The sequence below is a fragment of the Arenimonas sp. genome, assembly GCF_036275555.1.
GTDB lineage: Bacteria > Pseudomonadota > Gammaproteobacteria > Xanthomonadales > Xanthomonadaceae > Arenimonas.
Window position 1 is genome coordinate 1 of record NZ_DASUDO010000025.1, and the last position, 55,881, is coordinate 55,881.

Sequence of the window (55,881 nt, forward strand, 5' to 3'; positions counted from 1 at the left end):
GTCGCTTTCTCCGAAATAAAAGGCTTCACGGAGGAGAAAGCGACCTTCGCTTCCGTGGTGACGCCGGCGCCAGAACTCCACCAAAAAAAGAGCCCGGCGAAAGCCGGGCTCTTGGTGTTGCGCGGTGACGCGGGAAGGATCAGGCGCCGGTGGTCGTGCCGCACTTGGTCTTGAGGAAGTTTTCCATCAGGCCCAGCGTGACCGACATGTGGCGCGGGTACCACGGCATGCTGTGCGGCATGTCCGGGATCAGGTGGAACTCCGCGTCGACCTTGTCCTTCACGCCGTTGTAGAAGTCACGCGCGTGGAAGGCCGGCGTGCGCACGTCGCGGTCGCCCACGTACAGCAGCACCGGGATGTTGGCCTTGTCCGTGTTCTGCATCGGGTCCATGCCCTTCACCGTGTCGCCCTGCACGATGCGCTGCAGGCGATTGTCGCTCCAGGACGTGCCCAGGCGGCCCAGGTCGGTGACCGGCGCGCCGGAGATGGCGCAGCGGTACGGGCTGTTCGGGCGGACCACCGCGGCGGCGGCGGCGAAGCCACCGTAGGAGTAGCCGAACATCACCATGCGCTTGGGATCGGCGATGCCCTGCTGCACCAGCCAGGCGGCGCCGTCGTCCTTGTCGTCCTGCATCTTCTGGCCCCATTCGGCGTCGCCGCTGGTCCAGAGCTTGCGGCCCAGGCCCTGCGAGCCGCGGTACTGCGGACGCAGCACGGCGTAGCCGCGCGAGGTCAGGAAGGGCACCCAGCCCGAGGCGTCCCAGCCGCCGAAGTCACGGGACCAGGGGCCGCCGTGCGGATGGATGACGGTCGGCAGCGGGCCGTCGGCCTTGGTCCAGCCGGCCGGCAGGTCGAGGATGGCCGGGATCTCCAGGCCATCGCGGGCCTTGTAGGTGACCCACTGCTGCTCGCCGATGTCGTTCGGGTCGATGCCGTCGCGGGTGACGCCCAGGGTCGAGACCTTGTTGCCGTCCACCAGCAGGCGGTAGGCCACCGGGTGGCGCGGGCTCTCGGTGGTGAACAGGATCTTGTTGCGATCGTCGGTCATGCTGCCGATCGAGACCTGCTGGCCCGGGAAGGCCTTCTTCAGGCCCTCGTGGATGGCCGCCAGCTGCGGGTCGATCCAGACCGTGTCGCCGTTCATGTTGGCGATGGTGAAGCCCAGCACCTTGTTGAAGTCACTCGGGCGCGAGCCCAGCACGATGCTGGCGATCGAGTACTTCGGGTGCGCCAGCAGCGGCTCGTCGTCGAACTTGCTGGTGGCCGGGTCGTACATGCGCGCCTGCACCAGGTCGGAGAAGGCGTCGGTGAGCACGTAGTACTTGCCGGTGGCCTCGTCCAGGCCGACCACGGCCATGGTGTAGCGGTCCTTGATCTTGCGCGACAGCGCCGGGTGCACCACGAACTCGTCGGTGCCGGCCTTGCGGATCTTGATGCGCTGCTCCAGGCCATCGGCGGTCGGCTCGATGGTGGTGGTGGTCAGCACTTCGCCGTTGCGCGGGTTCAGCAGGCCCGGCGCATCGCGGCCGCTGGCGCGGAACAGCAGCTCCGTCTTGTCGGTGGCGAGGTCGTAGCGGTAGTAGTTTTCCTGGAAGGTCAGCGGGTTGAGCCGCGACACGATCACCTTGGTCGGGTCCAGCGGCAGGCCGTTCACCAGGCTGGCGCTGCCGGCCAGCTCGAGGCAGCGCTCGGTCTGGGCGCTGACGCCGGCGGTACGGGTGCCGGCCGCGAAGGCCTCGGAAAACTCGGAATGCTTGGTGTCGGTCAGGTAGGCCTTGGACACGAAGGTCTTGGTCGAGCCGGTGCTGTTGCCTTCACCGCAGCCCTGCAGGGCGCCGGTCCATTCCTGGCGCGCGAACACGAACACGCGGTCGGCCTTCAGCGCCGAGGCGGCGATGAAGCGCATGCGGTCGCCCGAGGCGGTGACGGTGGGGCCGGCGGCGAGGTTGTCGAGCTGCCAGGTGGCCAGGGAGGTCTCGTAATCCTCGGCGCCTTCCTTGCCGATCAGGGCGACGATGTTCTTGCCGTCCGAGCTCATCGAGACGGATTGGATCTTGGGCATCGACGACAGCGCCTCGATCGAGATCGGGTCGCGCGCGGATGCGGAATTCACGGTCGCCAGCAGCGAGGCGGTGGCGATGGCCAGTAGGTTCTTGAAGCGGTTGCGCATGGTGCTTCTCCGGATGTACCTGTTTCCCCAAAAGAGACGGCCGGGATAACCCGGCCGTCTCCAAGACTACTGCTTTTTATCAGAAACGATAGGTCATGCGCGCGAACAGCGAGCGGCCGAACCAATCGTACTGGGTGGCAAACGCCGGGATGTTGCCGTAACGCGTGGCGGTGCCGGTCGAAACGTTCGGCGGATCCTTGTCGAGCACGTTGTCGATGCCGACCAGCAGGTCCCAGCTGTCCGCGCTGTAGAGGACGGACAGGCTGTGGTACAGGCGATCCTCGGCCACGGTGTCGTACACCGGGTTCGGGTTGCCGAAGTACGCAGCCGGCTGGGTGAAGTTGAAGTTCTCGGTCTCGTCCACGTAGCGCATGCCCCAGGTGTACGTGAAGTCACCGCGGGTCAGCGAGCTGCGGACGTTGCCGACGAGCTTCGGATAGCTGATCAGGCCGACGTAGTCGTTGCTGTCGAAGCCGCTCTCGAGGCTGCTGTCGAACAGCTGCTCGACGTTCTCCATCGTGTACGTGAACTGGCTCTCGACCTCGACCTTGCCGAAGTTGAAGTCGCCGTCCCAACGCAGGTTCAGGTCATAGCCACGGACCAGCTGCTTGTTGATGTTCAGGTACGAATCGGCGACGAACTCGATGTTGAGCGGGTTCGCGCCGGAACCGATGCGGTTGAACAGGTCGCAGTAGGCGTTCGGGTAGTTCGGCAGGGCATAGCAGCTGCCCACGATCGCGCCGGCGCCGAGCTGCGAGATCTGGTCACGCACGTCGATCTCGAAGTAGTCCACGGAAGCGGTGAAGTTCGCCCACGACGGGGTGAAGACGATGCCCGCGGTGGTCGCGGTCGAGGTCTCCGGCTTCAGGACGCCCAGGCCGCCACCGGTGATGATGGTGGCCGAGGAACCGGCGCCGTTGTAGTCAGACGGGATGCCTTCCGCAGCGCAGTTGTTGCGGATGTTCGGGTTGGTCGAGTTGCCCCAGTCGATGCAGGGATCGATCGCCAGCTGGCCGACGAACGAGGTCTGGTCACCCAGGAACAGCTCGTACAGGCCCGGGGCGCGGTACGAGGTGCCACGGGTGGCGCGGACGCTCAGCGACGGGATGATCTGCCAGCGCATGCCGATCTTCCAGATCGAGTCCGAGTCCGCCACGGTGTCGTACTTGAACACGCGGCCGGAAGCGTTGACCGCCAGCTCCTCGATGCCCGGGATGCCGGACAGCAGGGGCACTTCGATCTCGCCGAAGACTTCCTGCACGTAGTCCTTGCCCTCGGTGCCGGTGGCCGACGACTGGCCCCACAGGCGGCCGGTGCGCTCGAGCTCGCTCGGGTTGTCATCGATGCTGATGCGGCGGAACTCGGTACCGATCGCGGCGGCGACGACGCCGGCCGGCAGCTCGAACAGCTCGCCGGTGGCGGTGGCGTTGACCACGAACTGGTCATACACGGTGTTGCCGGTGTGCCAGACGCCGATTTCCTGCGCCAGGCGCTCCATGCCGCGACCGCTCAGGAAGACCGGGTCGAGGTAGTTGACCGGGGCGCCGCCACCGTCGAGGTCGCGGAAGCGATCGCCGGTCTTGTTGGCGTCGATGCTGAAGACTTCGTAGTCACCGTCCGAACGCGAGAAGGTGGTGTCGAAGTTCCAGGACCAGGTGCTGTCGCTGCCGAAGCCGCCCTTGAAGCTGGACGCCGCGTACATGAAGTCGACGTCGATGTTGGCGTCGGACTTGAACGGCATGATCGGCTGGGTGTTGATGCTCAGGCCCAGCGAGCGGTAGTCCATCGTCGGGAAGAACTGGCGGAAGCGACGCGACTCGGTCTCGCGGTTCGTGTACAGGAACTGGCCGCTCCAGTCCACGCGGTCGAAGCTGAAATCAGCGCCGACGAACAGGCTGCTGCGCTCCTGCGACGAGAAGATGTGCGACTCGGCGACGAAGTCGGCGTTCAGCACGTCCTCGTAGAACGCCGGGTTGCCGCCGGCGGCGACGCCGTTGGCGCGCGGGCGGTAGCCCGGGATCGGGCCGATGGTCACGCCGTTCGGCGACGGGACGTAGCGGTTCGCACCCGAGATGACGGTGTTGTGGTAGAGGTTGTTGCAACCACCCAGCGGGGTGTTGCCGATGACCGAGCGGTCCTGGCGGTCGATGATGTTGCCGTTGGCGTCACGCACCAGGTCCTGCGGGCAGGCCAGGAAGTCGCGGTCGCCGATGCTGAGCGGCTGCTGGTCGTAGAACTGGAAGGCGGCAACGATGCTGCCCTTGTCGAAGTTCCAGCCGGTCGCGCCGGACACCGAGTACGACGAACCGCCGGCTTCCTGCGGAAGGTCGGTTTCGAAGATCAGGGTCGGCTGGTCGACGCTCTTGCGGGTGATCAGGTTGACGACGCCGCCGATACCGTCGGAGCCGTAGATCGAACCGCCGCCGTCCTTGAGCAGCTCAACGCGCTGCAGGATGACCGACGGGATGACGTTCAGGTCGAACGCGCCGACCTGGCCGCGGGTACCGGCCGGGCCCGGGCGCTTGCCGTCGAGCAGGACCAGGGTGCGGGAGGCGCCGAGGCCGCGCAGGGCGATCGACTGGTTGCCGTTACCGCCCTCGACCACGAAGCCCGAGAACTGGTTGCTGATCTGGGTGGTGCCCGAGGCCACGCTGGTGGTCTGCAGGATCGAGGCCGTGTCCAGCTGGCCGGTGGTGGCGCTCACGTCGGCGGTGATGATCTGCACCGGCGACATCGAGTTGAAGCCCAGACGATTGATCAGCGAGCCGGTGACCGTGATGGTCTCCAGTTCGGTGGCATCGGCCGCGTTTTCTGCCGCCTGCTCCTCGTTTTCGGGCTCGGAGGGCGGGTCCTGGGCGAGAACCGCCGGACCATAGAGGCCGGCGACCACGGCTGCCACGAGGGGCAGACGAGCCAGCGACTTGTTACGCGTGTCTTTCTTGAGGGACATTGAAGCGTCTCCGCTGTTTTGGGTGGGTTCATGAAGCAGGTGACTTCTTAACATCGAACCAAGCCTTAACGCAAATTGAATTTTTGAAAGGCCACGGTCCTGTCACATTCCGCGGCTACCCTCGGCCCGGGGCTCCCGGGCTGCGTGGGCCCCGCCGGGGTGGCACCATGGCAGGCTGAATCCACGGCCCGGCCTCCCCATGACCCCCTCCGAAACCCTGATCCACGCCCTTGGCCAGCTGGCCGACCCCCACACCGGCCAGTCCCTGGCCGAGGCCCGCGCCATCCGGGGGCTGGGGCTCGACGGCGGCAAGGTGGCCGCCGAGATCCAGCTCGGTTATCCGGCGGCGGGCTGGCACGCGGCCCTGGCGGCCCAGGCCAAGGCCCTGCTGGAGGCCCAGCCGGGCGTCGACCAGGCCACCGTCTCGGTCGGCTCCCGGGTCCATGCGCACCGGGTGCAGAAGGACCTGACCCCGCTGCCCCAGGTCCGCAACATCATCGCCGTGGCCTCGGGCAAGGGCGGGGTGGGCAAGTCCACCACCGCCGTGAACCTGGCCCTGGCCCTGCAGGCCGAGGGGGCCCGGGTCGGCGTGCTCGATGCCGACATCTACGGCCCGTCCATCCCGAAGATGCTGGGCCTGCAGGGCCGCCCCGACAGCCCGGACGGCAAGTCGATCGAGCCCAAGCGCAACCACGGCCTGCAGGCCATGTCCATCGGCCTGCTGGTGGGCGAGGACACCCCGATGATCTGGCGCGGCCCGATGGTCACCCAGGCCCTGCAGCAGTTGCTCAACGACACCCGCTGGGACGACCTGGACTACCTGGTCATCGACCTGCCGCCCGGCACCGGCGACATCCAGCTGACCCTGGCGCAGCGGGTGCCCGTCTCGGGCGCGGTGATCGTGACCACCCCGCAGGACATCGCCACGCTCGATGCCCGCAAGGCCCTGCAGATGTTCGCCAAGGTCGAGGTGCCGGTGCTGGGCATCGTCGAGAACATGGCCGTGCACGTGTGCTCGAACTGCGGCCACAGCGAGCACGTGTTCGGCGCCGGCGGCGGCGAACGCATGGCGGCGCAGTACGACGTGCCGCTGCTGGGCGCGCTGCCGCTGGACATCCACATCCGCGAGCAGGCCGATTCCGGCACCCCCACGGTCGCGGCCGACCCGGGGTCGGCGCTGTCGCTGGCCTACCGGGACATCGCCCGCCGCACCGCGGCCCGGCTGTCGCTGCAGGCCCGCAACAAGGCCATCGCCTTCCCGAACATCGTCATGCAGGACACCTGAGCCGGCCCCGTCCCGCTAGAATCCCGCCTTCACTCCAGGAAACCGCGCCCCGCATGAGCATCAAGTCCGACAAGTGGATCCGCCGCATGGCCGAACAGCAGGGCATGATCGAGCCGTTCGAGCCCGGCCAGGTCAAGCACGGCGGCGACGGCCAGCGCATCGTCAGCTACGGCACGTCCAGCTACGGCTACGACGTGCGCTGCGCGCGCGAGTTCAAGATCTTCACCAACATCAACTCCACCATCGTCGACCCGAAGAACTTCGACCCGACCAGCTTCGTGGACGTGGTCTCCGACGTCTGCATCATCCCGCCCAATTCGTTCGCGCTGGCGCGCACCGTGGAGTTCTTCCGCATCCCGCGCGACACGCTGGTGGTGTGCCTGGGCAAGAGCACCTACGCCCGCTGCGGCATCATCGTCAACGTGACGCCGCTGGAGCCGGAGTGGGAGGGCCACGTGACGCTCGAGTTCAGCAACACCACGCCGCTGCCGGCCAAGATCTACGCCGGCGAGGGCGTGGCGCAGATGCTGTTCTTCCAGTCCGACGAAGTCTGCGAGACCTCGTACAAGGACCGCGGCGGCAAGTACCAGGGCCAGACCGGCGTGACCCTGCCGCGCACCTGAGGCGCGGCCTCAGCCCCGTTTCGCGAGCAGGCTCACGCCCAGCGCGATCAGCAGCACCGGCCACCACTTGAACAGGGTGGCCCAGATGCGGAACTCCGGGATCAGGTTGTTGGCCAGCAGCAGGGCGCCCAGCACGATCAGGATGATGGCGGACAGCACGTTCGACTTCATGGGGACTCCGGGGATTGGGCAGCGGCGGCCAGCGCCGAACGCAGCGAAGATAGCAGCGCCTCGCGCTCGCTGGCCACGTAGGGCTGGCGCGTGCCCGCGCCCCACACCGGCCCCGGCCAGGCGGCGTCGCCTTCCTGGCGCGCCACCACGTGCACGTGCAGCTGCCGCACCACGTTGCCCAGCGCGCCGATGTTGAGCTTGTGCACCGGCCCGAGGCCGCGCAGCAGGCGGCCGGCCAGGTTCACTTCGGCCAGCAGCAGGCGCTGGGCGGCGCCGTCGAGGTCGATCCACTCGGTGGCGCCGGGGACGCGCGGCACAAGCACCAGCCAGGGGAAGCGGGCGTCGTCCACCAGCCGGAACTGCGACAGGGGGCCATCGGCCACGAGCACGGAATCCGCGGCCAGGCGCGGATCAAGGTCGGTCATGTCCGGAGGCCTCAGCGCAGGTTCTTCTGGAAGAAGGCGAGGGTGCGGTCCAGCGCCTGCTTCGCGACCGCCTCGTTGTAGTCCGGGCGCTGGTCGCAGTTGAAGCCGTGGCCGGCGCCGGGCCAGACGTGGATCTCGGCGGCATCGCCCAGCGCCTCGCGGTGCTTGGCCACGTCGTCCGGCGGGATCAGCGGGTCGTTTTCGCCGAAGTGGAGCATCAGCGGCGCCTTCGGCCGCTCCTTCAGCAGGGGCACGGTGCGGCCGCCGTAGTAGCTGACCGCCGGCAGGCCGATGCGGGCGTTGGCCAGGTAGGCCACCGACCCGCCCCAGCAGAAACCGACCACGCCCACGCGGTTCTCGGACTCCAGCACGTCGTAGGCGCCGCGCACGCCGTCCAGCGCGCCGCCGAAGCCCAGTGCTTCCGTGAGTGCCCGGCCCCGGGCGACCCCGGCCTCGTCGTAGCCCAGCTCGACCCCGCGGTCGACCAGGTCGAACAGGGCGGGTGCCACCGCCAGGTAGCCGTAGTTGGCGAACCGGTCGGTGACCTGGCGGATGTGCGGGTTCAGGCCGAAGATTTCCTGGACCACGATGATGGCGCCGCGGGGCTTGTCGTGCGGCTTGGCTTCCCAGGCCGAGATGCGCCCGTGGCGGGTGGAGATCGAGATCGTCTGGCCCATGCTTGCTTCCCCTGCATCGATGTCCCGCCGGCTAGCCTACACCGGCCCGGCGGCCCCGGAGGGGTATACTCCGCCCCCCTCACCGAGCCCCGCGCCCATGTCCGCCAGCCACCCGAAGGTGGGTTTCGTCAGCCTAGGCTGCCCGAAGGCCCTCGTAGACTCCGAACGCATTCTGACCCAGCTTCGGGTCGAGGGTTACGAGATCGTGCCCAGCTACGACGCCGCCGACGTGGTCGTGGTCAACACCTGCGGCTTCATCGACTCGGCCGTGGCCGAGAGCCTGGACGCGATCGGCGAAGCCATCGCCGAGAACGGCAAGGTCATCGTCACCGGCTGCCTGGGCAAGCGCCCGGAGCAGATCCGCGCCGCGCACCCGGACGTGCTGTCGATCAGCGGCCCGCAGGATTACGCCAGCGTGATGTCGGCCGTGCACCAGGCGCTGCCGCCGCGGCACGACCCGTTCGTGGACCTGCTGCCGGACTACGGCCTCAAGCTCACGCCCAAGCACTACGCCTACCTGAAGATTTCCGAGGGCTGCAACCACCGCTGCAGCTTCTGCATCATTCCCTCGATGCGCGGCGACCTGGTGTCGCGCCCGGTCGACGAAGTGCTGCGCGAGGCCGAGAAGCTGGCCCGCGGCGGCGTGAAGGAGCTGCTGGTGGTGTCGCAGGACACCAGCGCCTACGGCGTGGACATGAAGTACGCCGCCCGCGAATGGCGCGGCAAGGACTACCAGACCCGCATGAAGGGCCTTTGCGAAGGCCTGTCCGAACTCGGCCTGTGGACGCGCCTGCACTACGTCTATCCGTACCCGCACGTCGACGACATCATCCCGCTGATGGCGGACGGCAAGCTGTTGCCCTATCTCGACATCCCGTTCCAGCACGCCAGCCCGCGCATCCTGAAGTTGATGAAGCGGCCGGGCGCGGTGGACAAGACCCTCGAGCGGATCCAGCGCTGGCGCGATATCTGCCCCGAGATCACGATCCGCAGCACCTTCATCGTCGGCTTCCCGGGCGAGACCGAGGAGGACTTCGAGCAGCTGCTGGCCTTCCTCGACCAGGCCGAGCTCGACCGCGTCGGCGCCTTCGCCTATTCGCCGGTGGAGGGCGCCGGCGCCAACGACCTGCCGGGCGCCGTGCCCGAGGACGTGAAGCAGGAGCGCCTGGCGCGCTTCATGGCCCTGCAGGCCGAGATCAGCGCCGACAAGCTCGAGCGCAAGGTCGGCACGGTGCAGACGGTGATCATCGACGAGATCGACGGCGAGCTGGCGATCGGACGCTCGAAGGCCGACGCGCCGGAGATAGACGGCCTGGTGCAGATCCAGGACGGCGCCGCGGCGGGCCTCAAGCCCGGCGATTTCTGCGAAGTCCGCATCATGGGCAGCGACGAACACGACCTCTTCGGCCTCGTCGGCGACGACGAGGACTGAGCTGCGGCTGGCGCGGTTGGTCTTGCGGGGCTTCTTTAGACGCGGATTTACGCGGATGAACGCGGATAGGGCAAAGGCTGGAGGGGATATTCGCCGGTCTTTGCAACCCGCGAAGAGCCCATCGCGAATGCTTTTTCCCTATCCGCGTTCATCCGCGTAAATCCGCGCCTGGAAATCTTCCCCACCCGCGGCCGCTACGCCGACTCGTACGAGACGGAGAGGACTAGGTAGCGGGCGGGGCCGGCGGGGAGCTGGACTTCGAACTCGTCGTCGACGCGCTTGCGCAGGGCGGCGCGGGCCAGCGGGGAGTCGATGCTGATCCAGCCGGCCTTGGCGTCGGTTTCGTCGGGGCCGACGATGCGGTAGCGCGCGCTGTCGCCGCTGACTTCGTCTTCGATCTCGAACACCGCGCCGAAGAAGATCGCGCCCGGATCGGACGGCGCGCCCTCGGCCACTTTCAGCGCCTCGAGCCGCTTGGTCAGGTAGCGCACGCGCCGGTCGATCTCGCCCAGCTGCTTCTTGCGGTAGGTGTACTCGGCGTTCTCGCTGCGGTCGCCCTCGGCGGCGGCCTCCGCCAGCGCCTTGACCACCGCCGGGCGCCGCACGCGCCAGAGCTCGTCGAGCTCGGCGCGCAGGCGCTCGAAGCCGGCGCGGGTGATGATCGCCGTCGAGCCCTCGGCCGGCGGCCGCCAGCGCCCCACGGTCAGCCCGCGGCGGGCGCCACCGCCGGGTAGGACAGCGGCGCGTCCAGGCCCAGCGGCCAGCCCATCAGGATCCAGACGCTGAACAGCGCCGCCCAACCGATCAGGAACACGATGGAGTAGGGCACCATCGTGGCCACCACCGTGCCGATGCCGGCCTTGGGCTCGTAGCGCTGCAGGAAGGCGATCACCAGCGCGAAGTAGCTCATCATCGGCGAGATGATGTTGGTGACCGAATCACCGATGCGGTAGGCCGTCTGCGTCACTTCCGGCGAATAGCCCAGCAGCATGAACATCGGGATGAACACCGGCGCCATCAGCGCCCACTTGGCCGAGGCCGAGCCCATGGCCAGGTTCACCAGCGCGGTGAGCAGGATGAAGCACAGCAGCAGCGGGATCTTCGGCAGGCCGATCGCCTTCAGGGTTTCCGCGCCCTCGACCGCGAAGATCAGGCCCAGCTGGGTCCAGTTGAACAGCGCCACGAACTGCGCCGCGAAGAACACCAGCACCAGGTAGCTGGCCAGCGTGCCCATGGACTTGGACATGCCGTTGACCACGTCGGCATCCGACTTGATGGTGCCCGCGCCGATGCCGTAGGCGATGCCCACCAGCGCGCCGGCGACGAAGATCAGGGCCACGATGCCGTTGAGGAAGGGCGCCAGCGACTTGAGCGTATCGGCCTCGCCCGCCAGGCGCAGCGCGCCATTGGCCGGCACCGTGGCCAGCAGCACCAGCGCGGTCAGCACCAGCGTGGCGACGCCGGCGTAGGCCAGGCCGCGCTTCTCGGCGGCGCTCAGGCGCTCGATCTTCTCGTCGCCCCGCCCGTAGTCGCCGTCCGGGAAGCGGCGCGCGACGATCTTTTCGGTCACGAACCAGCCCAGCAGCGTGATCAGCGGCGTCGAGGCCTGCATGAAGAACAGGTTGGCCGCGGCGTTGACGGAGTAGGTGGGGTCGACGATCCGCGCCGCCTCCTGCGACAGGCCCGAGAGCAGCGGGTCGATGGTGCCCAGCAGCAGGTTGGCCGAGTAGCCGCCGGACACGCCGGCGAAGGCGGCGGCGATGCCGAGGATCGGGTGGCGTCCCGCCGCCACGTAGAGCAGCCCGGCCAGCGGCACCAGCAGCACGTAGCCGATCTCGCTGGCCATGTTCGACATCACGCCCGCGAACACCACGATCGGCGTCAGCAGGAAGCGCGGGGCGTTGAGCACGACGATGCGCAGGCAGGCGCCGATCAGGCCGCTGTGCTCGGCCACGCCGATGCCGATCAGGGCCACCAGCACGGTGCCCAGCGGCGCGAAGCCGGTGAAGTTGGTGACCAGCGAGGCCATGATCCGCTGCAGGCCGTCGACGCTGAGCAGGTTCACCGGCGTCACCAGTTCGCCGGTCTTGGGGTGCGCCACCGACAGGTCGAACTGGGCGGCAATCGCGCTCGCCACCACCACGGCCAGCGTGAGCAGGAAGAACAGCGTCGCCGGGTGCGGGAGCAGGTTGCCGGCGTACTCGACGATGCCGAGGAAACGGTCGACGGCGGTGCGCCGCGGGGTCGTGGCTTGGGTCATGGGGTCGGGCTCATGCGATCGTCGGGGCCGGGCCCCGGGGCGCCCGACTATAACCGACACCGGCGCGAGCGTCGTCCCGGTTGGCGCTGTTTCAGCGCTTCTTCCCGCCCAGCAGGCTGCCCAGGATGCCGCGCAGGATCTGCCGGCCGATGCCGTTGGCCACCGTGCGCGTGGCCGATTTCGCGGCGGCCTCCACCGCGCCCTGGCGGCGCTTGTTGCCCCACAGGAACTCTTCGAACTTCGAGGGCTTCTCCGGTTCGGGCTTCGGGGCCGGGGCGTTCGGGCCGGGCGCCGGGGCCTCGGGAGCCGCGGCCTGCTCGGCGCGCCTGGCCAGCATCTCGAAGGCCGATTCGCGGTTGACCGCGGTGTCGTACTTGCCGCCCACCGGGCTGCGCGCGCGCACCGCGGCGCGCTCGGCCTCGGTGATCGCGCCCATCCGGCAGCGCGGCGGCGCGATCAGGGCGCGCTCGACCGGCATCGGCACGCCTTTGTCCAGCAGCATCGACACCAGCGCCTCGCCCACGCCCAGCTCGCCGATCACCTTGGCGACGTCGAGCTTGGGGTTCTGCACGAAGGTTTCCGCGGCGGTGCGCACCGCCTTCTGGTCGCGCGGCGTGTAGGCGCGCAGCGCGTGCTGCACGCGGTTGCCGAGCTGGCCCAGCACGGTGTCGGGGATGTCATCGGGGTTCTGCGAGCAGAAGTACACGCCGACGCCCTTGGAGCGGATCAGGCGCACCACCTGCTCGACGCGCTGCTGCAGCGCCGGCGGGCAGTCGTCGAACAGCAGGTGCGCCTCGTCGAAGAAGAACACCAGCTTGGGCACGTCCAGGTCGCCGACCTCGGGCAGGGTCTCGAACAGCTCGGACAACAGCCAGAGCAGGAAGCTCGAATACAGCCGCGGCCGCAGGATCAGCTGGTCGGCGGCGAGCAGGTTGATGACGCCGCGGCCGGACATGTCCTGGCGCATCAGGTCGGCCAGCTGCAGCGCCGGTTCGCCGAAGAACTGCTTGCCGCCGTCCTGCTCGAGCCGCAGCAGCGAGCGCTGGATCGCGGCGACCGACTGCGGGCTCACCAGCCCGTACTGCTGGGAGATGTCCTTCTTGTTCTCGGTGACGAAGTTGAGCAGGGCGCGCAGGTCGTCGAGGTCGAGCAGCAGCAGGCCGTGGTCGTCGGCCAGCTTGAAGGCGATGTCCATCACGCCGGACTGGGTGTCATTGAGCTCGAGCATGCGCGACATCAGCGCCGGGCCGACCTCGGACACGGTGGTGCGCAGCGGGTGGCCGAGCTTGCCGTACAGGTCCCAGAACACCACCGGGCTGGCCTCGTTGGCGTAGCCCTCGACGCCGATCTGCTGCACGCGCGCGGCGATCTTTTCATTCGAGACCCCCGCCATCGCGAGCCCGGCGATGTCGCCCTTCACGTCGGCCATCACCACCGGCACGCCCAGCCGCGAGAAACCCTCGGCCATCACCATCAGCGTCACCGACTTGCCGGTGCCGGTGGCGCCGGCGACCAGGCCGTGGCGGTTGCCGTACTTGCCCAGCAGGCGCACGGGCAGGTCGCCCTTGCCGATCAGGATGTCGCTCATCAGGGGGAACTCCGGGGGCGGGTGTCGCCCCGATTCTAGCCGCGGCCGCTTGCCGCCGCGCGACCGCGGCCGCTAGGCTGCGCGCCTGCCGTCCCGGATGCCGCCATGCGCGCCTCGCTCCTGCTGTCCTGCCTCGCCCTCCTGCTGTTCGCCGCCGCCCCGGCCGACGCCCGCCGCATTTCGGCCAATGCGCAGAAGCTTTACGACACCCTGGCCCAGGCCAGCGACGACTACCGCGAGGGGCTCGCCATGATCCGGCGCGGCGACACCACGCCCGGCCGGGAGGCCACGCGCGATGCCGCGGCCCGCCTGCTCGAGGCCGGCCGCCGCTGCCAGGACACGCGCGGCTGCGACGGCGCCCGTTTCCTCGCGGCCTACGACGCGCTGGTGCAGGAGGGCGCCGAGCTGGCCGCCGGCGGGGAGGGCTTCGGCGCCACCGCCCCGGCGGGACCGGCGGCGGGCGAAGCCTCGATCACCTCGCTGATGCCCGAGGCTGGCCGCAGCGCGACCCTGCTCAAGGGCCAGGACCTGCGCCAGCTGATCGAGCTCAACGAGCCGGTGAAGGCCGCGCTGGCCGAATGGCTGACCTGGATGCGCCCCAGCCTGATCACCAGCTGGGAGAACTACCAGCAGATGCGCTTCCTGATGTGGCCCGAGTACGAGCAGGCGGGCCTGCCCGAAGCGCTGCTGTTCGGCATCCTGGCCAAGGAGTCCAACGGCCGCGTGCACGCGGTGTCGCGCGCCGGGGCCGCCGGACCGATGCAGTTCATGCCGGCCACCGGCGCCCGTTTCGGCCTCGGCTGGCGCGACGGCTTCGACACCCGCTACGACCCGCAGCTGGCCGCGCGCGCCAGCGTGCTTTACTTCAACGAGCGCTTCGCCGAGCTCAACAATGACCTCGAGTTCGCGGTCGCCGCCTACAACGGCGGCGAGGGGCGGGCGCTGCGGCTCAAGCGGGCGGCCGGCGACAAGTCGTTCTGGGATCCGTCCGTCTACGGCCAGCTGCCGCCCGAGACCCGCGACTACGTGCCCTACGTGCTGGCCGCGGCCTGGCTGTTCCTGCACCCGGAGGAATACGGCCTGGAGTTCCCGAAGGTGGACGGCGCCGCGACCGTGATGAAGCTGCAGGCGCCGGCCTCGATCTACCAGCTGGCGATCTGCCTGGGCGGTCCGCGCGAAGGTTATTTCCGCGCGCTGCGCAACCTCAACCCGCGCTACGAGCCGCACGTGCCGATCGCCGGCGGCACCGAGCTGCGGGTGCCGGTGGCGGTGCCACCGCGCTACCAGCAGTCCTGCGTCAGCGGCCCGCGGGCCGAGCTCGCGGTGGCGCTGATGGCGGCCAGCAAACCGACCGCGCCGCCCACCGCGTCCCGCCCGCCGGCCGGCGCCACGGCCGGTGCGTCGGTGCGCAGCTACCGCGTGCGTTCGGGCGACACCCTGAGCAGCATCTCGCGCCGCCACGAGTGCCGCGGCGCCACCCAGCTGGCGCGAGCGAACGGCCTGCGCCCGCCGTTCGTGATCCGCGCGGGCCAGTCGCTGAAGCTGATCGGCTGCGGCTAGTCCGCGGCGTCCGGCGCTGGCACTGGCGCCGGTGCCGCTTCCGCGGCTGCGGCCGCGGCCTGCGTTGCGTCCTCGGCGCGGCTGCCGCGGCGCAGCTCCCAGGCGTATTCGCCCTCGGCCAGCGGCGACACGCTCAGCTCGAGCGAGACGGGCCGGATGCACGTCGCGACGGGTTCGCCGGCGGTGACCGACGCGAGCTGCACCGGCACCCAGGCCACGACGCGCCCGTCGTCTGCCTCGACCTCGACTTCGACCGGGCCGGTGGCGATCGACTCGCGCGAATTCATCCAGACGGTGAGCGAGTGCACGGCTTGCCCGGGGCGCTCCCAGCGGGTCGCCGCGGGCGCGTCGGCGCCGCTGCTGCAGCCCGGGTCGATGACCCGCAGGTAGGCGACGGGCGTCGGGTCGGACGCCGCGGCGGTCCCCGCCAGCAGCAGCGTCGCCAGCGCGATGGCACCCCGCCCTCGGGTCACAGCGATTCCCAGCCCGCGCGCGGCTTGAAGCGGGCGCCGTAGCGGGTGTGCAGGGTGTCGAGGCGGGCCCTTAGCTTGTCGGCGCCCACGGCCTTGATGTGCTGGATCGGGCCGCCGCGGAAGGGCGCGAAGCCGGTGCCGAAGATCACGCCGGCGTCGAGCAGGTCGGCGTCGGACACCACGCCGTCGTGCAGGCAGGACACCGCCTCGTTGAGCAGGGGCAGGATCAGGCGATCCTCGAGGTCTTCGGGCGCCTGGTAGTCCTTCGGCACCTCGGGCTTCACCGCGCGGCCGTTTTCCCACTTGTACAGGCCCTGGCCGTCCTTCTTGCCGCGCTTGCCGTCTTCGACCTTGAAGGCATCGGGCAGGGGCACGCCGTGGAAATCGGCCATGATCTTGCCGACCGAGGCCGCGACGTCGAGGCCCACGGTGTCCACCAGCTCGATCGGGCCCATGGGCATGCCGAACTTCAGCGCCACCTTGTCGATCACCGGGCCCGGTATGCCTTCCGAGAACGCGATGATCGCTTCCTGCATGTAGGGCGCCAGGATGCGGTTGACCAGGAAGCCCGGCGTGCCGGCGACCGGCACCGGCAGTTTGTCGATGGCCTTGCAGAATGCGGCGAGGCGGCGCTCGGTCTCGGCGTCGAGGCCGTCGTGGCGGACGATCTCGACCAGCGGCATCAGCGCCACCGGATTGAAGTAGTGCAGGCCGGCGAAACGCGCCGGGTCCTTGCGGCCCTCGCGCAGCGCGGTGAGCGGGATGGACGAGGTGTTCGAGACCAGGATCGCGCCGGGCTTCAGCGTTTGCTCGACCTTGGCGAACAGCGCCTGCTTGGCTTCCAGGTTCTCGAAGATCGCCTCGATCACCAGGTCGGCGTCGGCCGCGCCCGCGCCTTCGACGTCGGCCTTGAGTCGGGCGCTGGTCGCGGCGCGCTTGGTTTCGTCCTTCACCTTCTTTTCGAACAGCTTGGCCGCGCGGTCCAGGGCCGGCTGGATGTACTTCATCTCGCGGTCCTGCAGCGTCACCTCGAAGCCGCGCAGTGCGCACCAGGCGGCGATGTCGCCACCCATCACGCCGGCGCCGATGACGTGCACCTTCTGGATGCCGTGGTCCTTGCCGCCCAGCGACTTCAGGCGATCCATCAGGAAGAACACGCGCACCAGGTTGTGCGCGGTCGGCGTCGCGGCCAGCTTCACCACCGACTTCGCCTCGGCCTTCAGCGCCGCGTGCACCGGCAGGCCGCCGCTGCGGCGCCAGGTCTCGATCAGCGCGAACGGGGCGGGGTAGTGCTCCTTGCGCGCCTTGCGGGCGACCTGCTTGGCGATCTGCGGTGCCAGGATGGCGCGGCCGGGGCCGGTGTTCGTGGCCCACGCCAGGAAGCGCTGCTTGAACGGGCGGGTGGTGCCGCGCTGGGCCAGCTTCACCGCTTCATCCAGCAGCACGGCGGGCGCGACGACCTTGTCCACCAAGCCGATGGCGCGCGCCGCCGAGGCCGAGAGCGAGCGGCCGGTCAGCATCAGGTCCATCGCCGCCGGGGCGCCCAGCAGGCGCGGCGCGCGCACGCTGCCGCCCCAGCCCGGGTAGATGCCCAGCTTCACTTCGGGAAGGCCGATGCGGGTCTTCTCGTCATTGCTGGCGATGCGGTAGCGGCAGGCCAGCGAGATCTCGGTGCCGCCGCCCATGCAGTGGCCGTGGATCGCCGCCACGGTGGGGCAGCGCAGCTCGGCCAGCTTCTGGAACACCAGCTGGCCGTGGCGGATCCAGTCCTCGGTCTGGCCCTTGGCGGCGATGTCGCCGAAGCCCTTGATGTCGGCGCCCGGGATGAAGCCGGCGGCCTTGCCGGAAATGATGACGACGCCCTTGGGCAGTTCGAGCGCGATACGCTCGACCATGGACTCGAGCTCGTCGAGCACGGCCCGCGACAGCGCGTTGACGTTCTGGTCGGCCCGGTCGAGGGTCAGGACCAGGATGCCGTCGGGGCGGGGGTCGGCACGCCAGTGCGCGAGGCGAAGTCCGTCGAACATGGCGGTCTCCATACGATGGGGTAGGGAAGGGAGGACGTATCATCCCGGCAGGACCCCGGGGGGTCAACGCCGGTTTGCACCGGCGGGAACTTTCCCCGGCGGCGGATGTCCATTGAGCGGCCCGGATGGCCGCAGGAGCAGCGGCCCGGATGGGCGACAACGAACTGGACCTGGTCCTCGTCAAGCGTGTGCAGGGTGGCGACAACTCGGCCTTCGACCTGCTGGTGCGCAAGTACCAGCACCGGATCGGCGCCGTGGTGTACCGCTTCGTGCCCGATCACGCCGAGGCCCAGGACATCACCCAGGATGCGTTCATCCGCGCCTATCGGGCGCTGCCGAACTTCCGCGGCGATGCCCAGTTCTATACCTGGCTCTACCGGATCGCCGTGAACACCGCCAAGAACCACCTCGTCGCCAGCAAGCGCCGCCCCCCGACCGCCGACATCGCGGCCGAGGACGCCGAGCATCTCTCCGGCGGCGGCCGCCTGCACGACCACGACACCCCGGAACACCAGCTTCTGCGCGGCGAGATCGAGCAGGCCGTCACCGACACGGTGGCCGGCCTGCCCGAGGAGCTGCGCCAGGCCATCACCCTGCGCGAGGTGGACGGCCTGAGCTACGAAGAGATCGCCCGGCTGATGCAGTGCCCGATCGGCACCGTGCGCTCGCGCATCTTCCGTGCCCGCGAAGCGATCGACCAAACCCTGCGACCCCTGATGGACAGCGAACGAGTGCGCCCATGACCGACATCGATGACCGCCTGAAGGAACAGCTCAGCGCCTGGCTGGACGGCGAGCTGCCGGCCGACGAGGCCCGCTTCCTGCAGCGGCGACTGGACAACGACCCGGCCCTGCGCGCGCAATTCGAACGCTGGCAGCTGGCCTCGGCCTGCCTGCGCGGCCAGCCGGTGCGGCTGATGCCCGCGGCGTTCGCCGGACGCGTGCAGGCCGGCCTGGGTCCGGCGGCCACGGCGCGTGCGCGCTGGCCCTGGTTCGCCAGCGCCGCGGCGGCGGTGCTGATGGTGGCCCTGCTGCCGAACATGCTGGCCCCCGACGCCGGCCCGGGCCTGCCGGCGACGGCCGGGCTGGCCGAGGCGCCCGCGCCCGCCGCGACGTCCGCGCTGCCCGCGACGCCGTCCGCGGCGCTGCCCGAATTCGAGTCGGTGGCCTCGGCGCCCTCGTCGCCGCTGCCGTCGGTGCGTGATTTCCCGCTCACCAGCCCAACCGCCGGCAAGGCCTGGCCGCGTTCGCCGGTCGTGGCCGGCGAGCGTTCGCTGCAGGCCTACCTCGTGCGCCACAACGCGCTGGCGGCGGGAGACGGCGTCGGCGGTTTCCTGCCCTACGTGGACGTGGTCACGCAGGAGGCCGAGGCGGCGCCCGCGCCGGAGGATCGCCGCGAGTGAGGCCCGCCTGGCTGGTCCTGCTGCTGGCGCTGGCCGGGCCGCTGCAGGCCGCGGTGGGCGCGGGCGACTGGCTGGCGCGGATCGAGCCGGCGCTGCGCGGGCTCGATTACCAGGGCACCCTGGTGCACGTCACCGGTGGCCGCGTGGAAACGGTCCGGCTGTTCCACCGTCGCGACGGCGATCGCGAACGCGAGCGCCTGGTGGCGCTGGGCGGCGCCCCGCGCGAGGTCATCCGCGACGGCCGGAAGGTCATGTGCCTGGGCGGGGGCGACGGACCACTCGCCTTCGAAGTCACGGCGCACGGCGGCTGGAGCCCCGCGCTCGCCCTGTCCGCGGCGGGCGACCTGACGGGCTATCGCGTGCAGCTGGCCGGCAGCGACCGCATCGCGGGCCACGCGGCCCAGCGCATCGACATCCTCGCCACCGACCGCTGGCGCTACGGCTACCGGCTGTGGCTGGAGCGCAAGACCGGCCTGCCGCTGCGCGTGGACCTGGTGGATGCGCAGGGCGCCGCGGTCGAGCACGTCGCGTTCACAGAGTTGGCGATCGGGCGCCGGCCGCGCGACGAAGACCTCGAGCCCTCCACCGACCGCGGCCTGGTCGCGCTGGCCCCGCTCGCCGCCGCGCGCACGGTCGCGCCGGACTGGCGCGTGCCGGCGCCGCCGCCGGGTTTCACGCTGCGCTCGGCGCGGCGGGACGACGCCGGGCTGCAGCTGCTCTACAGCGACGGGCTGGCCAGCGTGTCGGTCTACGTCGAGCGCGCCGACCCGAACCGCCGCGCCGCCAGCGCCAGCCGGCAGGGCGCGGTGCACGCGCAGTCCTTCCAGTCGGCGGGCTGGCACGTGCTGGCGATCGGCAAGGTGCCGGCCGGCACCGTCGCGCACCTGGCGCGCACCGTGCGTGCGGTGGACGCCGATGGCTGAGCGCGAGGTCGAGGTGATCGGCGTCCAGGACGGGCAGCTGAGCCTGCGCCTGCTGGGCGGGCCTTGCTCGGGCTGCGAAGGCGGCTGCGCCGGTCGCTGCAACCTGTTTGCCACGACCGACGCCGGCGAATTCGTCCTCGCGGGCGCCGGCGTTGACGACGCACGGCCCGGCCAGCGCTATCGCCTCGCGATCGACGACGAGGCCCTGCGTCGCGCCGCCTGGCTCGGCTACGGTCGCGCGCTGCTGGGCCTGCTGCTCGGCGCGCTCGCGGGCTACGCCGTCGGCGCGGCGTGGCCGGTCGCGCGCGATGGCCTGACCCTCGCCGGCCTGCTGGCGGGAACTTTCCTGGCAGCGCGCGCCTCCAAGCGCCACTTGCCCGCGCCGCGGCTGCTGCCCGCCGCCGGCGCCACCCCCAACCCCTGCAAGAGTGATTGCCCATGAGCCTGTCCTACCGCCATGTCCTCGCCATCGCCCTGCTGCTGCCGCTTGGCTTCGCCCAAGCGCAGTCGCCCGCCGCGCCGGAGTCGGCCCCGCTGGTGCAACTGCCCGACTTCACCCGGCTGGTGGAGCGCACCGGCCCGGCCGTGGTCAACATCGAAGCCACGATCGGCGGTGGCGACGCCCGTGACGACGAAGACGCCGCGGCCGAGGGCGCGCCGCCGATGCCCGAGGACATGCCCGAATTCTTCCGGCGCTTCTTCGGCCAGCCCGGCTTGCCGGGGCGCCCGGGTCAGGGCCCGCGCGGCGGCGTGTCGCAGGGCTCGGGTTTCATCATCTCGGCCGATGGCTACGTGCTCACCAACCACCACGTGGTCGAAGGCGCCACCGACATCGTGGTGCGGCTGAACGACCGCAACGAGCTCAAGGCCGAACTGGTCGGCAGCGATCCGCTGTCCGACGTGGCCCTGCTCAAGGTCGACGGCCGCGGCCTGCCGGTGCTGAAGATCGGCGATTCCCGCGGCCTCAAGGCCGGCCAGTGGGTGCTGGCGATCGGCTCGCCCTTCGGCTTCGAGCACTCGGTCACCGCCGGCATCGTCAGTGGCGTCGGCCGCCGCTCGCTCGATCCCAGCCAGCAGTACGTGCCCTTCATCCAGACCGACGTGGCCATCAACCGCGGCAACTCCGGCGGACCGCTGCTCAACACCCGCGGCGAGGTGGTCGGCATCAACTCGCAGATCTTCTCGAATTCGGGCGGCTACATGGGCGTGAGCTTCGCGATCCCGATCGAGGTGGCGATGAACGCCGTGCGCCAGCTGCGCGACACCGGCAAGGTGGTGCGCGGCCAGCTCGGCGTGCGCATCCAGGACGTGGACCGCGAGCGCCTGGCCGAGTTCGGCCTGGACCGACCGGTCGGCGCCTTCGTCGATTCGGTCGAGAACGGCAGCGCCGCCGCCCGCGCCGGCATCCGCCCGGGCGACGTGATCACCCGCTTCAACGGCCGCGAGATCGGCCGCTCGGCCGAACTGCCGCCGATGGTGGGCGCCATGCCGCCGGGCAGCCGCGCCAGCGTCACCCTGATGCGCGACGGCAAGCCGCTCGACCTGGTCGTGACCCTGTCGGCCCTGGATACCGCCGCGGCGCCGTCGGCACCGGCAGGGCAGGGTGCGGCCCCGGCCCCCGCGGCCGGCAACGCGCTGGGGGTCGTGGTCGAGGAGCTCGACGCCTCGGCCCGGTCCGCGCTGGGACTGCGGGCGGGCGAGGGCGTGCTGGTCGGCCGCGTGGCCGGGCTGGCCGCTCGCCAGGCCGGGCTGGCGCCGGGCGACGTGATCCTGCAGGTGGGTCGCGCCGACATCGGCTCGGTGGCCGACTTCGAGGCCGCCGTGAAGGACCTCGGTTCCGGCGACGAAGTGCGCCTGCTGGTGCGCAACGCGCGCAGCACCGGCTTCGTGACCTTCACGCTGCGCTGAGCCCCGGGACCGGGCCGGCCCGCCCCCGCGGCGGGCCAGGCCCCGGGGGCTGTGCGATAATCCGCCGTTTACCGCCACCGACCGGCAGCCGTCCCCCGCATGCAGCACATCCGCAATTTCTCCATCATCGCCCACGTGGACCACGGCAAGTCCACCCTTGCCGACCGCATCATCCAGATCTGTGGCGGCCTCCAGGCGCGCGAGATGGAGGCGCAGGTGCTCGACTCGAACCCGATCGAGCGCGAGCGCGGCATCACCATCAAGGCCCAGTCGGTCTCGCTGCCGTACACGGCCAAGGACGGCGTCACCTACCAGCTCAACTTCATCGACACCCCCGGCCACGTCGACTTCAGCTACGAGGTCAGCCGCTCGCTGGCCGCCTGCGAGGGCGCGCTGCTGGTGGTCGACGCGGCGCAGGGCGTCGAGGCGCAGTCGGTGGCCAATTGCTACACCGCGGTGGAGCAGGGCCTGGAAGTGGTGCCGGTGATCAACAAGATCGACCTGCCCACCGCCGACATCCCCAAGGTCAAGGCCGAGATCGAGGCCGTGATCGGCATCGACGCCGAGGACGCCGTGGCCATCAGCGCCAAGACCGGATTGAACGTGGTGGACGTGCTGGAGGCGATCGTGCAGCGCATCCCGCCGCCGAAGCCGCGCGACACCGACAAGCTGCAGGCGCTGATCATCGACTCGTGGTTCGACAACTACCTGGGCGTGGTCTCGCTGGTGCGGGTGATGCAGGGCGAGCTCAAGCCCGGCGACAAGATGCTGGTGATGTCCACCGGCCGCACCCACCAGGTCGACAAGGTCGGCGTGTTCACCCCCAAGCGCAAGGACCTGCCCAAGCTGGGCGCCGGCGAGGTGGGCTGGATCAACGCCTCCATCAAGGATGTGCACGGCGCGCCGGTGGGCGACACCCTGACCCTGGCCAACGACCCGGCCCCGGGCCCGCTGCCGGGCTTCCAGGAAATGCAGCCGCGCGTGTTCGCCGGCCTGTTCCCGGTCGACGCCGAGGACTACCCGTCGCTGCGCGAGGCGCTCGAGAAGCTGCGCCTGAACGACGCCGCGCTGCGCTTCGAGCCGGAAAGCTCGGAGGCCATGGGCTTCGGCTTCCGCTGCGGCTTCCTGGGCATGCTGCACATGGAGATCGTGCAGGAGCGGCTTGAGCGCGAGTACGACCTCAACCTCATCACCACCGCGCCGACCGTGGTGTACGAGGTGCTGCTGGTGGACGGCAGCACGATGCCGCTGGACAACCCGTCCAAGCTGCCGCACGTGACCAAGATCCAGGAAATCCGCGAACCCATCATCCGCGCCAACATCCTCACGCCGCCCGACTACGTGGGCAACGTGATCAAGCTCTGCGAGGAAAAGCGCGGGCGCCAGGTCGGCATCAACTACATGGCCTCGCAGGTGCAGGTGAGCTACGAGCTGCCGATGGCCGAGGTGGTGCTGGACTTCTTCGACAAGCTCAAGTCGGTCTCGCGCGGCTATGCCTCGCTCGACTACCACTTCGAGCGCTTCGAAGCCGGCCCGTTCGTGCTGATCGACACGCTGATCAACGGCGACAAGGTCGATGCACTCTCGTCGATCGTCCACCGCAGCCACGCCGACCGCCGCGGCCGCGAGGTCTGCGAGAAGATGCGCGAGCTGATCCCGCGCCAGATGTTCGACGTGGCGATCCAGGCCGCGATCGGCTCGCAGATCATCGCCCGCTCGACGGTCAAGGCGATGCGCAAGAACGTGCTGGCCAAGTGCTACGGCGGCGACGCCACCCGCAAGAAGAAGCTCCTCGAGAAGCAGAAAGAAGGCAAGAAGCGCATGAAGCAGGTCGGGCGGGTGGACATCCCGCAGGAAGCCTTCCTCGCCGTGCTGCAGACCGACAACAAGTAAGCGGCCCCCGCCGCGAGGACCCCCGACGCGTGAAAATCGACCTTGCCCTGATCCTGACCACGCTGGCCGCGCTCACCGGCCTGGTGTGGCTCCTCGACTCCCTGCTGTTCGCGCGCAAGCGCAAGCTGATGCAGGCGGAAGGCGAGGACGTGGCCGACCCGATCGTGGTCGAGTACGCGAAGTCCCTGTTCCCGATCATCTTCCTGGTGCTGGGCCTGCGCAGCTTCGTCGCCGAGCCCTTCCGGATCCCGTCCAGCTCGATGATGCCGACCCTGCTGGTGGGCGACTTCATCCTGGTCAACAAGTTCACCTACGGCCTGCGCCTGCCGGTGGCCAACACCAAGGTCGTCCCGCTGGGCCAGCCGGCGCGCGGCGACGTGGTGGTGTTCCGCTACCCGGGCTACGGCCCCGGCGACACCAAGGCCGGCACCGACTACATCAAGCGCGTGGTTGGCCTGCCGGGCGACCGCATCGCGTTCAAGGACCAGGTGCTCTACGTGAACGACGTGGCCGTCGCCAAGCGCGAGACCGGCGTCTACATCGGGCGCGGCCAGGGTCGGTCCATGACCGGCGCCAGCCTGTTCGAGGTCGAGCTGCCGGGCCAGGACGGCCAGGCGCCCATTCGCCACGCCAGCCTCGAGAACAACCGCTGGAGCGACCCGCGCATCGAGAACCAGTGGGTGGTGCCGGCCGGCCACTTCTTCGTGATGGGCGACAACCGGGACCAGAGCGAGGACAGCCGCTACTGGGGTTTCGTGCCGGAGCAGAACCTGGTCGGCAAGGCCTTCCTGGTCTGGCTCAACTGCTCGGGCTGGTTCTGCAACGAGGCGTTTGACTACACCCGGATTGGCGATACCATCCGCTGAACGGCCACCACCCAGGGGACAGGACCATGGTTCGCAAGCAGCAAGGCATCACGTTGATGAGTTTCGTCATGGTCCTGGTCGTCGTGGGCTTCTTCGCCCTGATGGCCATGAAGCTGTTCCCGATGTACAGCGAGTTCCACAACATGAAGGCGGCCATCAACGCCTACGCCGCCGAGCCGAACTCGGCCAACAAGACCCTGCCGCAGGCGTGGGTCGACCTCGAGCGTCGCTTCAACATCGCCTATGTCGTGTCGGTGAAGCGCGAGCACATCAAGATCGAGCGGGCCGCCCAGGGGCGCGGCATGCAGATGAAGGTGTACTACGAAGTCCGCAAGCCGCTGCTGGGCAACCTCGACGTGGTCGGCAAGTTCGAGCACGTGGCCGATCTCAACGGTACGGGTTCGGGTGGCTGATCGGCTCCAATACGCCTTTCGCCACCCCGAACTGCTGCAGCAGGCCCTCAGGCACCGCAGCGCCGGGGCGCCGAACAACGAACGGCTCGAATTCCTCGGCGACGCGCTGGTCAACCTGATCGTCGCCGAGGCCCTGCACGCCCGCTGGCCGAAGGCCGACGAAGGCACCCTGACCCGCGCGCGCGCCGCCCTGGTGCGTGAATCCGCCCTGGCCGGCATCGCCCGCGAACTGCAGCTGGGCGACCGCATCGAACTCGGGCCCGGCGAACTCAAGAGCGGCGGGCACCGCCGTGATTCGATCCTGGCAGATGCGCTCGAGGCGGTGGTGGCCGCGATCCACCTCGACGCTGGCTTCGAAGCCTGCCGCGCCGCGGTGATGCCCTGGTTCGAGCCGCTGGTCGAAGCCCTGCCGACCGGCAAGGCCGAGAAGGATCCCAAGACCCGGCTCCAGGAGTGGCTGCAGGGGCGGCAGCTGCCGCGCCCGGCCTACCGGCTGCTGGAGACCCGCGGCGACGACCACGCCCGCGTCTTCGTGGTCAGCTGCGAAACCACCGATCCCGAGCTGGCCGAGCAGGCCGAAGGCCCGGCGCTGCGGGCCGCCGAACAACTCGCCGCCGAGCGCGTGCTGGCGCGACTGGAGACCAAGTGAACACCGAAGCCCCCAACGACCCGGCGCCGCACCGCGCCGGCACCATCGCCGTGATCGGCCGGCCGAACGTTGGCAAGTCCACCCTGGTCAATGCCATGGTCGGTGCCAAGGTCAGCATCGTCTCGCCGCGGCCGCAGACCACGCGCCACCGCATGCTCGGCATCGCCACCTTCCCCGAGGGGCAGCTGCTGCTGGTGGACACCCCGGGCATCCACGGCCAGCAGAAGCGCGCCATGAACCGGATGATGAACCGCGCCGCCCGCGGCGCCGTCGAGGGCGTGGACGCGGCGATGCTGGTGATCGAGGCCGGCCGCTGGACCGACGACGACGCGCTCGCCTACAAGGCGCTGCACGACGCGGGCGTGCCCTGTCTGCTGGTCATCAACAAGGTCGACAAGATCAACGACAAGGGCGCGCTGCTGCCCTTCATCGCCGAGGTCACCGCGGGCCGCGAGTTCAGCGCGGTGTACCCGCTGTCGGCGCTGAAGAAGCGCGGCCTCGACGGCCTGGTCAAGACCCTGCTGGCGCACGTGCCCGAAGCGCCGCCGATGCACGACGAGGACGAGATCACCGACCGCAGCGAGCGCTTCCTGGCCGGCGAACTGGTGCGCGAGCAGCTCATGCTGCGCCTCGGCGACGAGTTGCCTTATTCGGCCACGGTCGAGATCGAGAAGTTCGAGCTCGACGGCGAGATGCTGCGGATCGCGGCCGTGGTCTGGGTCGAGCGCGAAGGGCAGAAGCCGATCGTGATCGGCAAGGGCGGCGAGCGCATGAAGGCGATCAGCACCAGCGCCCGCCACGGCATGGAGCAGCTGTTCGGCCGCAAGGTCTTCCTCGAGACCTGGTGCCGCGTGCGCGAGGGCTGGTCGGACGACGAGGCCGCGCTGCGCCGGTTCGGCTACAGCGACTGACATGCAGGTCCGGGCCCAGCCCGCCTTCGTGCTGCACGCGCGGGCCTGGCGCGAGACCAGCCTGATCGTCGAGTTGCTGACCCGCGACCATGGCCGCGTCGCCGTGGTCGCGCGCGGCGTGCAGGGCGCCAAGCGGCATCCGCTGCGCGCGGCGCTGCAGCCGCTGCAGTCGATCCGCGCCGACTTCCTGCCGCGCGGCGAGCTGGCGCGGCTGGTGCAGGCGGAGGCGCTGGATGCCGGCGCGGCGCTCCAGGGCGACGCACTGATGGCCGCGTTCTACGTCAACGAGCTGGTGCTGCGGCTGCTGCCGCGGCAGGATCCGGCGCCGGACCTTTACGCGCGCTACGGCGAACTGCGCGCCGAGCTGGCGGGGCCCGGCCCGCTGGCCTGGACCCTGCGCCGCTTCGAGCGCGACCTGCTGGAGCTGCTGGGTTACGGCCTGCCGCTGGACGAGTCCGAGGACGGCGAACGCATCGACCCGGCCGCACGCTACCGCCTCGACGCCGAGCGCGGGCCGGTGCGCGACCGCGCGCACGACGCGGGTTCCACCAGTGGCGCGGCGCTGCTGGCCCTCGCCGCCGACCGGCTGCCGCCGGCCGAGCAGCTGGCGGAGCTGCGCAGTGCGCTGCGCGGCGTGCTGCAGGTGCACCTGGGTCCGCAGAAGCTGAAATCCTGGGGATTGCTGTCGGAGCTGGCTCGCCTGGGTCAGGACTGAGCGACCGGGCCGGAGAGGATCTCGGCGGCGTCGGCCTGGAATCGCGAATGCGCGCCGGCGTCCGCGGGCGCGGCGTGCAGGGCGCGCGCGGATTCGAGCAGGCCGGCGGCCCCGACGAAGGCGCAGCTGGCCTTGAGCCGGTGCAGGTGTTCGCGCAGGCGCGCCTCGTCGCGTGCGGACCAGGCCGCGGCGATGGTGCCGGCCTGCCCGGGCAGCTCCTGCAGGAACAGACGCCGCAGCGCGCGCACGGCATCCGGTTCACCGCCGAGCGCCGACAGCGCCGCGGCATCGTCCCAGGCCAGGCGCGCCATCCGGCCGGGCTCTTCGCAGCCGGCGGCGGGGCGCGCGGCCGCCCCGCAGCACGCCGGTGCAGCGGGTGCCGCGGCGCGGGCCGGGGCGGGCACCGCCATGGCACCGCGCACCGCCTGCCGCAGCGCCGCCGCTCCGATGGGCTTGCGAAGCACGGCCACGAAGCCGGCGGCCTGCAGGCCCGCCAGCGCGACCGGGTCATCCTCCGCGGTCAGCGCCAGCGCGGGCACGCGCCAGCCGCGGGCGCGCAGCGAGGCTAGCAGTGCGTCGCCGCGGCCATCGGGCAGGTGGGCATCGAACAACCAAAGCGCCTCGCCGCCGTCCGCCAGCGCCCGGGCCTGCGCCAAGTCCGACGCGAGCGCCAACCGGACCGGCAAGGACGCCAGCGCCTGCGCGAGGAAGGCGGCGGTCACGGCATCGTCCTCGACCAACAGCAGGCGGGGGTTCATCGGGTGTCCCGTGTAATCGCGTCGTGCAAAACCACTATGCTGGCAGCATGCGGCGACCCGCCACGCTCGGCAAGAGGCTCCTCCTCGTCCTGCTGCTGGCCATCCCGGCCGCACAGGCGAAGGTGCTGCGCGTGCAGGTGGATGCGGTGCGCAGCGAGGTCGCGACGCTGGAGGGCGTCGACCTGGTGCTGGACTGGGCCGAAGGCGAGGCCACCGGCGCGCTCGAGATGCGCGTGGAAAGCGCGGAAATGCCGCTGCTTGGCTACCGCGGCCGTGACCTCGCCTGGCGTTGCCCGCTGGTGCGCGACGACAGCGGCCGCTGGGCCTGCGACGGGCCGCTGCAGGTGGCGGGCGGCGCGCTGCATCCGCTTTCGCTCGAGGTTTCCCCGGCAGGCACGCGCGCCGAACTCGCGCTCGGCGCCCGTCGGATTTCCTACGAATCCATCGCCGCCGCGCCCGATCGCCACCGGCTGCAGCTGGCGCGCATCCCGGTCGCGTGGCTCGGCGAATTCCTCGCCGGCCTCTGGAGCGAAGGGCGGTGGACCGCCGGCGAGTTGGGCGGGCGTGTCGATATTTCCGTGCCCGACGCCGGGCCCTTCGCGGTGGACGCCGAGCTGGCGCTGGCCGACCTCGGGCTGGAGACGCCCGACGGCTGGCTCGCGGCCGCGGGGCTGCAGGCCACGCTGGCGCTCGGCTATCGCGAGCAGGCCGGCCGCCAGCAGGTCGCGGTGGACCTGCGCGCGCGCGGCGGCGAGTTCCTGGCCCAAGGTTTCTACGCGACGCTGCCGGATACGCCGGTGGACGTGGCCGTGGTGGCGGAGCAGCACGACGGCGCGGGGTGGCGGCTCCCCCGATTCTCCTGGCGCGACGGCGAGGTGCTGCAGGCCAGCGGCCAGGGGCGGCTGGCCGCCGACGCCAGCCTGCGCGAACTGGCGCTGGAGCTCACGCTGGGCGACCTGGCCGTGGCCCGCGACCGCTACCTCAGCGGCTTCCTCGCGCCGGCCGGGTTTCCAGACCTGCTGCTGTCGGGCCGCGCCACGGCCCGGCTCGCGCTGCAGGACGGCCGCGCGCAGGCGATGGCGCTGGGGCTCGCCGGCGTCAATGCGGTCGACCCGCGGCAGCGCTTCACGCTGGCGGGACTCTCCGGCGACCTGCGCTGGACGCGCGACGCCGCCGCCGTGGGCAGCGCACTGCGCCTCGACGGCGGCGCGCTGTACGGCATCGGCCTGGGTCCCGCGCGTCTGGCCTTCCGCAGCGCAGACGGCGAATTGAAGCTGCGCGAGGGCGCGCGCATCGCCGCGCTGGGCGGCCAGGTGACGCTCGACGACCTGCGCTGGCAGGCGCCCACCGAGACCCGGCGCACGCGCTTCCAGCTGGGGCTGACCCTGGACGCGCTCGACCTCGGCAGCCTGTCGCAGCGCCTGGGCTGGCCCCCCTTCACCGGCACCGTGGGCGGGCGCATCCCGTCGGCGCGCTACGAAGACAACCGGCTCACGCTGGACGGCGGCCTGGCGATGGACGTGTTCGGGGGGCGCGTGGCGCTGTCGTCGCTGGAAATGGAGCGTCCCTTCGGCGTCGCGCCCTCGCTCTCGGCCGATATCGCCATCGAGGACATCGACATGGCGCCGATGACCGCGGCGTTCGGCTTCGGCAGCATCACCGGCCGGCTCGACGGCCGCATCGCCGGCCTGCGCATGGTCGACTGGTCGCCGGTGGCCTTCGATGCGCGGCTGATGACCGACGAGGCGTGGAAGGGACGCCGGCGCATCAGCCAGCGCGCGGTCGAAGACATCTCCCGGGTCGGCGGCGCCGGCCTGGTGGCCGGGCTGCAGACGCAGGTGCTGAAGCTGTTCGATGACTTCGGCTACGCCCGCATCGGGCTGGCCTGCCGCCTGCGCGACAACGTTTGTGCGATGGACGGCGTCAGTTCAGCCGGTGATGGCTATACCATCGTCGAAGGTTCCGGCCTGCCGCGCATCCAGGTGGTGGGCTTCCGCCGGCAGGTCGACTGGCCGACCTTGCTGGACCGCCTCAAGGCGGCCACCGAAGGCCAGGCCCCGGTCATCCAATAGCCGGTCACCCAATCAAACGGAGAGCGTCATGGGCAAGCCGAAGTCGCGTTACCTGTTCACGTCGCTGCTCGCCGCCGGCGTGCTGGCGCTGGGCGCCTGCGTCACCATCAACGTCTACTTCCCGGCGGCCGAGGCGCAGCAGGCGGCCGAGGAGTTCGTCGAGAAGGTGCTGGGCGAGGACGCCGCGCAGGGCGAGAACCCCCAGTCCTTCCAGGCCCCCGCGCACGAAGGCTTCGATGTCGCCTCGCTGTTCATTTCCTCGGCCCACGCGCAGCAGGCCGACATCACCATCCGCACGCCGGCCATCCAGGCGATCCAGTCGCGGATGGAGGCGCGTTTCCAGTCCAGCCTCAAGCCGCACTTCGACTCCGGCGCGCTCGGCTTCGGCCAGGACGGCCGCGTGGTGCTGCGCGACGCCACCCAGGTCGGCCTGAAGGACCGCGTGGCGGTCAACCAGCTGGTGGCCGAGGAGAACCGGGACCGCGACGCGGTGTACCGCGAGATCGCGGTCGCCAACAACCACCCGGAGTGGGAAGGCCAGATCCGCGAGACCTTCGCCAAGCAGTGGGTCGCCAGCGCCCGCGCCGGCTGGTGGTACCAGGACGCCGACGGCGCCTGGAAGCAGAAGTAACCCGTAGGAGGGCCTTCAGGCCCGAACCCCGCGCCGCCGCGCGGGCCGACCGATCCAGCACCCGGGGCGCGGATTTGCGACAATCCGCGCCCCGTTTCCGTTTGGTCCCGCCGTGGCTCGTTCCCGCTCCAAGCTGCACCAGGTCTTCGAAATCGACGTTACCGACTTCAGCCACGACGGTCGCGGCGTCGGGCGCCGCGAGGGCAAGGCCGTGTTCGTGGCCGGCGCGCTGCCGGGTGAAACCGTGCGGGTGGAGCAGACCGGCCGAAACCGCCACTTCGACGAGTGCCGCACCCTGGAGGTGCTGAAGCCGGCGCCCGAGCGCGTGGCGCCGCGCTGCCCGCATTTCGGCACCTGCGCCGGCTGCGTGCTGCAGCACCTCGAGGCGTCGCAGCAAATCACCGCCAAGCAGCGGGTGCTGACCGACAACCTGCGCCGCATCGGCCACGTCGAGCCGGGCACCGTGCTGCCGCCGCTTACCGACGCCGCCTGGGGCTACCGCCGCAAGGGGCGCTTCTCGGTGCGCTACGTCGAGAAGAAGGGCAAGGTCGTGGTCGGCTTCCGCGAGACCAACCCGCGCTTCGTCGCCGACCTGTCGGTCTGCCACACCGTGGTGCCTTCGATCGGCCTGCGCATCCCGGAGATTTCCGCGCTGGTCGAAAGCCTCGACGGCCGCCGCACGCTGCCGCAGATCGAATTCATCGCCGGCGACGAGGCCGTGGCGCTGGTATTCCGCCACCTCGAGCCGCTGTCGGCGTCCGACCTGGAGCGGCTTGTGGCGTTCGCGAAGGACACCGGCTTCGCCGTGTTCCTGCAGCCGGGCGGTATCGAGACGGTGAAGGCGCTGTGGCCGGAACAGGTGCCGCTGTCCTTCGCCATCCCCGCCTACGACCTCTCGCTGGACTTCCGGCCGCTGGACTTCATCCAGGTCAACGCCGGCCTCAACGACAAGATGATCGCCTCGGCGCTCGACCTGCTCGACCCGCAGCCGGGCGACCGCGTGCTGGATTTGTTCTGCGGGCTGGGCAACTTCACGCTGCCGCTGGCGAAGCGGGCCGGGCAGGTGGTGGGCGTGGAGGGCGAGGCCGGCCTGGTGGCCCGCGCCCGCGCCAACGCAGCGAAGAACGGCCTGGCCAACGTCGAATTCCACGCCGCCGACCTGGCCAAGGATCTGTCGGGCGAGCCCTGGATGAAGGCCGGCTTCGACAAGCTGCTGCTCGACCCGCCGCGCGCCGGCGCCGCCGAGGTGCTGGCGCAGCTGCCGCTCAAGGGCATCCGCCGGATCGTGTACGTCAGCTGCCATCCGGGCTCGCTGGCGCGCGACGCCGGCTTCCTGGTGCGCGAGCGCGGCTACACGCTCAAGGCCGCCGGTGCGATGGACATGTTCCCGCAGACGGCGCACGTCGAATCCATCGCGCTGTTCGAGAAATAGGAAACCCATGGGCATCGAGATCGAGCGCAAGTTCCGGGTGGTGGGCGAGGGCTGGCGCGCGCAGGCGGTCCGCTCGGTGCGCATCGCGCAGGGCTACATCAACGACATGGCGGCGCTGCGCGAAGGGCGCCAGAACGCCTCGGTGCGCGTGCGCATCGCCGGCGACCAGGCCTTCCTCAACCTCAAGTCGCGCGAGCTGGGCACCACCCGCCAGGAGTTCGACTACCCGGTGCCGGTGGCCGACGCCGAGGCGCTGCTGGCGCTGTGCGTGGGCGGCCGCATCGACAAGGTGCGCCACTACGTCGAGGTCGAAGGCCACACCTTCGAAGTCGATGAGTTCCGCGGCGACAATGCCGGCCTGGTCGTGGCCGAGCTCGAGCTCGAATCCGCCGGCCAGGCCTACCCGCGCCCCGGGTGGCTGGGCCAGGAAGTCACCGAGGAACTCCGCTACTACAACCTGGCGCTCGCCGAGCGCCCGTATTCGCGCTGGAGCGCACAGGAGCAGCACTGATGCTGGTGATCGGAATCAGCGGCCACGAACTCGACGCCCGCGAGCGCGAGTGGCTGCAGCATGACGCGGTGGCGGGCGTGATCCTGTTCACCCGCAACTTCGCCTCCCGCCAGCAGGTGGCCGACCTGTCCGCGGCCATCCGCGCCGCCGCGCCGCGGCCGCAGCTGCTGTGCGTGGACCAGGAAGGCGGCCGCGTGCAGCGCTTCCGCGACGGCTACCACCCGCTGCCTTCGCTCGACGGCTACGGCCACCTGTACGCGCGCGACCCGAAGGCGGCCCTGCGCCTGGCCCGCGACCACGCCTGGCTGATGGCCAGCGAGATCCGCGCCACCGGCGTCGACCTGAGCTTCGCGCCCGTGGTCGACCTGGGCCGCGGCAACCTCGCGATCGGCAGCCGCGCCTTCCACGCCGACCCGGCCATCGTCGCCGAATTCACCCGCGCCTACGTGGCCGGCATGCACGAGGCCGGCATGGCCGCGACGCTCAAGCATTTCCCGGGCCACGGTTCGGTGCTCGAGGACACGCACTTCGACGACGCCGTGGACCCGCGCCCGCTCGAGGCGCTGCAGGCCGAGGACCTGGTGCCGTTCGTGGCCGGCATCGACGCCGGCGCCGACGCGGTGATGATGGCGCACGTGAAGTACCCGGCCGTCGCGCCCGAACCCGCCGGCTACTCGCCGCGCTGGATCAAGGACATCCTGCGCCGCGACATGGGCTTCCGCGGCGTGGTCTTCTCCGACGACATCGGCATGGCCGCGGCCGAATCGGCCGGCGGCGTGAAGTCGCGCATCGACGCCCACCTCGACGCCGGCTGCGACATCGTGCTGGTGTGCGCCCCGGCCCTGGTCGAGGATTCGCTCAAGGCCATGGACACGCGTCCGGCCTCCGACACGCTGGGCATCAGCTCGTTGTTGGGCCGCGGTGCCGGCGGCTGGGACGGCCTGCTGGCCGATGCGCGCTACGATGAGGCCCGCGGCCGCATCACGGCCCATCCCGAAGGAGTGGCCTGACATGGCGAAGTCCCTGGCCGAGGCGGTGGCGGGTTCCGACCTGCTGTTCGACCGCGCAAGGATCGAGCGCGAGATCACCCGGATCGCCGCCGAGATCGACGCCCACTACGCCGACGGCGAGCGCCCGGTCTACCTCACCATCATGCACGGCGGCCTGCCGTTCGCGGCCCAGCTGGCGATGGCGATGAAGACCGACCTCGAGTTCGACTACCTGCACGCCTCGCGCTACCGCGGCGCCACCACCGGCTCGGGCCTGGCCTGGCTGCACCGTCCGGCCACGCCGCTGCGCGGCCGGCGCGTGCTGCTGGCCGACGACATCCTGGACGAAGGCCACACGCTCAAGGCCGTCAAGCAGTGGTGCGAGGACCAGGGCGCGCGCGAGGTGCGGGTGGCCGTGCTGGCCGTGAAGCAGCACGACCGCTGCGTCGACGGCATCGCCGCGGATTACGTCGCGCTGGAAGTGCCCGACCGCTACGTCTACGGCTACGGCATGGACTACCACGAACAGGGCCGCAACCTGCCCGCGATCTACGCGCTGGGGAACTGACATGGCCGCGATCGACCTGGCCGTGATCGGCGGCACCGGCGTCTACCGCCTCGCCAGCCTGCAGGATGCCGAGGCCGTCACCGGCGACACGCCTTTCGGCCCGCCGTCCGGGCCGGTCCGCGTCGGCACGATCCGCGGCCGCCGCGTGGCTTTCCTGGCGCGCCACGGCGAGGGCCACTCGCTGCCGCCGCACCGGGTGAACTACCGCGCCAACCTCTGGCAGCTCAAGCAGCTTGGCGCCAGCCGCGTGCTCGCCATCAATACCGTCGGCGGCATCACCGAGCGCTTCGGCCCGCGCGTGCTGGCGCTGCCCGACCAGCTGATCGACTACACCTGGGGCCGCGCCTCGAGTTTCTGGGACGGCGAGGGCGGCGAAGTGCTGCACGTCGATTTCGGCGACCCGTACACGCCTTCGCTGCGCGCCGCGGTGCTCGCGGCCGCCGCCCGCGCCGGCACCGCGATCGTGGACGGCGGCTGCTATGGCGCCACCCAGGGGCCGCGCCTGGAAACCAAGGCCGAGATCGCCCGCATGCGCCGCGACGGCTGCGACCTGGTCGGCATGACCGGCATGCCCGAGGCCGGCCTGGCCCGCGAGCTGGGCCTGGACTACGCCTGCCTGGCCGTGGTGGCCAACTGGGCCGCCGGCTGCAGCGACGACGGCGAGATCACGCTGGCCGAGGTGCTGGCGCACGTCGAGGCCGCCAGCGCCGGGCTGCCTGGGCTGTTCGACGCGCTGCTGGGGTGATTGTCAGTCGAATTCCCCTTTTGCATACTCGGCCCGTGCGACGGCCCGGGGAAGGTGCCGGGGCACGTTCGACCAACCGCACTCGAGGGAAGGAAAGCGCATGAGTTTCGGCACCGTGAAGTGGTTCAACGACGCCAAGGGGTTTGGCTTCATCGCTCCGGAAGACGGCAGCGCGGATGTGTTCGTGCATTACTCGGCGATCGCATCCAAGGGCTTCCGTTCGCTCCAGGAAGGCCAGCGCGTCAGTTTCGAAGTCGTCCAGGGCCCGAAGGGCGCGCAAGCCGCCAACGTCGCGCCCGCCTGAGGCTGTTTCGATTCGAAACCCGGGGCCCCGCTTTTGCGGGGCTCTTCTTTTTTGGAGCGGTGGACGCGGATTTACGCGGATAAACGCGGATAAAGCAAAGGCGAAAGTGGGTCTTCGCCGGCTGAACCATTCCGCGAAGTACCAATCCTGCGTTCGTTTGCTTTATCCGCGTTTATCCGCGTAAATCCGCGTCAAAAACGCCCTTCGCACCGCCGGGAAACTAGTGGTCGAACTGGAGGCGGGCGAGTTCCGCGTAGAGGCCGCCCTGGGCGAGGAGCTCGGCGTGCGTGCCCTGCGCGACGATGCGGCCGCGGTCCATGACGATGATGCGGTCGGCCTTGAGCACCGTGGCGAGGCGGTGCGCGATGACCAGCGTGGTGCGGCCCTGCATCAGGCGCTCGAGCGCCTGCTGGACCGCATGCTCGCTCTGCGAGTCGAGCGCACTGGTGGCCTCGTCGAGCAGCAGGATGGGCGCGTCCTTGAGCAGCGCCCGCGCGATCGCCAGCCGCTGCTGCTGGCCGCCGGAAAGACGCGCGCCGCGCTCGCCCAGCTCGCTGTCGTAGCCCTGCGGCAGCGCCGCCAGGAACTCGTGGGCCTCGGCGCTGCGGGCCGCCGCCTCGATCTCGGCGTCGCTGGCCTCGAGCCGACCGTAGCGGATGTTCTCGCGCGCGGTGGCGCCGAAGATCATCGGGTCCTGCGGCACCAGGGCCACCTGCCGGCGCAGCGCGGCGGGCTCGAGCGTGCGCAGGTCGTGGCCGTCGAGGCTGAGGCGACCGGCCTCGGGGTCGTGGAAGCGCAGCAGCAGCTGCAGCACCGTGCTCTTGCCGGCGCCGGACGGGCCGACCAGCGCGACGGTTTCGCCGGGCGCGACCGACAGGCTGAAGTCGTCGAGCGCGGCCACGTCCGGGCGGGTGGGGTAGTGGAAGCGCACGCCTTCGAGTCGGATTTCGCCGCGCACGGGCGTCGGCAGCGGTGCCGGCCGGGCCGGCACGGCCAGCACCGAGCGCTCCTGCAGCAGTTCGTTGATGCGGGTCATGCCGCCGGCCGCGCGCTGCACCTCGGCCCAGACCTCCGTCAGGGCGCCGACCGAGCCTGCGCCCAGCAGTGCGTACAGCACGAATTGCCCCAGCGTGCCCGGCGTCATGCTGCCGGCCACCACGTCCTGCGCGCCGATCCACAGCACCGCCGTGATCGATCCGAACACGAGCACGATCACCACTGCGGTCAGCATCGCCTGCAGCCGGATGCGCTTGCGCGCGGTGCCCAGCGCCACCTGCACGGCGCCGGAGAAACGCTCGCGTTCGTAGTCCTCGCGCGCGTAGCTCTGCACGGTGTGCATCGCGCCCAGGGTTTCGCCGGCGCGGGCGTTGGCGTCGGCGACGCGGTCCTGGCTGTCCTTGGCCACGCCGCGCACGCGCCGGCCCGAGACCACCATCGGCAGGATCACCAGCGGGATGCCCAGCAGGGCGAACAGCGCCAGCCGCGGGCTGGTGACCGCCAGCATCAGCGCGCTGCCCAGCACGGTAATGCCGCTGCGCAGCGCCACCGACATGCTCGAGGCCACCACGCTGCGCAGCAGCTCGGTGTCGGCCGACAGCCGCGACAGCAGCTCGCCCGTTCGGGTGCGCTCGAAGAAGGCCTGGTCCAGCGACAGCAGGTGGCCGTAGAGCGTGCGCCGCAGGTCGGCGATCACCCGCTCGCCCAGCAGCGACACGAAATAGAAGCGCGCCGCCGTGGCCAGCGCCAGCAGCACCGCCACCGCGAACAGCAGCGCGAACCAGCGATCGACCGAGCTGCCGGCGACGAAGCCCTGGTCGATCATGTACTTCACCGCCACCGGCAGCATCAGCGTGGCGCTCGAACTCAGCGCCAGCGCCACCAGCCAGCACAGCAGCAGCGGCCGGTGGGGGCGCAGGAAGGGCAGCAGCCCGCGCAGGGAGTTCAGCGGCGGGCGCGGCGTCGGGGTGTCGGTCATGCGTCGGGGGTCTCGAGGCGCCTCAGGCGCGCGGCACCCCGGCTGAGGTCGCGCAGCCGGTCGGCCAGGTCGTCAAAGCTGGAGGCGGGAACGCGCAAACGCAAGTGCAGGCCGTGTTCGTCGAACGTTTCCCCGAGCTTGCCGGCCCCGACCGCGTCCAGCAGGCCGTGCAGCGGGCCGGCGAGCGCGAACCCGGCCTCGACCTCGGCCTCGCACCAGTCCACCAGCGGCCGACGCGGTGCGGTGCGCAGGCATTCCGCGGCGGCGCCGCCGTAGGCGCGCACCAGGCCGCCGACGCCGAGGTTGGTGCCGCCATACCAGCGCGTCACCACCACCATCACCTGGTCCACGCCCTGGCCTTCGATCGCGGCCAGGATCGGGCGGCCGGCGCTGCCGCCGGGTTCGCCGTCGTCGCTGGAGCGGTAGGTGGCGCCGATGCGGTAGGCCCAGCAGTTGTGCGTGGCCTGCGGGTCGGCGATTTGCCGGAGCCAGGCCAGCGCCTGCTCCGGCGTATCCACCGGGGCGGCCTGTGCGATGAAGCGGCTCTTGCGGGCCTCGAGCGTGAAGCTGGCCGGGCCCTGCAGCGTTTGCGCCGCCATCAGCGCAGGTCGGCGAGGTCGTCGGGGACGGCCGCGTCGGGATGGGCGGCGCGAAGCCGGGCCAGGCTCTCCCGTGCGCCCGCGAGGTCGCCGGCGTCGCGGCGCGCGCGGATGCGGTCGAACCATGCGTACGGCGCCAGTGCGGTGTCTTCGGAAACCGGCGGCAGGGCCGCCTGCTGCCGCGCGACCGGCGGGCCGGCGGCGCCAGGCGCGGCCGCGGCCTTCGCGGCGGCATCGCGTTGCGCGGACTCGCTGGCCTGGGCCTGCTGCCGGGCCAGCGCCTCGCGTTCGGCGTCGGCACGTTCGGCGGCGCGCTGGGCGTAAGCGGACTGGTGGCGGCGGCGTGCCTGGTCGCCGGTTTCCGGCGGCGGCGCGACGCGGGTGCCGGAGACGGTGATCGAGTCCAGCGCGGCGCCTTCGTCCGCGGCGGCGTCCTCGGCAAGCACGGGGGCCGCGGGGAAGGCATCGGCCACGGCTTCGGCGGGCGCCGGTGGGCTCGGTGGCGCGGGGGACTCGGGTGCGGGCGGAGGCGGGGGCGGCGGCAGCGGCGCCTGGCGCTCGCTGCGCATTTGCGCGGGCTGGGCCGGCGGCGGCGCCGGGGGCGGCGGCGGCGCCAGCTGGGGTTCGGGGAGTTCGATGTCCATCCGCGGCCGCGACTCCGGCAGCGGGCGATGGGCCGGGGCCTGCTCGGCCTGGGGTGCGACGGTGGGTGCGAGCGGCGGCCGCAGCTGCACGCCGATGCCGACCGCGAGCACCGCGGCGGCGGCGGTGCCAATGGCCCAGGTCGGCAGCCACGGCAGGATCCGCTTCGGCGCGCCGGTGCGCGGTCGCTCGCCGGGCGAGGCGGCGACCGCGTCGGTCGCCGCCGCCAGGATCGCGGCATCCAGCCGCGACGGCGGTTCCCCGGCCGGCAGGGCGCGCAAGACCCGGGCCAGGGCGATCTCGTCGTCCTGGAGCGGCTGCTTGCGCGGGTCCTGCGGCTGGGTCACGGGCGGTTCAATCCTGGCTGATCGCGACGTCGGGGTCGCGCGCGGGGCTCAGGCTGCGCGCCTGCGCCAACAGTTGCAAGAACTCACCGCGGTAGCCCCAGGCGTCGTTGCCGCGCGCGCCGCGCGCCAGCGCCTCCACCTGGTCCCAGGTGAAGCCGTTGGTGTGCCGGCCGCCGCGCAGCAGGTCGGCGTAGGCGGCCACGGCCGCGGCGAAGCGCAGGTCCTCGCTGGCTTCCTTGCGCACGTCGCCGCGGGTGACCGGGCGCTCCATCAGCACGCTCTTCTCTTCGCCCGGCCGCTTGTAGCGCAGCTTGAGGAAGGCGAGCTCCGTGCCCCTGGCGCCCGCGGCGGGCGGCGCCGAATAGCGCAGCGGATCGCTCGACTCGCAGCCCATGCCGACCAGGCAGACTTCGTAGAGCGCGGTCACGTCGTGGCCCGCGCCAATCTCGCCGGCGTCGACCTGGTCGTTGTTGAAGTCCTCGCGCGCCAGCGTGCGGTTCTCGTAGCCCACCAGCCGGTACTCGGCGACCTGCGCCGGGTTAAACTCGACCTGGATCTTCACGTCGCTGGCGATGGTCAGCAGGGTCGAGCCCATTTCCTCCACCAGCACCTTGCGGCCTTCCATCAGGTTGTCGATGTAGGCGTGGTTGCCGTTGCCGAGGTCGGCCAGCTTCTCGGCCAGCGCATCGTTGTAGTTGCCCATGCCGAAGCCCAGCGTGGTCAGCGCGACGCCGGATTCGCGGCCCTGCTCGACCTTGGTCTCGAGCGCGCGCTGGTCGTAGATGCCGACGTTGAAGTCGCCGTCGGTGGCCAGCACGATGCGGTTGACGCCGCCTTCGATGAAGGCCTGCTTCGCCATCGCGTAGGCCAGGTCGATGCCCTCGCCGCCGTTGGTGGAGCCGCCGGCCTCGAGCTGGCCCAGCGCGGCCAGGATCTCGCCGTGGCGGTCACCCGGCGTCGGCGGCAGCACCAGCCCGGCGCTGCCGGCGTACACCACGATCGAGACGCGGTCCTGCGCGCGCAGGCGCGGCACCAGCTGGCGGAAGCTTTCCTTCAGCAGCGGCAGCTTCTCGGGCGAGTCCATCGAGCCCGAGGTGTCGATCAGGAACACCAGGTTCGAGGCGGGAATCTCGGCCGCCGGGACCTCGTAGCCCTGGATGCCGACCTGCATCAGCAGTTTCTTCGCGTGCCAGGGCGAGGGCGCGAGTTCGGTGCGCACGCTGAAGGGCTGGCTGCGGTCGGTCGGCGCGACGTAGCCGTAGTCGAAGTAGTTGATCATCTCCTCGACCCGCACCGCGTCCTTCGGCGGCTGCTGTCCCTGCGCGAGCATGCGGCGCACGTTGCTGTAGCTGCCGGTGTCGACGTCGATGGAGAAGGTGGATACCGCGTTCTCGGCGGTGCGGACGATGCCGTTGTCTTCGAACGCGGCGTAGTTCTCGGTGTTGGCTTCCGGCGGCGCCACCACCGGTGCCGGACCGCCGGCGAACGCGGCGGCCGGGGCCGGCGGCGACGGCGGCGGGGGAGGCGGGGGCGCCATCACCACCATGCGTCGCGCCTCCGCGTCGCGCATGCGGGTGCCGGTGACGGTGATCGAGTCGAGCGCGGCCGATTCCTGGGCCAGGGCCTGTTCGGCCTCGGCCTTCTCGGTGCGGACCTGGTCGGACTTCTTGGCGCAGCCGGCGGCGACGGCAAGGGCGAGGCAGCTGATCATGAGCGGACGCATGGTGGAGCTCCTGTCTGGGGTGGCGCTGCCTTCAACGTGCCGCCGCGGAGAATGGGGTTGATCGATCATGGCCGCAGCCTCGCGCGCAGCTTGTTCATGGCGTAGCGCAGGCGCGACTTCACCGTTTCCCGGCCGACGCCGGTGATTTCCCCGATCTCCTCGAGGCTCAGCTCCTGCTCCAGGCGCAGCAGCACCACTTCGCGCTGGTCCTCGGGCAATTCCTCCAGCGCCAGCTGCAGGCGTCGGCGCTCCTCGAAGGCCGACAGGCTGCGCTCGGGCGAATCCGGGTCGGGCAGCCGCTCCGCCAGCTCGGTGGCGTCGCCGGGCGCATCCGGTCGGTGCTGCTTCGCCCGCCAGTGGTCGGCGAGCCGGTTGTGCGCGATCTGGTAAAGCCAGGTCGCGAACTTCGCCTCGGGGCGGTAACGCTCCCGGGCCGTGATCACCCGCTGCCAGGTGTCCTGGAAGAACTCTTCGGCCAGCGCAGCATCCCGCACCTGCCGCGTGAGGTGCCGGAACAGCGGGCCGCGATGGCGGGCGTAGAGGGTCTGGAACGCTCCGACGTCGCCGGCCCCGTAGGCCAGCATCAGCGCTTCGTCGGTGGACTCCTCCTGCATGCCCCGAAGCGTACGGGCTTTCGCCGGGCGCGAGAAGCTGGCCAGCCGCCGCTCACCTTGGACGGCCGGGGCGGGTCTACACTGGCGGCATGGCGCCAAGCCTCTTCCACGACCCCGACGATGGCAGTGGGCCCGCCGGGCCGCGGGGTGGCTGGCTGCTGCCGGGTCCGCACTGGTGGGCGGCGCTGGCGGTGCTGGCGCTGGGCCTGTATTTCAGCTTCAACACGCTGCAGACCGAACGCGGCCGCGACCTGAGCCGGCGGCAGGCGGAAGTGCAGGCCGACCTGTCCGATTTCCGCGCGCGCCTCGAGACCGACCTCTACGCCAGCGTCGCCCTCGTGCGTGGCCTGGCGGTGCAGGTGGTGTTGAACGAGGGCATCACCCACGCCGAGTTCCAGGCCATCGCCGAGGAGCTGCTGCGCGGCCAGCCGCACATCGACAACCTGTCGCTGGCGCCCGGCTTCGTGCTCACCGACATCTACCCGCTGCCGGGCAACGAGGCCGCGCTCGGGCTGGACCTGCTGGCGGACCCGGTGCAGAAGCACGCGGTGTTCCAGGCCATCCGGCTCGACCAGCCGGTGCTGGCCGGGCCGTTCGAGCCGGTGCAGGGCGGCAGCGTGCTGGCCGTGCGGATCCCGCTGTGGGTGGACGTGGACGGCGTGCCCCGGCTCTGGGGCGCGGTGAGCATGACCCTGGACTACGAGCGCATGCTGCGGCGCGCCGGCATCACCAAGCTCGAGAAGTCCCTGCAGCTCTCGATCATCGGCCGCGATGCGCTGGGGCCGGGCGGCGAGCCGATCCGCGGCGAACGCATTCCCGTGGCCGCCAACGCGGTGAAGGTGCCGGTGTTCCTGCCCGGCGGCAGCTGGCTGCTCTCCGCGGTGCCGCGCGAGGGCTGGCATGCGCGCGGCCGCTGGCTGTCGCCGCTGTTCCTGCTGCGCCTCGGGCTGAGCCTGCTGGCCTCGCTGGCGGTCGCGCGCATCCTTCACGATCGCCGCCGCATCCGGCACCTCGCGGGCGTGGATACGCTGACCCAACTGCCGAACCGGCGCCGGGCCCTGCGCCACCTCGACCGCATGATCGCGCGCGGACAGCGCGGGGGTCCCGGCTTCGCGCTGATGTCGCTGGACCTCGACGGCTTCAAGCCGGTCAACGACACCCACGGCCACGCCGCGGGCGACCGCCTCCTCTACGAACTGGCGCGCCGCCTCTCCGACGCGGTGCGGCCCGGCGACATGGTCGCGCGCATGGGCGGCGATGAGTTCCTGGTGCTGGTGCCGATGCCGCCCGGCGCCGACGACGCGTGGGTGCAGGCGATGGCCGCGCGGCTGCGCGAGGCGATCCGCCAGCCGGTGCCGATCGGCGACCACTGGATGATGGTGGGCACCAGCATCGGCATCGCCCGGTTCCCCGCCGACGGCGGCAGCCCTGAAGTCCTGCTGCACCTCGCCGATGCGGCGATGTACCGCGCGAAGCAGGGCGGCGGCCGGGGCATCTCTTTCCACGCGCCGGCGCTGGCGCCGGCGGACTGATCAGTCCGGCCCGGGTTCGACCCGCAGCCGCAGCCGGCCCTCGGCCAGCCGGGCCTCGAGCGCATCGCCGACGCGCACCTGGTCGGCGCGCCGCACCACCGGGCCGTCGTCGCCTTCGCGCAGGATGCTGTAGCCGCGGGCGAGCGTGGCCAGCGGGCTGACGCTGGCCAGCGCCCGGGCCAGCCCCGCCAGGCGCAGGCGGCGCGGCGGCAGCAGGCGGTCGGGGGCATTCGCCAGGGCCTGGCCGAGCAGCTGCAGCCGGTGGCGCTGCTCCTGCAGGCGCCGGCGCGGGTGCTGCTGGTCCAGGCGCCGCAGCACGCGGGCAGCGCGTTCGCTGCGGGCGGCCAGCGCCTGCGCCACGGCCTGGTCGAGGCGATGCTGCAGTTTCGCGAGCCGGCCGCGGCCGCGTTCGAGCCGCAGCTGCGGGCGCAGCGCCTGCAGCTTCAGGAAGGCCTGGTCGGCGCGCTGGGCGCGGGCGGCGTTCATGCGGGCCAGCAGCGCCTGCAGCTGGCGGTGGCGCTGCGCGAGCCGTGCCTGCAGTTCCCCCTGCTCGGGCACCAGCAGCTCGGCCGCGGCGGAGGGCGTGGGCGCGCGCAGGTCGGCGGCGAAGTCGCTCAGGCTGGTGTCGATCTCGTGGCCCACGGCCGACACCACCGGCACCGGCGAGGCCGCGATGGCGCGCGCCAGCGCTTCGTCGTTGAAGGCCCAGAGGTCTTCGAGCGAGCCGCCGCCGCGGGTGAGCAGCAGCACGTCGTAGCGGCCCGAACCGGCGGCGCGGCGCAGCATGTCGAGGATCTGCGCGGCGGCGCCGTCGCCCTGCACCGGCACCGGCAGCACGTCCACCGGCAGCAGCGGGAAACGCCGCCCCAGCACGCTGAGTACGTCGCGCACCGCGGCGCCGCGCGGCGAGGTGATCACGCCGAGGCGGCGCGGGAAGGCGGGCAGGGGACGCTTGCGGGCCGCCTCGAACAGGCCTTCGGCGGCCAGCCGGGCCTTGAGCTGTTCGAAGGCCCGGCGCAGCGCGCCTTCGCCGGCCTCCTCCATGTGGTCGAGCACCAGCTGGTAGTCGCCGCGGGCCTCGTACAGCGTCAGGCGGCCCCGGGCCAGCACCTGCAGGCCGTCGCGCGGCGCGAACCGCAGCGCTTGCGCCTTGGGCTTGAACAGCGCGCAGCGGACCTGGGCGCGTTCGTCCTTGAGCGTGAAATAGGCGTGGCCGGAGGCCGGGCGCGAGAAATTGCTGATCTCGCCCTCGACCCAGACCTGCGGGAAGCTGCCCTCGAGCAGGTCGCGCGCCAGCGCATTGAGCTGGGACGGGCGCAGGACCTGGCGTTCGCGGGCGAGTGAAGACATGGCGGGCGGGCGGGACGGCCGGACAGGATACCCCGGGGCGTTCCTCACCGGGGTAGGGCGCGGGCACCGGCCCGGTCTAAACTGTGGCGGCCACGAGGACCCCCCCATGAGCGATAGCTACAAGCGGCTTTGCGACGGCCTGCCCGCCACCACCGGCGGCGCCGGCTTCGCGACCGAACCCCGCAAGGTCAAGGCCTGGGTCGCGGCGCTGCCGCGCGCCAACGCCCAGGCCACCGAGCAGGAGCTGGCGCGCGCGCTGGCCAGCCTGGCCTCGCAGCGGCTCGAAGGCGGCGCCCGCCTGGGTGCGCTGGAAGAGCTGCGCGCGGCGGCGATCGAATCAATCACCCTGCTCGAACGCCAGTTCAACACCAGCCCGCTGCCGCTGCCGCCGGACAAGGCGCGCGCGGCCGCGGTCGCCGAGTCCTTCCACGTGCTGCTGGCGCACGCCTACCGGGGTGCGGCGGTCGACCTGTGCGCGCCGGCCGGCAGCGTGCCCTTCCTGCGCGGCGGCGCGGTGCTGACGGCGCTGGAGCGCGCGGCCTGGCACTACGCGCGTGCGCTCGCGATGGCCTGGCGCGTGTACCGCCCGGCGTCCGCGGGCGTGTGGCAGGGGCTGCACCGCGTGCACCGGTTCGCGGCCCAGCTCAAGCTCGACCGCAAGGCCACCGAGGACAAGCCCGCCGGCGGCAACTTCGACGTCAACACGCTTTACGTGCAGGCGCTGCTGCTGGCGGCGGTCAATCCCTACGCCTTCGGCCAGGCCGAGCAGGACAGCCTGTGGCCGATCGCACGTGCGTTCACCGCCCGCTGCGGGCTGGTCGAGCAGGCGCCCGATGGGCTGGCGCCCGTGGTCCCCGACGACGCCGACCGCGGCCCGGGCACCGGCGCCGGCGAGGAGTCGCATTCGCTGTGGCTGGACCTGCGCGCGTTCGCCGACGAAGTCGAGCGCGCGCTGTCGCGGGTGCGCGATGGCCAGTCCGAGATCGTGCCGGCCGCGGGCCCGGGGTTCCGCGTCGGCAACGACCTGCTGATCCGCCTGCGTCGTGCCTTCGGCCAGATCGCCGCGCGCGGCCTGGTCCGCCTGCCGGCCGGGCACAAGCTCGACACCGTGCTGGGCTTGAGCGGCCTGCATTACTTCCTCGCGGGCCAGCGCGATTTCGACACGTTCATGAAGCAGTCGGCGCAGGGCACCGTGCACGTGATCGCCGGCGCCGCCTGGACCCAGGGCGCGGCCAGCATGACCAAGGTGCCGCGCTTCACCGGCAAGGTGCTCGACCAGAGCCTGGGCGGCTACCGCATGGCCTGGGCCAGCGCCGAGCAGGCGCGCGCGCGCGTCGGCGAACTGGTGGGCCTGAATTTCGGCGACGAGGGCGAGGAGCAGGCGTGGATGGTCGGCGTGATGCGCTGGCTGCGCTACGAGGACGACGGCAGCCTGTCGGCGGGCGTCGAGCTGCTGTCGCGGCGTTCGAGCGCGGTGGCCCTGCGCGTGGTCAGCGCCGACGGCGGCAACCGGCAGGTCAACCGCGCGATCGAGGTGTTCCCGATCGACGGCACGCCGGGCCGCTGCTTCGTCGCCAACGCGGTGATCGAATCGGGCAGCCGGGTCGAGGTGATCCACGACCTCTCCAGCCATTTCCCCGAGCTCGCGCCGCGCGGCGCCGACCTGCTGCCCGACGTGGAGGTGCTGCTCAACGCCGGCGACTACGTGCTGCTGGGCGAGCGCCAGCCGGAGGCGACGGCATGAGCGAGGCCCGTTCGCAGCCGCGCCGCGATACCCGAGGCGTCGACGTCGGCAAGGTCCGCATCGGCGGCGGGGCCCCGGTGGTGGTGCAGTCGATGACCAACACCGACACCGCCGACGTCAACGCCACCGTGAAGCAGGTGGCCGAGCTCTGGCGCGCCGGCTCCGAGCTGGTGCGCGTCACGGTCAACAACCCCGAGTCCGCCGCCGCGGTGCCGCGCATCCGCGACAAGCTCGACATGATGAACGTGCCGGTGCCGATCGTCGGCGACTTCCACTACAACGGCGACCGCCTGCTGGCGGCCGAGCCCGCCTGTGCCGAGGCGCTGGCCAAGTACCGCATCAACCCGGGCAACGTCGGCTTCGGCAAGAAGAAGGACACCCAGTTCGCCGCCATCGTCGAGAAGGCGATCGAGTTCGGCAAGCCGGTGCGCATCGGCGTCAACTGGGGCTCGCTGGACCAGGCGCTGTCGGCGCGGCTGATGGACGAGAACGCCGCCCGCGCCCAGCCCTGGGACGCGGCGCGGGTGCTGCGCGAGGCGCTGGTGGTGTCGGCGCTGGAATCGGCCGAACGCGCCGTCGAGATCGGCCTGGCGCGCGAACGGATCGTGCTCTCGGCCAAGGTCAGCGGCGTGCAGGAGCTGATCGCCGTGTACCGGGACCTGGCCGCCCGCTCCGATTTCCCGCTGCACCTGGGCCTGACCGAGGCCGGCATGGGCAGCAAGGGCATCGTCGCCTCCGCGGCCGCGCTGGCGGTGCTGATGCAGGAAGGCATCGGCGACACCATCCGCATCTCGCTGACGCCCGAGCCCGGCGCGCCGCGCGCGCTGGAGGTGCAGGTGGCGCAGGAACTGCTGCAGACGATGGGACTGCGCGCGTTCACCCCGCTGGTGACGGCCTGCCCGGGCTGCGGCCGCACCACCTCGGAGTTCTTCCAGGTCCTGGCGCAGAAGGTGCAGGAGCACGTGCGCGGGCAGATGCCGGTCTGGAAGCTCAAGTACCCGGGCGTCGAGAGCCTGTCGCTGGCGGTGATGGGCTGCGTGGTGAACGGCCCGGGCGAGTCCCGGCACGCCGACATCGGCATCTCGCTGCCCGGCACCGGCGAGGCGCCCTCGGCGCCGGTGTTCATCGACGGCGAGAAGGCCATGACCCTGCGCGGCGAGAACATCGCCGATGACTTCGTGGGCGTGATCGACGACTACGTGGCCCGGCGCTACGGCGGCGGCTGAACGGGCCCGGCGGACCCGTGGACGGCCGCCGGGGCAAGCGTGAGAATGGCGGGGCATCCAACCAAACAGGGGAACGATGATGCGCAACACGAAGAACGCAATGGCCTGGCTCTTCGCCGGCCTGATGATGGCGGGCGCGGGCACCGCGGCGGCCGATGCCTCGGTGGCGAAGCGGCTGGACGAGCGCGGCGTCAAGTACGAGGTGGACATGGATGGTGACTACAAGGTCACCTACAACTACTCCAAGGAAGGGCGCACCCAGCTGGTGTTCGTCTCCGGCGGCACCGAGTCGGTGGCCGGCTTCACGGTGCGCGAGGTGTTCTCACCGGCGGCGCGCGTGGAGGGCGACGGCATCGACGGCGCCAAGGCGCTGGAGCTGATGGCCGAGAGCCGCCGGAACAAGCTCGGCGCCTGGGAGCTGGCCGGCGACGTGCTGTACTTCGTCATCAAGCTGCCCGACGACATCAGCGCCGCCGAGCTCGAGTCGGCCATGGACATCGCGGCCGAGACGGCCGACGACATGGAGATCGAGTTCTCCGGCGACCGCGACGACCTCTGAGTCGCCGCGGCAGGCACCGCCCGGGCACCGTCAGCGCTGCTGGGTGCCCGGGTTGATCTCGGGATCGGTGACGGCCTGGCGCGCGAGCCGGGCTTCGCGGCGCGCGATGTAGACGTTCGAGCCGAAGATGATCGCCGCGCCCAGCACCGTCCAGCGGTCGAGCACCTCGTCGAACAGCAGGTAGCCCAGCACCGCCACCACCAGCACCTGCAGGAAACTGATCGGCGTGAGCATCGAGGCCTCGCCGAGCTTCATCGCCCGGGTCCAGAACATGTGCGCGGTGGTGCCCAGGAAACCGGCCAGCACGATCCACAGCCAGGTGATGCCGACCGGCGTCTCCCAGACCATCAGCGCCGGCACCAGCGACATCGGCACCCAGATCATCGTGGTGTAGAGCACGATCGCGTCCGGGTGTTCGGTGCGCGAGAGGAACTTGATCGAGATCGCCGCGCTGGCGCTGGCCACCGCCGCCAGCACCGCGACCAGGCTGCCCGCGGTGAAGTCGTCGCTGCCCGGGCGCACGATCACCAGCACGCCGAGGAAGCCGACGATCACCGCGGTCCAGCGGCGCGCGCGCACCACTTCGCCCAGCACCACCACCGCGGCGATGGTCACGAACAGTGGGCTTGAATACGACAGCGCGATCGCCTGCGCCAGCGGCAGGTGCACGATCGCCCAGAAGCCGGCCAGCATCGACACCATGCCGATCGCGCAGCGGCCGGTGTAGAAGCCCAGCTTGTCGGTGCGCAGGATCGCCGGCCCGTGCTTGAACAGGATCGGCAGGATGAACACCAGGCCGAAGAAGTTGCGGAAGAAGGCGATCTCGAAGGCGTGCAGCTGCTCCGACGCCAGCCGGATGCACACCGCCATGAAGCCGAACAGCACGGTGCCAATGGTCATCAGCGCGACCGCGCGCGGCACGTCCACGGGGCGGTTGCCGGGGGCGTTCAAGCGGCGTCGTCGAAACGGGCGCCGATGATGCGGGGCTCGGGCTCGAGCGCGACGCCGAAGCGCTCGCGCACCGAGGCGGCGATCCGGCGGGCCAGCCCCAGCAGCTCGGCGCCGCTGGCGTGGCCATGGTTCACCAGCACCAGCGCGTGCTGCGCGGCGACGCCGGCATCGCCCTCGCGGAAGCCCTTCCAGCCGCAGGCTTCGATCATCCAGCCGGCGGAGAGCTTGCGCTGTCCCTCGGGCCCGGGAAAGACGGGCAGGGCGGGGTGTTCCACCTTCAGCGCGTCGGCCCGCGCCGCGTCCACCACCGGGTTCTTGAAGAAGCTGCCGGCATTGCCCAGCAGCGCCGGGTTGGGCAGCTTGCGCGTGCGCAGGCGGCTGATGGCCTCGGCCACGTGCACGGCGCGCGGCGTCGCCACGCCCATCGCGGCCAATTCTTCCTTCACCCCGGCATAGTCGAGGCGCAGCTCGCGCTGGCGCGGCAGGCGCAGCTCGATGGCGGTGACCACCCAGCGGTCGGCCTCGCGCTTGAACAGGCTGTCGCGGTAGCCGAAGGCGCAGTCCTCGCGGGCCAGCCGCTTCACCTGCCCGGTGTCGCGCTGGAAGGCCTCGACGGCCTCGATGAACTCGCCGACCTCGACGCCGTAGGCACCGATGTTCTGGATCGGCGAGGCGCCGACGGTACCCGGGATCAGGGCCATGTTTTCCAGGCCCACCAGCCCGCGCGCCAGCGTCCAGCCGACCAGGTCGTTCCAGGCCAGGCCGGCTTCGGCGCGCACCAGGGCGGTGTCGCCGTCGTCCTGGACGATGCGCACGCCGGCCATGGTCAGGCAGATCGCGACGCCGGGGAAATCGCCGGCGAACAGCAGGTTGCTGCCTTCGCCCAGCACCAGCACCGGTCCGTCGCGCAGCGTGGCGAATTCGAACAGTTCGGCCAGTGCGTCGGCGCGCGACACATCGGCCATCATCGCGGCGCGGGCGGCGACGCGGAAGGTGTTGCGGCCGGCGAGGGAGACGTTCTCCGCCAGCTGGTAGCCGGTCATGCCGGGCCGCCCTCGCGCCGGCGGCGGATCGCGTCCACGCACTCGCCGATGAGGTCGGGGCCGCGGTAGATCAGGCCGGTGTAGAACTGCACCATCAGCGCGCCGGCGGTGATCTTGCCGGCCGCGTCGGCGCCGCTGAGGATGCCGCCGACGCCGACGATGGGGATGCTGTCGGCCAGGCGCGCACGCAGGCGGCGCATCACCGCCGTGGACTTGCCGTACAGCGGCTGGCCCGAGAGGCCGCCGGTTTCCTTCGCCAGCCGGTGGTGCTCGACCGGCAGGCGGTCGACGGTGGTGTTGGTGGCGACCACCCCGTCCACGTGCATGTCGCTGAGCACGCGGGCGCAGGCGTCGATGTCGTCGTCGGACAGGTCGGGGGCGATCTTCACCAGCATGGGCACGCGCTTGCCGTGCTGGCTGGCCAGTTTTTCCTGGGCCTCGCGCAGGCCGCCGACCAGGTGGCGCAGCGCCTGCTCTTCCTGCAGCTCGCGCAGGCCGGCGGTGTTGGGCGAGGAGATGTTGACGGTGACGTAGTCGGCCAGTGGATACACGCGCTCGAGGCAGTACGCATAGTCGTCGAGCGCGTCCTCGTTGGCGGTGTCCTTGTTCTTGCCGATGTTGATGCCGAGCAGGCCCTGCTTGCGGCGGGCCTTGGACACGTTCGCCACCAGCGCGTCGACGCCGTCGTTGTTGAAGCCGAGGCGGTTGATGACGGCGTTGTGCTCGGGCAGCCGGAACATCCGCGGCTTGGGGTTGCCGGCCTGCGGCCGCGGCGTGGTGGTGCCGACCTCGACGAAGCCGAAGCCCAGCGCCAGCAGCGCGTCCACGTGTTCGCCGTTCTTGTCCAGCCCGGCGGCGCAGCCGACCGGGTTCGGGAAACTCAGCCCGAAGGCCTTGGTCACCAGCGGCTTGGGGCGGCTGGCCAGCAGCGGGTTGAGGCCGGTGCGGTAGGCCGCCTCGAGCGCGCGCAGGCCGAGGCCATGCGCCTTCTCGGCATCAAGGTGGAACAGGAAGGGGCGGGCGAGGGCGTACATCCGGTCGGCGCCTCAGAACTGGCCGCTCAGTCCCAGCGCGCCCAGGAGCACCGCCAGCCCGCCGAAGAACAGGATCAACGCCAGGACCGCGAGGACGCTGAGCGCAATCGCGGTCCAGCCCAGGATCAGGCCGGCGATGGCCATGCCGTCGCCGTCCATGGTGCCCGCGCTGCGGCGGATCTCGGCGCGGGCCATATGGCCGCAGATCACCGCGGCCAGGCTGCCCAGCCACGGCAGCAGGGTCCAGCCCAGGATGCCGCCGACCAGCGCGACGATCGCCAGCGGGCTGGTCGGGCGACCCGCCGGAACGGGCGCCGGGGCCGGCGCAGGCGCCGGTTCAGGCGCCGGCGGCGAGGGCGGGGCGGGCGGCAGCATGGGCTCGGACATGGGCGATCCTCAGAGGTCGAACTTGATGCCCTGGGCCAGCGGCAGCGCGTTGGAGTAGTTGATGGTGTTGGTCTGGCGGCGCATGTAGACCTTCCACGCGTCCGAGCCGGACTCGCGGCCACCGCCGGTTTCCTTCTCGCCGCCGAAGGCGCCGCCGATCTCGGCGCCGGAGGTGCCGATGTTGACGTTGGCGATGCCGCAATCCGAGCCCGCCGCCGACAGGAACTGCTCGGCCGCGCGCAGGTCGGTGGTGAAGATCGACGAGGACAGGCCCTGCGGCACGGCGTTCTGCAGCTCCATCGCCTCGTCCAGGGTCGAGTACTTCATCACGTACAGGATCGGCGCGAAGGTTTCGGTCTGCACGACCTCGGCGCTGTTGGCCAGGCCGGTGACGATGGTGGGCAGCACGAAGTTGCCCGGGCGGTCGATGCGGGCGCCGCCGGTCTCGATCTTGCCGCCCGCGGCCTTGGCCTTGGCCACGGCGTCGAGGTAGGCGTCCACGGCGTCGGAGCTGTTGAGCGGGCCCATCAGGTTGGCCGGGTCGGTCGGGTCGCCGATCTTCTTCTCGACCTGCTTGTAGGCCGCGACCAGCTTGGCCAGCACGTCGGCATAGATGGATTCATGCACGAACAGGCGGCGCGTGGTGGTGCAGCGCTGGCCGGCGGTGCCGACGGCGCCGAAGGCGATCGCCGGGATCGCCAGCTTCAGGTCGGCCGACGGATCGACAATGATCGCGTTGTTGCCGCCCAGCTCGAGCAGCGAACGGCCCATGCGCCGCGCCACGCGCTCGCCAACCATGCGGCCGACCTTGGTCGAGCCGGTGAAGCTGATCAGCGGGATGCGCTTGTCGTCGACGAAGGTCTGCGCCAGCTCGGTGCCGCCGTCGTTGAACAGGAAGAAAATGTCGGGGAAGCCGCCGGCCTTGAGCGCCTCGTTGCAGATCTTCATCGAGGCGATCGCCGACAGCGGGGTCTTGGGCGAGGGCTTCCAGATGCAGATGTCGCCGCAGACGCCGGCCAGGAACGAGTTCCAGGCCCACACCGCGACCGGGAAGTTGAACGCCGAGATGATGCCGACGATGCCCAGCGGCTGGTACTGCTCGTACATGCGGTGGCCCGGGCGCTCGGAGTGCATGGTCAGGCCGTAGAGCTGGCGCGAGAGGCCGACGGCGAATTCGCCGATGTCGATCATCTCCTGCACCTCGCCGTCGCCTTCCGGCTTGGACTTGCCCATTTCCAGCGCCACCAGCGAACCCAGCGCGTCCTTGTGCTTGCGCAGCGCGTCGGCGCACAGGCGGATCGCTTCGCCGCGCTTGGGCGCCGGGGTGGTGCGCCAGACCTTGAAGGCGGCCTGGGCGCGCTCGAGGATCAGGTCGTAGTCGGCCTGCGAGGACGCGTGCACCTTGCCCAGCACCTCGCCGTTGCTCGGGTTCACCGGCTCGATCACGCCGGCGTCGCGGGTGGTGGACCACTCGCCATGGCCGAGGTAGGTGCCGGATTCGACCTCGGACAGGCCGAGCGCGGTGAGGACGGGGTGGGTCATGGAAAGCTCCGGTTGCGGTTGGCCGCCATGCGGCCAAGGGGGAAAGTGGCGGCCCCGATACGATTCGAACGTACGACCTTCCCCTTAGGAGGGGGACGCTCTATCCAGCTGAGCTACGGGGCCAAGCCGCCGAATTATCGCAGAAACCCCGGGCCGGCCCCAGCGCCGTCGGCCGGGGGCAGCAGTGTCGCCGCGGGCCCGTCCAGCGGCGAAACAAAGCCGTCGCTGTCCAGGCCGGCACCGGCGAAGGCGGCGCGCATGGCGTCGACGGCGCGCGCGGCCGTCGCGGCATCCTCGCACCACGCGAACACGCTGGGGCCCGCGCCGGACAGGCTCGCGCCCATTGCGCCGGCATCCATCGCGGCCTGCTTCACCGCGGCGAAGCCCGGCACCAGCGGCGCGCGCCGCGGCTCGACCACCTCGTCGCGCAAGCCGGCGCGCACCAGCGCGGCGTCGCCGCGCTCGCAGCCCAGCAGCACCTGGGAAAGATTCGCGGTCTGCCGGACCAGGGCCGCCAGCGGGTAGGGCGCGACCAGCACCTCTCGGGCGCGCAGGGTTTCGAGCACGAAGTGCGGGTGCACCAGCGCGCAGTGCCAGGCCGCGGGCGGCGACAGCCGCAGCAGGCGCTCGGGCGTGGCCAGCACCAGCCCGCCGAGCAGCATCGGCCCGACGTTGTCGCCGGTGCGGGCGCCGCTGGCGACCGACTCGCCGGCCAGCGCATGCGGGTACAGCGCCTCGCGCGGCAGCGGCGTCGGCAGCAGCGCATTCGCCGCCACCAGTGCCGCCACGCAGGACGCCGCCGAGCCGCCCATGCCCGAGCCCAGCGCGATGCCCTTGTCGAGCTCGAGTTCAAAGCCGTGGCCGGGGCGTTCGGCCGCCAGCAGCGACAGCAGCGCGGCGCCGGCGGTATTGGCGGCGGGCTCGCGCGGCAGGTCGGTGACCAGGCCGCGGATCGCGGTGATGTGCACGCCCGGGCGCGCGCACCGGCGCACGGTGGCGATGTCGCCGGCCCCGCGCACGCTGTGCCCCAGCAGGTCGAAACCGACCGCGACATTGCCCACCGAGGCCGGCGCGAAGGCGCGTGCGGTGGCTTGCGGGGCGGCGGCAGGGGGCGGGGCGGGAGTCACGCGGTCAGGGCCAAATCCGGGGGGCGCCATCTTGCCCCGGCCGGCGGGCGCGCCGGGGCTGCGGGGCGTGAAAAGAGAAAGGCCGGACGCGAGGTCCGGCCTTTCGGGTACGTGGTGGAGAGGATGGGGATCGAACCCACGACCTCATCGATGCGAACGATGCGCTCTCCCAGCTGAGCTACCCCCCCACGGAAGGTCCGCGAATTATACGGATGCCATGTCGCCATGGCTAGCCGTCCGTTTCAGGCGGCGGGGATCAGCGGCGCCAGGGCCGGTTCCAGCAGTTCGCGGCGCCAGCCGGCGAGCGCGGCCGGCCAGCCGCGGCCCTCCAGCAGGGCCTCGAGGTGGCGGCGGGCGCACAGCAGGCCCTCGGGCAGGCCCTGCGACTGCGCCACCGCGGCCACGGCGTCCTGCATCGCCCGCACCTTCTGCTTGTCCAGGCTGTCGGCCTTGAGCAGCGGAATGGCGCGGTCCGCGTCGGACAGCGGCGCGTTGACCACGTCGTAGAGCGCGCCGCGCGACTTGCGCGGGGCCTTGGGGTGTCGGTCGAGGACGGCGTTGAAATCGCCCTGGTCGGCCGGCGGGCGGCGCGCGAGCGCCACGGCCAGCTCGTTGTCGATGATCCAGCTCTTGGGCTTGTCGCTGCGGCGCGCTTCCTGGTCGCGCCAGCGAAGGATGCGGCACAGGCGCGCCTGGGCATCGGCGTCCAGGCCCTGGGCGCTGCGCAGCGACAGGTGCGGCCAGGGTTCGTCGCTTTCGTCCGCCGCGTTGGCCAGCGCGCGCTCGGCGTCGGCGTTCAGCCACGCGTGGCGGCCCAGTTCGAACAGCTTGGCGTCGAGCGAGGCGTGCACGGCGTGCAGGTGGCGGACGTCGTCGGCGGCGTACTCGCGCTGCGATTCGCTCAGCGGGCGCCGCAGCCAGTCCGAGCGGGTCTCGCCCTTGGCCAGGGTGATGCCCGTGACCTGTTCCACCAGCTTCTGGTAGCCCAGCCCGGCGCCGAGGCCGACCAGGGCCGCCGCGACCTGGGTGTCGAACAAGGGCGCGGGCAGGGCGGCGCAGCCGCGCTGCAGCGCCTGTAGGTCTTCGCTGGCGCTGTGCATCAGCTTGGTCACGGCCGGATCGACCAGCAGCGGGCGCAGGGCGGCGTCCATGCCGGGCACCAGCGGGTCCACCAGCAGGATGTCGCCGGGGATCGCCAGCTGCACCAAAGCCAGCTGCGGGTAATAGGTGCGTTCGCGGATGAACTCGGTGTCCAGGGCCACCAGCGGCTGGCCGGACCAGCGATCGAGGCGTTCGGAGAGGGCTTGGGGGGTGTCGATCCAGAGGCTCAAGGGCGGTGACTGTGGTTGCCAGAAGCCGGCACCTTAGCCTAAGTTCGGGCCGTCCACGTTCCCGGGTTGTCCCGGGCGCCCACGAGCGAAGATGAAGCACACCTTTAGAATCCCGTTCCCGGCCTGGCTGTTGGCCTGCGGACTGCTTGCCGGCTGCGGCGCCCCGGATGAATCGGCGGCGCCGGCCGAGCCGGAGACCGTGGACCCGGCCGAGCTCGAGGCCGGGATCGACGTCGAGGAAACCGCGCCGGGCCCCGCGCCCGACGTGCCGGCCTGGTCGCCGGCGGTGGTGCCGGTCGAGCCCGGCCAGTTCCGCGAGAGCCTGCGCGCGGCGGGCGTCGCCATCGAGGAAGGCCGACTGCTGGCGACGCTGTCGACGCCGGACGCGTCCGCCGACATCGCCGCCACGGGCAGCGCAGGCCCTGCTGTTGAGCCCGGGGCCGACGCCGTCGACCCCGGTGCGCTGGAGCTGTATCTCGGCATCATCGCCACCGACGCCGAGCACCGCGAGGCCAACGCCGGCATCGACGCGGTCACCACCCAGCTCGTCCTGCAGGGCCGCGCCGCGCTCGCCGATGGCCGCGTGCTCGAGGCGCAGCAGATCGAACGCGTGCTGGTGCGCGCCCGGCCCCAGCACCCGGACCTGGCGAGCTACCGCACCGCGATCGAGTCCGCGCTGCAGGCGCAGGCGCTGGTGCAACTGGGCGACACCCGCGTGCGCGGCAACCGCATCTTCAAGCCCGAGGGCAAGGGCGCCGTGGTGGCCTACCGCGAGGCGCTGCAGGCCTTCCCCGATTTCCTGCCGGCGCGCGACGGGCTGGCGC

The 55,881-nt window shown here is 71.2% G+C and carries 52 protein-coding genes and 2 tRNA genes (1 of these 54 only partly in view); 28 read left to right on the forward strand and 26 right to left on the reverse strand.

Annotation, left to right across the window (positions count from 1 at the left end; translation table 11 throughout):
- Positions 1-139: 139 nt before the first annotated feature.
- Both VFV21_RS06345 and VFV21_RS06350 read right to left on the reverse strand, forming a co-directional pair.
- Positions 140-2,170, reverse strand: coding sequence for an alpha/beta hydrolase family protein (locus VFV21_RS06345; RefSeq protein WP_329668622.1), 2,031 nt, complete (start codon positions 2,168-2,170; stop codon positions 140-142).
- Positions 2,171-2,249: 79 nt separating this feature from the next.
- Entirely contained in the window at positions 2,250-5,120 is a 2,871-nt protein-coding gene (locus tag VFV21_RS06350; RefSeq protein ID WP_329668623.1) for a TonB-dependent receptor plug domain-containing protein, read from the reverse strand.
- 199 nt (positions 5,121-5,319) lie between these two features.
- On the opposite strand from VFV21_RS06350, the gene apbC reads away from it, so the two are divergent.
- The gene (gene apbC, locus VFV21_RS06355; RefSeq protein WP_329668624.1) at positions 5,320-6,405 is read left to right on the forward strand and encodes an iron-sulfur cluster carrier protein ApbC; all 1,086 of its coding nucleotides are present in this window, start codon (positions 5,320-5,322) and stop codon (positions 6,403-6,405) included.
- A 53-nt stretch (positions 6,406-6,458) separates the two neighbouring features.
- Positions 6,459-7,028, forward strand: a complete 570-nt coding sequence (gene dcd, locus VFV21_RS06360; RefSeq protein ID WP_034210655.1) for a dCTP deaminase — start codon at positions 6,459-6,461, stop codon at positions 7,026-7,028.
- Positions 7,029-7,037: 9 nt separating this feature from the next.
- Here dcd and VFV21_RS06365 read toward each other — a convergent pair whose 3' ends face one another.
- Genes VFV21_RS06365 through VFV21_RS06375 form a run of 3 tightly spaced genes read right to left on the reverse strand, consistent with a single transcriptional unit; the run spans position 7,038 to position 8,301 of the window.
- Positions 7,038-7,199, reverse strand: coding sequence for a LiaI-LiaF-like domain-containing protein (locus VFV21_RS06365; protein ID WP_329668625.1), 162 nt, complete (start codon positions 7,197-7,199; stop codon positions 7,038-7,040).
- Complete coding sequence (locus VFV21_RS06370; protein ID WP_034210657.1) at positions 7,196-7,624, reverse strand: HIT domain-containing protein; 429 nt, start codon at positions 7,622-7,624, stop codon at positions 7,196-7,198. The genes VFV21_RS06365 and VFV21_RS06370 overlap by 4 nt, the downstream gene beginning before the upstream one ends.
- A gap of 11 nt (positions 7,625-7,635) precedes the next feature.
- On the reverse strand, positions 7,636-8,301 hold the full coding sequence (locus VFV21_RS06375; RefSeq protein ID WP_329668626.1) for a dienelactone hydrolase family protein: 666 nt from the start codon (positions 8,299-8,301) through the stop codon (positions 7,636-7,638).
- Between the two features lie 97 nt (positions 8,302-8,398).
- Here VFV21_RS06375 and rimO point away from each other — a divergent pair, with 97 nt between their 5' ends.
- Positions 8,399-9,733 carry a 30S ribosomal protein S12 methylthiotransferase RimO gene (rimO, locus tag VFV21_RS06380; protein WP_329668627.1) on the forward strand — a complete coding sequence of 445 codons (1,335 nt, stop codon included), beginning with the start codon at positions 8,399-8,401 and terminating at the stop codon, positions 9,731-9,733.
- Between the two features lie 194 nt (positions 9,734-9,927).
- On the opposite strand, the gene greB is transcribed toward rimO, so the two are convergent.
- The 3 genes from greB to VFV21_RS06395 all read right to left on the reverse strand — a co-directional run bounded on the left by greB (position 9,928) and on the right by VFV21_RS06395 (position 13,581).
- Positions 9,928-10,434: a transcription elongation factor GreB gene (greB, locus tag VFV21_RS06385; protein ID WP_329668628.1), complete on the reverse strand. Its 507-nt coding sequence runs from the start codon at positions 10,432-10,434 to the stop codon at positions 9,928-9,930.
- 2 nt (positions 10,435-10,436) lie between these two features.
- Complete coding sequence (locus VFV21_RS06390; protein ID WP_329668629.1) at positions 10,437-11,993, reverse strand: AbgT family transporter; 1,557 nt, start codon at positions 11,991-11,993, stop codon at positions 10,437-10,439.
- 91 nt (positions 11,994-12,084) lie between these two features.
- A complete protein-coding gene (locus VFV21_RS06395; RefSeq protein ID WP_329668630.1) occupies positions 12,085-13,581 on the reverse strand; it encodes a helicase HerA-like domain-containing protein in 1,497 nt (498 codons plus the stop codon).
- A gap of 105 nt (positions 13,582-13,686) precedes the next feature.
- On the opposite strand from VFV21_RS06395, the gene VFV21_RS06400 reads away from it, so the two are divergent.
- Positions 13,687-15,141, forward strand: coding sequence for a transglycosylase SLT domain-containing protein (locus VFV21_RS06400; RefSeq protein ID WP_329668631.1), 1,455 nt, complete (start codon positions 13,687-13,689; stop codon positions 15,139-15,141).
- Here the strand turns inward: VFV21_RS06400 and VFV21_RS06405 are convergent.
- Together VFV21_RS06405 and VFV21_RS06410 are read right to left on the reverse strand one after the other, a co-directional pair.
- Positions 15,138-15,614, reverse strand: a complete 477-nt coding sequence (locus VFV21_RS06405; protein ID WP_329668632.1) for a hypothetical protein — start codon at positions 15,612-15,614, stop codon at positions 15,138-15,140. The two genes, VFV21_RS06400 and VFV21_RS06405, sit on opposite strands and share 4 nt — an antisense overlap.
- On the reverse strand, positions 15,611-17,641 hold the full coding sequence (locus VFV21_RS06410; RefSeq protein WP_329668633.1) for a 3-hydroxyacyl-CoA dehydrogenase NAD-binding domain-containing protein: 2,031 nt from the start codon (positions 17,639-17,641) through the stop codon (positions 15,611-15,613). The genes VFV21_RS06405 and VFV21_RS06410 overlap by 4 nt, the downstream gene beginning before the upstream one ends.
- 149 nt (positions 17,642-17,790) lie before the next feature.
- On the opposite strand from VFV21_RS06410, the gene rpoE reads away from it, so the two are divergent.
- The 11 genes from rpoE to recO all read left to right on the forward strand — a co-directional run bounded on the left by rpoE (position 17,791) and on the right by recO (position 27,321).
- Entirely contained in the window at positions 17,791-18,384 is a 594-nt protein-coding gene (gene rpoE / locus VFV21_RS06415) for an RNA polymerase sigma factor RpoE (protein WP_329668634.1), read from the forward strand.
- Entirely contained in the window at positions 18,381-19,043 is a 663-nt protein-coding gene (locus VFV21_RS06420) for an RseA family anti-sigma factor (RefSeq protein WP_329668635.1), read from the forward strand. The genes rpoE and VFV21_RS06420 overlap by 4 nt, the downstream gene beginning before the upstream one ends.
- Positions 19,040-19,966 (forward strand): MucB/RseB C-terminal domain-containing protein, encoded by a 927-nt coding sequence (locus VFV21_RS06425; protein ID WP_329668636.1) that lies wholly within the window; start codon positions 19,040-19,042, stop codon positions 19,964-19,966. Before VFV21_RS06420 ends, VFV21_RS06425 begins: the two co-directional genes overlap by 4 nt.
- Entirely contained in the window at positions 19,959-20,408 is a 450-nt protein-coding gene (locus tag VFV21_RS06430; protein ID WP_329668637.1) for a SoxR reducing system RseC family protein, read from the forward strand. The genes VFV21_RS06425 and VFV21_RS06430 overlap by 8 nt, the downstream gene beginning before the upstream one ends.
- A complete protein-coding gene (locus VFV21_RS06435; RefSeq protein ID WP_329668638.1) occupies positions 20,405-21,874 on the forward strand; it encodes a DegQ family serine endoprotease in 1,470 nt (489 codons plus the stop codon). The genes VFV21_RS06430 and VFV21_RS06435 overlap by 4 nt, the downstream gene beginning before the upstream one ends.
- 99 nt (positions 21,875-21,973) lie before the next feature.
- Positions 21,974-23,767 carry a translation elongation factor 4 gene (gene lepA, locus VFV21_RS06440; protein ID WP_329668639.1) on the forward strand — a complete coding sequence of 598 codons (1,794 nt, stop codon included), beginning with the start codon at positions 21,974-21,976 and terminating at the stop codon, positions 23,765-23,767.
- 29 nt (positions 23,768-23,796) lie between these two features.
- Positions 23,797-24,633: a signal peptidase I gene (gene lepB, locus VFV21_RS06445; RefSeq protein WP_329668640.1), complete on the forward strand. Its 837-nt coding sequence runs from the start codon at positions 23,797-23,799 to the stop codon at positions 24,631-24,633.
- A 68-nt stretch (positions 24,634-24,701) separates the two neighbouring features.
- Positions 24,702-25,046 carry a DUF4845 domain-containing protein gene (locus VFV21_RS06450; RefSeq protein ID WP_414638503.1) on the forward strand — a complete coding sequence of 115 codons (345 nt, stop codon included), beginning with the start codon at positions 24,702-24,704 and terminating at the stop codon, positions 25,044-25,046.
- The gene (gene rnc / locus VFV21_RS06455; RefSeq protein ID WP_414638507.1) at positions 25,018-25,695 is read left to right on the forward strand and encodes a ribonuclease III; all 678 of its coding nucleotides are present in this window, start codon (positions 25,018-25,020) and stop codon (positions 25,693-25,695) included. Before VFV21_RS06450 ends, rnc begins: the two co-directional genes overlap by 29 nt.
- Positions 25,692-26,606 carry a GTPase Era gene (gene era, locus VFV21_RS06460; protein WP_329668643.1) on the forward strand — a complete coding sequence of 305 codons (915 nt, stop codon included), beginning with the start codon at positions 25,692-25,694 and terminating at the stop codon, positions 26,604-26,606. Before rnc ends, era begins: the two co-directional genes overlap by 4 nt.
- A 1-nt stretch (position 26,607) precedes the next feature.
- Positions 26,608-27,321: a DNA repair protein RecO gene (gene recO, locus VFV21_RS06465; protein WP_034210681.1), complete on the forward strand. Its 714-nt coding sequence runs from the start codon at positions 26,608-26,610 to the stop codon at positions 27,319-27,321.
- On the opposite strand, the gene VFV21_RS06470 is transcribed toward recO, so the two are convergent.
- A complete protein-coding gene (locus VFV21_RS06470; protein WP_329668644.1) occupies positions 27,312-28,079 on the reverse strand; it encodes a response regulator in 768 nt (255 codons plus the stop codon). The genes recO and VFV21_RS06470 overlap by 10 nt on opposite strands.
- Before the next feature lie 47 nt (positions 28,080-28,126).
- Between VFV21_RS06470 and VFV21_RS06475 the strand changes: the two genes are divergently transcribed.
- The 8 genes from VFV21_RS06475 (at position 28,127) to VFV21_RS06510 (ending at position 35,331) form a co-directional block, all read left to right on the forward strand.
- Positions 28,127-30,151: a hypothetical protein gene (locus tag VFV21_RS06475; protein WP_329668645.1), complete on the forward strand. Its 2,025-nt coding sequence runs from the start codon at positions 28,127-28,129 to the stop codon at positions 30,149-30,151.
- A 28-nt stretch (positions 30,152-30,179) separates the two neighbouring features.
- Positions 30,180-30,782 (forward strand): YdbL family protein, encoded by a 603-nt coding sequence (locus VFV21_RS06480; RefSeq protein WP_329668646.1) that lies wholly within the window; start codon positions 30,180-30,182, stop codon positions 30,780-30,782.
- A 112-nt stretch (positions 30,783-30,894) separates the two neighbouring features.
- Positions 30,895-32,214, forward strand: coding sequence for a 23S rRNA (uracil(1939)-C(5))-methyltransferase RlmD (gene rlmD, locus VFV21_RS06485; protein ID WP_329668647.1), 1,320 nt, complete (start codon positions 30,895-30,897; stop codon positions 32,212-32,214).
- Between the two features lie 7 nt (positions 32,215-32,221).
- A complete protein-coding gene (locus VFV21_RS06490; RefSeq protein WP_329668648.1) occupies positions 32,222-32,725 on the forward strand; it encodes a CYTH domain-containing protein in 504 nt (167 codons plus the stop codon).
- Positions 32,725-33,735 (forward strand): beta-N-acetylhexosaminidase, encoded by a 1,011-nt coding sequence (nagZ, locus tag VFV21_RS06495; RefSeq protein ID WP_329668649.1) that lies wholly within the window; start codon positions 32,725-32,727, stop codon positions 33,733-33,735. Before VFV21_RS06490 ends, nagZ begins: the two co-directional genes overlap by 1 nt.
- Position 33,736: 1 nt before the next feature.
- The gene (locus VFV21_RS06500; protein ID WP_329668650.1) at positions 33,737-34,282 is read left to right on the forward strand and encodes a hypoxanthine-guanine phosphoribosyltransferase; all 546 of its coding nucleotides are present in this window, start codon (positions 33,737-33,739) and stop codon (positions 34,280-34,282) included.
- Position 34,283: 1 nt separating this feature from the next.
- Positions 34,284-35,027, forward strand: coding sequence for an S-methyl-5'-thioinosine phosphorylase (locus VFV21_RS06505; RefSeq protein ID WP_329668651.1), 744 nt, complete (start codon positions 34,284-34,286; stop codon positions 35,025-35,027).
- A 100-nt stretch (positions 35,028-35,127) separates the two neighbouring features.
- Positions 35,128-35,331, forward strand: a complete 204-nt coding sequence (locus VFV21_RS06510; protein ID WP_034210690.1) for a cold-shock protein — start codon at positions 35,128-35,130, stop codon at positions 35,329-35,331.
- A 220-nt stretch (positions 35,332-35,551) separates the two neighbouring features.
- Here VFV21_RS06510 and VFV21_RS06515 read toward each other — a convergent pair whose 3' ends face one another.
- The 5 genes from VFV21_RS06515 to VFV21_RS06535 form a co-directional block, all read right to left on the reverse strand.
- Positions 35,552-37,306: an ABC transporter transmembrane domain-containing protein gene (locus VFV21_RS06515; protein ID WP_329668652.1), complete on the reverse strand. Its 1,755-nt coding sequence runs from the start codon at positions 37,304-37,306 to the stop codon at positions 35,552-35,554.
- Positions 37,303-37,905: a YigZ family protein gene (locus VFV21_RS06520; protein WP_329668653.1), complete on the reverse strand. Its 603-nt coding sequence runs from the start codon at positions 37,903-37,905 to the stop codon at positions 37,303-37,305. Before VFV21_RS06520 ends, VFV21_RS06515 begins: the two co-directional genes overlap by 4 nt.
- Positions 37,905-38,894, reverse strand: coding sequence for a hypothetical protein (locus VFV21_RS06525; protein ID WP_329668654.1), 990 nt, complete (start codon positions 38,892-38,894; stop codon positions 37,905-37,907). The genes VFV21_RS06520 and VFV21_RS06525 overlap by 1 nt, the downstream gene beginning before the upstream one ends.
- A gap of 7 nt (positions 38,895-38,901) precedes the next feature.
- Entirely contained in the window at positions 38,902-40,617 is a 1,716-nt protein-coding gene (locus VFV21_RS06530) for a VWA domain-containing protein (RefSeq protein WP_329668655.1), read from the reverse strand.
- A gap of 65 nt (positions 40,618-40,682) precedes the next feature.
- Positions 40,683-41,231: an RNA polymerase sigma factor gene (locus VFV21_RS06535; protein ID WP_329668656.1), complete on the reverse strand. Its 549-nt coding sequence runs from the start codon at positions 41,229-41,231 to the stop codon at positions 40,683-40,685.
- Between the two features lie 89 nt (positions 41,232-41,320).
- Here VFV21_RS06535 and VFV21_RS06540 point away from each other — a divergent pair, with 89 nt between their 5' ends.
- A complete protein-coding gene (locus VFV21_RS06540; protein WP_329668657.1) occupies positions 41,321-42,763 on the forward strand; it encodes a diguanylate cyclase domain-containing protein in 1,443 nt (480 codons plus the stop codon).
- Here VFV21_RS06540 and xseA read toward each other — a convergent pair whose 3' ends face one another.
- Positions 42,764-44,113, reverse strand: a complete 1,350-nt coding sequence (gene xseA / locus VFV21_RS06545; protein ID WP_329668658.1) for an exodeoxyribonuclease VII large subunit — start codon at positions 44,111-44,113, stop codon at positions 42,764-42,766.
- 106 nt (positions 44,114-44,219) lie between these two features.
- On the opposite strand from xseA, the gene VFV21_RS06550 reads away from it, so the two are divergent.
- From VFV21_RS06550 to VFV21_RS06560, 3 genes are all read left to right on the forward strand, one after another.
- Positions 44,220-45,857, forward strand: a complete 1,638-nt coding sequence (locus VFV21_RS06550) for a hypothetical protein (RefSeq protein ID WP_329668659.1) — start codon at positions 44,220-44,222, stop codon at positions 45,855-45,857.
- Positions 45,854-47,083 carry a flavodoxin-dependent (E)-4-hydroxy-3-methylbut-2-enyl-diphosphate synthase gene (gene ispG, locus VFV21_RS06555; RefSeq protein ID WP_329668660.1) on the forward strand — a complete coding sequence of 410 codons (1,230 nt, stop codon included), beginning with the start codon at positions 45,854-45,856 and terminating at the stop codon, positions 47,081-47,083. The genes VFV21_RS06550 and ispG overlap by 4 nt, the downstream gene beginning before the upstream one ends.
- Before the next feature lie 79 nt (positions 47,084-47,162).
- Complete coding sequence (locus tag VFV21_RS06560) at positions 47,163-47,642, forward strand: hypothetical protein (RefSeq protein ID WP_329668661.1); 480 nt, start codon at positions 47,163-47,165, stop codon at positions 47,640-47,642.
- 30 nt (positions 47,643-47,672) lie between these two features.
- Here the strand turns inward: VFV21_RS06560 and VFV21_RS06565 are convergent, their stop codons facing one another.
- From VFV21_RS06565 to rnd, 9 genes are all read right to left on the reverse strand, one after another.
- Positions 47,673-48,542, reverse strand: coding sequence for a DMT family transporter (locus VFV21_RS06565; RefSeq protein WP_329668684.1), 870 nt, complete (start codon positions 48,540-48,542; stop codon positions 47,673-47,675).
- 47 nt (positions 48,543-48,589) lie between these two features.
- The gene (murB, locus tag VFV21_RS06570) at positions 48,590-49,636 is read right to left on the reverse strand and encodes a UDP-N-acetylmuramate dehydrogenase (RefSeq protein WP_329668662.1); all 1,047 of its coding nucleotides are present in this window, start codon (positions 49,634-49,636) and stop codon (positions 48,590-48,592) included.
- The gene (locus VFV21_RS06575) at positions 49,633-50,670 is read right to left on the reverse strand and encodes a quinone-dependent dihydroorotate dehydrogenase (RefSeq protein WP_329668663.1); all 1,038 of its coding nucleotides are present in this window, start codon (positions 50,668-50,670) and stop codon (positions 49,633-49,635) included. Before VFV21_RS06575 ends, murB begins: the two co-directional genes overlap by 4 nt.
- A gap of 12 nt (positions 50,671-50,682) precedes the next feature.
- Positions 50,683-50,952, reverse strand: coding sequence for a DUF4190 domain-containing protein (locus VFV21_RS06580; RefSeq protein WP_329668685.1), 270 nt, complete (start codon positions 50,950-50,952; stop codon positions 50,683-50,685).
- Positions 50,953-51,066: 114 nt separating this feature from the next.
- Positions 51,067-52,599 carry an aldehyde dehydrogenase family protein gene (locus tag VFV21_RS06585; RefSeq protein WP_329668664.1) on the reverse strand — a complete coding sequence of 511 codons (1,533 nt, stop codon included), beginning with the start codon at positions 52,597-52,599 and terminating at the stop codon, positions 51,067-51,069.
- A 46-nt stretch (positions 52,600-52,645) separates the two neighbouring features.
- A tRNA-Arg gene (locus VFV21_RS06590) sits at positions 52,646-52,722 on the reverse strand.
- Positions 52,723-52,733: 11 nt separating this feature from the next.
- Positions 52,734-53,756, reverse strand: a complete 1,023-nt coding sequence (locus tag VFV21_RS06595; RefSeq protein WP_414638504.1) for a homoserine kinase — start codon at positions 53,754-53,756, stop codon at positions 52,734-52,736.
- An 82-nt stretch (positions 53,757-53,838) separates the two neighbouring features.
- A tRNA-Ala gene (locus tag VFV21_RS06600) sits at positions 53,839-53,914 on the reverse strand.
- A gap of 54 nt (positions 53,915-53,968) precedes the next feature.
- A complete protein-coding gene (gene rnd, locus VFV21_RS06605; protein ID WP_329668666.1) occupies positions 53,969-55,057 on the reverse strand; it encodes a ribonuclease D in 1,089 nt (362 codons plus the stop codon).
- 91 nt (positions 55,058-55,148) lie between these two features.
- Between rnd and VFV21_RS06610 the strand changes: the two genes are divergently transcribed.
- On the forward strand, positions 55,149-55,881 hold the 5' end (the start) of the coding sequence (locus VFV21_RS06610; protein ID WP_329668667.1) for an SUMF1/EgtB/PvdO family nonheme iron enzyme. It continues 1,193 nt past the right edge of the window; 733 of the gene's 1,926 nt are visible here — the first part of the coding sequence; it begins with the start codon at positions 55,149-55,151; its stop codon lies beyond the right edge, outside the window.

Bases quoted from the DNA above. Each gene is read 5' to 3' on its own strand.
- VFV21_RS06500 (WP_329668650.1), top strand. From the start codon at position 33,737: ATGGCGAAGTCCCTGGCCGAGGCGGTGGCGGGTTCCGACCTGCTGTTC.
- VFV21_RS06515 (WP_329668652.1), bottom strand. From the start codon at position 37,306: ATGACCGACACCCCGACGCCGCGCCCGCCGCTGAACTCCCTGCGCGGG.
- VFV21_RS06520 (WP_329668653.1), bottom strand. From the start codon at position 37,905: ATGGCGGCGCAAACGCTGCAGGGCCCGGCCAGCTTCACGCTCGAGGCC.
- VFV21_RS06390 (WP_329668629.1), bottom strand. From the start codon at position 11,993: ATGACCCAAGCCACGACCCCGCGGCGCACCGCCGTCGACCGTTTCCTC.
- xseA (WP_329668658.1), bottom strand. From the start codon at position 44,113: ATGTCTTCACTCGCCCGCGAACGCCAGGTCCTGCGCCCGTCCCAGCTC.
- VFV21_RS06575 (WP_329668663.1), bottom strand. From the start codon at position 50,670: ATGTACGCCCTCGCCCGCCCCTTCCTGTTCCACCTTGATGCCGAGAAG.
- VFV21_RS06505 (WP_329668651.1), top strand. From the start codon at position 34,284: ATGGCCGCGATCGACCTGGCCGTGATCGGCGGCACCGGCGTCTACCGC.
- VFV21_RS06450 (WP_414638503.1), top strand. From the start codon at position 24,702: ATGGTCCTGGTCGTCGTGGGCTTCTTCGCCCTGATGGCCATGAAGCTG.
- VFV21_RS06395 (WP_329668630.1), bottom strand. From the start codon at position 13,581: ATGAGCGACATCCTGATCGGCAAGGGCGACCTGCCCGTGCGCCTGCTG.
- VFV21_RS06345 (WP_329668622.1), bottom strand. From the start codon at position 2,170: ATGCGCAACCGCTTCAAGAACCTACTGGCCATCGCCACCGCCTCGCTG.
- VFV21_RS06475 (WP_329668645.1), top strand. From the start codon at position 28,127: ATGCGGCGACCCGCCACGCTCGGCAAGAGGCTCCTCCTCGTCCTGCTG.
- VFV21_RS06530 (WP_329668655.1), bottom strand. From the start codon at position 40,617: ATGCGTCCGCTCATGATCAGCTGCCTCGCCCTTGCCGTCGCCGCCGGC.
- VFV21_RS06490 (WP_329668648.1), top strand. From the start codon at position 32,222: ATGGGCATCGAGATCGAGCGCAAGTTCCGGGTGGTGGGCGAGGGCTGG.
- VFV21_RS06365 (WP_329668625.1), bottom strand. From the start codon at position 7,199: ATGAAGTCGAACGTGCTGTCCGCCATCATCCTGATCGTGCTGGGCGCC.
- apbC (WP_329668624.1), top strand. From the start codon at position 5,320: ATGACCCCCTCCGAAACCCTGATCCACGCCCTTGGCCAGCTGGCCGAC.
- VFV21_RS06510 (WP_034210690.1), top strand. From the start codon at position 35,128: ATGAGTTTCGGCACCGTGAAGTGGTTCAACGACGCCAAGGGGTTTGGC.
- VFV21_RS06420 (WP_329668635.1), top strand. From the start codon at position 18,381: ATGACCGACATCGATGACCGCCTGAAGGAACAGCTCAGCGCCTGGCTG.
- recO (WP_034210681.1), top strand. From the start codon at position 26,608: ATGCAGGTCCGGGCCCAGCCCGCCTTCGTGCTGCACGCGCGGGCCTGG.
- VFV21_RS06470 (WP_329668644.1), bottom strand. From the start codon at position 28,079: ATGAACCCCCGCCTGCTGTTGGTCGAGGACGATGCCGTGACCGCCGCC.
- dcd (WP_034210655.1), top strand. From the start codon at position 6,459: ATGAGCATCAAGTCCGACAAGTGGATCCGCCGCATGGCCGAACAGCAG.
- VFV21_RS06350 (WP_329668623.1), bottom strand. From the start codon at position 5,120: ATGTCCCTCAAGAAAGACACGCGTAACAAGTCGCTGGCTCGTCTGCCC.
- VFV21_RS06535 (WP_329668656.1), bottom strand. From the start codon at position 41,231: ATGCAGGAGGAGTCCACCGACGAAGCGCTGATGCTGGCCTACGGGGCC.
- VFV21_RS06560 (WP_329668661.1), top strand. From the start codon at position 47,163: ATGCGCAACACGAAGAACGCAATGGCCTGGCTCTTCGCCGGCCTGATG.
- lepA (WP_329668639.1), top strand. From the start codon at position 21,974: ATGCAGCACATCCGCAATTTCTCCATCATCGCCCACGTGGACCACGGC.
- murB (WP_329668662.1), bottom strand. From the start codon at position 49,636: ATGACCGGCTACCAGCTGGCGGAGAACGTCTCCCTCGCCGGCCGCAAC.
- VFV21_RS06550 (WP_329668659.1), top strand. From the start codon at position 44,220: ATGAGCGATAGCTACAAGCGGCTTTGCGACGGCCTGCCCGCCACCACC.
- rpoE (WP_329668634.1), top strand. From the start codon at position 17,791: ATGGGCGACAACGAACTGGACCTGGTCCTCGTCAAGCGTGTGCAGGGT.
- VFV21_RS06400 (WP_329668631.1), top strand. From the start codon at position 13,687: ATGCGCGCCTCGCTCCTGCTGTCCTGCCTCGCCCTCCTGCTGTTCGCC.
- VFV21_RS06585 (WP_329668664.1), bottom strand. From the start codon at position 52,599: ATGACCCACCCCGTCCTCACCGCGCTCGGCCTGTCCGAGGTCGAATCC.
- VFV21_RS06430 (WP_329668637.1), top strand. From the start codon at position 19,959: ATGGCTGAGCGCGAGGTCGAGGTGATCGGCGTCCAGGACGGGCAGCTG.
- VFV21_RS06435 (WP_329668638.1), top strand. From the start codon at position 20,405: ATGAGCCTGTCCTACCGCCATGTCCTCGCCATCGCCCTGCTGCTGCCG.
- VFV21_RS06540 (WP_329668657.1), top strand. From the start codon at position 41,321: ATGGCGCCAAGCCTCTTCCACGACCCCGACGATGGCAGTGGGCCCGCC.
- VFV21_RS06375 (WP_329668626.1), bottom strand. From the start codon at position 8,301: ATGGGCCAGACGATCTCGATCTCCACCCGCCACGGGCGCATCTCGGCC.
- ispG (WP_329668660.1), top strand. From the start codon at position 45,854: ATGAGCGAGGCCCGTTCGCAGCCGCGCCGCGATACCCGAGGCGTCGAC.
- VFV21_RS06595 (WP_414638504.1), bottom strand. From the start codon at position 53,756: ATGGCGCCCCCCGGATTTGGCCCTGACCGCGTGACTCCCGCCCCGCCC.
- nagZ (WP_329668649.1), top strand. From the start codon at position 32,725: ATGCTGGTGATCGGAATCAGCGGCCACGAACTCGACGCCCGCGAGCGC.
- VFV21_RS06480 (WP_329668646.1), top strand. From the start codon at position 30,180: ATGGGCAAGCCGAAGTCGCGTTACCTGTTCACGTCGCTGCTCGCCGCC.
- VFV21_RS06565 (WP_329668684.1), bottom strand. From the start codon at position 48,542: ATGACCATTGGCACCGTGCTGTTCGGCTTCATGGCGGTGTGCATCCGG.
- rimO (WP_329668627.1), top strand. From the start codon at position 8,399: ATGTCCGCCAGCCACCCGAAGGTGGGTTTCGTCAGCCTAGGCTGCCCG.
- VFV21_RS06370 (WP_034210657.1), bottom strand. From the start codon at position 7,624: ATGACCGACCTTGATCCGCGCCTGGCCGCGGATTCCGTGCTCGTGGCC.
- VFV21_RS06410 (WP_329668633.1), bottom strand. From the start codon at position 17,641: ATGTTCGACGGACTTCGCCTCGCGCACTGGCGTGCCGACCCCCGCCCC.